The 55880-nt window shown below is 70.2% G+C and carries 54 protein-coding genes, 1 rRNA gene, 1 pseudogene and 1 riboswitch (1 of these 57 running past the window's edge); of the genes and pseudogenes, 41 read left to right on the forward strand and 15 right to left on the reverse strand.

The features are described from left to right. The 11 genes from rrf to ACFZBP_RS17925 all read left to right on the forward strand — a co-directional run. Nucleotides 1–95, forward strand: a 5S ribosomal RNA gene (gene rrf / locus ACFZBP_RS17875); the annotation flags it as partial. A gap of 109 nt (nt 96–204) precedes the next feature. After that, entirely contained in the window at nt 205–813 is a 609-nt protein-coding gene (locus ACFZBP_RS17880; protein ID WP_391414152.1) for a CDP-alcohol phosphatidyltransferase family protein, read from the forward strand. Between the two features lie 115 nt (nt 814–928). Then, a complete protein-coding gene (locus ACFZBP_RS17885; protein ID WP_383453445.1) occupies nt 929–3424 on the forward strand; it encodes a sugar phosphate nucleotidyltransferase in 2496 nt (831 codons plus the stop codon). 98 nt (nt 3425–3522) lie between these two features. Further along, complete coding sequence (locus tag ACFZBP_RS17890) at nt 3523–4434, forward strand: DUF881 domain-containing protein (protein ID WP_391414154.1); 912 nt, start codon at nt 3523–3525, stop codon at nt 4432–4434. Then, the gene (locus ACFZBP_RS17895; protein ID WP_003988855.1) at nt 4431–4763 is read left to right on the forward strand and encodes a small basic family protein; all 333 of its coding nucleotides are present in this window, start codon (nt 4431–4433) and stop codon (nt 4761–4763) included. Before ACFZBP_RS17890 ends, ACFZBP_RS17895 begins: the two co-directional genes overlap by 4 nt. Nucleotides 4764–4768: 5 nt before the next feature. Then, nucleotides 4769–5608, forward strand: coding sequence for a DUF881 domain-containing protein (locus ACFZBP_RS17900; protein ID WP_383453449.1), 840 nt, complete (start codon nt 4769–4771; stop codon nt 5606–5608). A 61-nt stretch (nt 5609–5669) separates the two neighbouring features. Beyond that, nucleotides 5670–6575, forward strand: coding sequence for an FHA domain-containing protein (locus ACFZBP_RS17905; RefSeq protein WP_383453451.1), 906 nt, complete (start codon nt 5670–5672; stop codon nt 6573–6575). A 41-nt stretch (nt 6576–6616) separates the two neighbouring features. After that, a complete protein-coding gene (locus ACFZBP_RS17910) occupies nt 6617–7354 on the forward strand; it encodes a MerR family transcriptional regulator (protein WP_383453453.1) in 738 nt (245 codons plus the stop codon). Nucleotides 7355–7439: 85 nt separating this feature from the next. Continuing rightward, nucleotides 7440–7913 (forward strand): bifunctional nuclease family protein, encoded by a 474-nt coding sequence (locus tag ACFZBP_RS17915; RefSeq protein WP_004002801.1) that lies wholly within the window; start codon nt 7440–7442, stop codon nt 7911–7913. 283 nt (nt 7914–8196) lie between these two features. Next, nucleotides 8197–8856, forward strand: a complete 660-nt coding sequence (locus ACFZBP_RS17920; protein WP_383453455.1) for a MerR family transcriptional regulator — start codon at nt 8197–8199, stop codon at nt 8854–8856. Between the two features lie 100 nt (nt 8857–8956). Next, a complete protein-coding gene (locus ACFZBP_RS17925; RefSeq protein WP_391414158.1) occupies nt 8957–10366 on the forward strand; it encodes a DNA polymerase IV in 1410 nt (469 codons plus the stop codon). A 36-nt stretch (nt 10367–10402) separates the two neighbouring features. Here ACFZBP_RS17925 and ACFZBP_RS17930 read toward each other — a convergent pair whose 3' ends face one another. Then, nucleotides 10403–10804: a PRC-barrel domain-containing protein gene (locus ACFZBP_RS17930; protein ID WP_383453460.1), complete on the reverse strand. Its 402-nt coding sequence runs from the start codon at nt 10802–10804 to the stop codon at nt 10403–10405. A gap of 124 nt (nt 10805–10928) precedes the next feature. Next, a riboswitch (glycine riboswitch) is annotated at nt 10929–11025 on the forward strand. Nucleotides 11026–11201: 176 nt separating this feature from the next. Between ACFZBP_RS17930 and gcvP the strand changes: the two genes are divergently transcribed. Continuing rightward, nucleotides 11202–14087 (forward strand): aminomethyl-transferring glycine dehydrogenase, encoded by a 2886-nt coding sequence (gene gcvP, locus ACFZBP_RS17935; protein WP_383453464.1) that lies wholly within the window; start codon nt 11202–11204, stop codon nt 14085–14087. A gap of 131 nt (nt 14088–14218) precedes the next feature. Here gcvP and ACFZBP_RS17940 read toward each other — a convergent pair whose 3' ends face one another. The 3 genes from ACFZBP_RS17940 to ACFZBP_RS17950 all read right to left on the reverse strand — a co-directional run bounded on the left by ACFZBP_RS17940 (nt 14219) and on the right by ACFZBP_RS17950 (nt 17278). After that, the gene (locus tag ACFZBP_RS17940) at nt 14219–14326 is read right to left on the reverse strand and encodes a TOBE domain-containing protein (protein ID WP_383453926.1); all 108 of its coding nucleotides are present in this window, start codon (nt 14324–14326) and stop codon (nt 14219–14221) included. A 366-nt stretch (nt 14327–14692) separates the two neighbouring features. Continuing rightward, entirely contained in the window at nt 14693–15214 is a 522-nt protein-coding gene (locus ACFZBP_RS17945; RefSeq protein ID WP_391414160.1) for a hypothetical protein, read from the reverse strand. Between the two features lie 102 nt (nt 15215–15316). Then, nucleotides 15317–17278: an amino acid transporter gene (locus tag ACFZBP_RS17950; protein WP_391414162.1), complete on the reverse strand. Its 1962-nt coding sequence runs from the start codon at nt 17276–17278 to the stop codon at nt 15317–15319. A gap of 662 nt (nt 17279–17940) precedes the next feature. Between ACFZBP_RS17950 and ACFZBP_RS17955 the strand changes: the two genes are divergently transcribed. The 13 genes and pseudogenes from ACFZBP_RS17955 (at nt 17941) to ACFZBP_RS18015 (ending at nt 32452) form a co-directional block, all read left to right on the forward strand. After that, nucleotides 17941–18201: a hypothetical protein gene (locus tag ACFZBP_RS17955; RefSeq protein ID WP_391414164.1), complete on the forward strand. Its 261-nt coding sequence runs from the start codon at nt 17941–17943 to the stop codon at nt 18199–18201. A gap of 272 nt (nt 18202–18473) precedes the next feature. Continuing rightward, nucleotides 18474–18563, forward strand: a complete 90-nt coding sequence (gene kdpF / locus ACFZBP_RS17960; RefSeq protein WP_009326374.1) for a K(+)-transporting ATPase subunit F — start codon at nt 18474–18476, stop codon at nt 18561–18563. 8 nt (nt 18564–18571) lie between these two features. Continuing rightward, a pseudogene (gene kdpA / locus ACFZBP_RS17965) lies at nt 18572–20236 on the forward strand (potassium-transporting ATPase subunit KdpA). A 32-nt stretch (nt 20237–20268) separates the two neighbouring features. Continuing rightward, a complete protein-coding gene (gene kdpB / locus ACFZBP_RS17970; protein ID WP_391414166.1) occupies nt 20269–22365 on the forward strand; it encodes a potassium-transporting ATPase subunit KdpB in 2097 nt (698 codons plus the stop codon). 28 nt (nt 22366–22393) lie between these two features. After that, a complete protein-coding gene (locus ACFZBP_RS17975) occupies nt 22394–23026 on the forward strand; it encodes a potassium-transporting ATPase subunit C (RefSeq protein ID WP_391414168.1) in 633 nt (210 codons plus the stop codon). A gap of 3 nt (nt 23027–23029) precedes the next feature. Further along, on the forward strand, nt 23030–23569 hold the full coding sequence (locus ACFZBP_RS17980) for a response regulator (RefSeq protein WP_391414170.1): 540 nt from the start codon (nt 23030–23032) through the stop codon (nt 23567–23569). 2 nt (nt 23570–23571) lie between these two features. Further along, nucleotides 23572–26115 (forward strand): DUF4118 domain-containing protein, encoded by a 2544-nt coding sequence (locus ACFZBP_RS17985; protein WP_391414172.1) that lies wholly within the window; start codon nt 23572–23574, stop codon nt 26113–26115. 211 nt (nt 26116–26326) lie between these two features. Further along, complete coding sequence (locus tag ACFZBP_RS17990) at nt 26327–26698, forward strand: SAV_915 family protein (protein ID WP_391414174.1); 372 nt, start codon at nt 26327–26329, stop codon at nt 26696–26698. Beyond that, nucleotides 26695–28029, forward strand: a complete 1335-nt coding sequence (gene lysA, locus ACFZBP_RS17995) for a diaminopimelate decarboxylase (protein WP_391414176.1) — start codon at nt 26695–26697, stop codon at nt 28027–28029. Before ACFZBP_RS17990 ends, lysA begins: the two co-directional genes overlap by 4 nt. 183 nt (nt 28030–28212) lie before the next feature. Then, nucleotides 28213–29508, forward strand: a complete 1296-nt coding sequence (locus tag ACFZBP_RS18000; protein WP_391415088.1) for an extracellular solute-binding protein — start codon at nt 28213–28215, stop codon at nt 29506–29508. 6 nt (nt 29509–29514) lie between these two features. Further along, nucleotides 29515–30519, forward strand: coding sequence for a carbohydrate ABC transporter permease (locus tag ACFZBP_RS18005; RefSeq protein WP_383453488.1), 1005 nt, complete (start codon nt 29515–29517; stop codon nt 30517–30519). 71 nt (nt 30520–30590) lie between these two features. Next, on the forward strand, nt 30591–31355 hold the full coding sequence (locus ACFZBP_RS18010; RefSeq protein ID WP_383453931.1) for a carbohydrate ABC transporter permease: 765 nt from the start codon (nt 30591–30593) through the stop codon (nt 31353–31355). Between the two features lie 53 nt (nt 31356–31408). Next, nucleotides 31409–32452, forward strand: coding sequence for an endo-1,4-beta-xylanase (locus tag ACFZBP_RS18015; RefSeq protein ID WP_391414179.1), 1044 nt, complete (start codon nt 31409–31411; stop codon nt 32450–32452). A gap of 130 nt (nt 32453–32582) precedes the next feature. Here ACFZBP_RS18015 and ACFZBP_RS18020 read toward each other — a convergent pair whose 3' ends face one another. Beyond that, nucleotides 32583–32789, reverse strand: coding sequence for a DUF5999 family protein (locus ACFZBP_RS18020; protein ID WP_030053671.1), 207 nt, complete (start codon nt 32787–32789; stop codon nt 32583–32585). 457 nt (nt 32790–33246) lie between these two features. Continuing rightward, the gene (locus ACFZBP_RS18025; RefSeq protein ID WP_383453492.1) at nt 33247–33849 is read right to left on the reverse strand and encodes a hypothetical protein; all 603 of its coding nucleotides are present in this window, start codon (nt 33847–33849) and stop codon (nt 33247–33249) included. Between the two features lie 556 nt (nt 33850–34405). Here ACFZBP_RS18025 and ACFZBP_RS18030 point away from each other — a divergent pair. Then, nucleotides 34406–35923, forward strand: a complete 1518-nt coding sequence (locus tag ACFZBP_RS18030; protein WP_383453494.1) for a glutamate--cysteine ligase — start codon at nt 34406–34408, stop codon at nt 35921–35923. 187 nt (nt 35924–36110) lie between these two features. Next, complete coding sequence (locus tag ACFZBP_RS18035) at nt 36111–36890, forward strand: type II CAAX prenyl endopeptidase Rce1 family protein (RefSeq protein ID WP_391414182.1); 780 nt, start codon at nt 36111–36113, stop codon at nt 36888–36890. 7 nt (nt 36891–36897) lie between these two features. Here ACFZBP_RS18035 and ACFZBP_RS18040 read toward each other — a convergent pair whose 3' ends face one another. Both ACFZBP_RS18040 and ACFZBP_RS18045 read right to left on the reverse strand, forming a co-directional pair. Next, on the reverse strand, nt 36898–37707 hold the full coding sequence (locus tag ACFZBP_RS18040) for a PhzF family phenazine biosynthesis isomerase (protein ID WP_391414184.1): 810 nt from the start codon (nt 37705–37707) through the stop codon (nt 36898–36900). Nucleotides 37708–37815: 108 nt separating this feature from the next. Beyond that, nucleotides 37816–38466: an HAD-IA family hydrolase gene (locus tag ACFZBP_RS18045; protein ID WP_391414186.1), complete on the reverse strand. Its 651-nt coding sequence runs from the start codon at nt 38464–38466 to the stop codon at nt 37816–37818. Between the two features lie 135 nt (nt 38467–38601). Between ACFZBP_RS18045 and ACFZBP_RS18050 the strand changes: the two genes are divergently transcribed. After that, nucleotides 38602–39225, forward strand: a complete 624-nt coding sequence (locus tag ACFZBP_RS18050; RefSeq protein WP_062723029.1) for a PadR family transcriptional regulator — start codon at nt 38602–38604, stop codon at nt 39223–39225. A 141-nt stretch (nt 39226–39366) separates the two neighbouring features. Here the strand turns inward: ACFZBP_RS18050 and ACFZBP_RS18055 are convergent, their stop codons facing one another. Next, entirely contained in the window at nt 39367–39810 is a 444-nt protein-coding gene (locus ACFZBP_RS18055) for an SRPBCC family protein (RefSeq protein ID WP_391414189.1), read from the reverse strand. Nucleotides 39811–40071: 261 nt separating this feature from the next. On the opposite strand from ACFZBP_RS18055, the gene ACFZBP_RS18060 reads away from it, so the two are divergent. The 3 genes from ACFZBP_RS18060 to ACFZBP_RS18070 all read left to right on the forward strand — a co-directional run bounded on the left by ACFZBP_RS18060 (nt 40072) and on the right by ACFZBP_RS18070 (nt 42938). Further along, nucleotides 40072–40683, forward strand: a complete 612-nt coding sequence (locus ACFZBP_RS18060; protein ID WP_391414191.1) for a Clp protease N-terminal domain-containing protein — start codon at nt 40072–40074, stop codon at nt 40681–40683. 141 nt (nt 40684–40824) lie between these two features. Further along, the gene (locus ACFZBP_RS18065; protein ID WP_391414193.1) at nt 40825–41817 is read left to right on the forward strand and encodes an EamA family transporter; all 993 of its coding nucleotides are present in this window, start codon (nt 40825–40827) and stop codon (nt 41815–41817) included. Nucleotides 41818–41993: 176 nt separating this feature from the next. Continuing rightward, nucleotides 41994–42938 carry an EamA family transporter gene (locus tag ACFZBP_RS18070; protein ID WP_391414195.1) on the forward strand — a complete coding sequence of 315 codons (945 nt, stop codon included), beginning with the start codon at nt 41994–41996 and terminating at the stop codon, nt 42936–42938. A gap of 52 nt (nt 42939–42990) precedes the next feature. On the opposite strand, the gene ACFZBP_RS18075 is transcribed toward ACFZBP_RS18070, so the two are convergent. Both ACFZBP_RS18075 and ACFZBP_RS18080 read right to left on the reverse strand, forming a co-directional pair. After that, nucleotides 42991–43623, reverse strand: coding sequence for an FMN-binding negative transcriptional regulator (locus ACFZBP_RS18075; protein WP_383453514.1), 633 nt, complete (start codon nt 43621–43623; stop codon nt 42991–42993). Continuing rightward, nucleotides 43623–44306: a pyridoxamine 5'-phosphate oxidase family protein gene (locus ACFZBP_RS18080; protein WP_383453516.1), complete on the reverse strand. Its 684-nt coding sequence runs from the start codon at nt 44304–44306 to the stop codon at nt 43623–43625. Before ACFZBP_RS18080 ends, ACFZBP_RS18075 begins: the two co-directional genes overlap by 1 nt. A 65-nt stretch (nt 44307–44371) precedes the next feature. On the opposite strand from ACFZBP_RS18080, the gene ACFZBP_RS18085 reads away from it, so the two are divergent. Further along, a complete protein-coding gene (locus tag ACFZBP_RS18085; RefSeq protein WP_383453519.1) occupies nt 44372–45703 on the forward strand; it encodes an aminotransferase class I/II-fold pyridoxal phosphate-dependent enzyme in 1332 nt (443 codons plus the stop codon). Nucleotides 45704–45827: 124 nt separating this feature from the next. Here ACFZBP_RS18085 and ACFZBP_RS18090 read toward each other — a convergent pair whose 3' ends face one another. Then, nucleotides 45828–46781: an EamA family transporter gene (locus tag ACFZBP_RS18090; protein ID WP_391414198.1), complete on the reverse strand. Its 954-nt coding sequence runs from the start codon at nt 46779–46781 to the stop codon at nt 45828–45830. A 74-nt stretch (nt 46782–46855) separates the two neighbouring features. On the opposite strand from ACFZBP_RS18090, the gene ACFZBP_RS18095 reads away from it, so the two are divergent. Next, a complete protein-coding gene (locus ACFZBP_RS18095) occupies nt 46856–47758 on the forward strand; it encodes a LysR family transcriptional regulator (RefSeq protein WP_383453523.1) in 903 nt (300 codons plus the stop codon). A 26-nt stretch (nt 47759–47784) separates the two neighbouring features. Here ACFZBP_RS18095 and ACFZBP_RS18100 read toward each other — a convergent pair whose 3' ends face one another. Next, a complete protein-coding gene (locus ACFZBP_RS18100; RefSeq protein WP_383453525.1) occupies nt 47785–48252 on the reverse strand; it encodes a pyridoxamine 5'-phosphate oxidase family protein in 468 nt (155 codons plus the stop codon). Nucleotides 48253–48415: 163 nt separating this feature from the next. Here ACFZBP_RS18100 and ACFZBP_RS18105 point away from each other — a divergent pair, with 163 nt between their 5' ends. Next, on the forward strand, nt 48416–49063 hold the full coding sequence (locus ACFZBP_RS18105) for an isochorismatase family protein (protein WP_391414201.1): 648 nt from the start codon (nt 48416–48418) through the stop codon (nt 49061–49063). Here the strand turns inward: ACFZBP_RS18105 and ACFZBP_RS18110 are convergent. Further along, entirely contained in the window at nt 49050–49544 is a 495-nt protein-coding gene (locus ACFZBP_RS18110) for a Rieske 2Fe-2S domain-containing protein (protein WP_391414203.1), read from the reverse strand. The two genes, ACFZBP_RS18105 and ACFZBP_RS18110, sit on opposite strands and share 14 nt — an antisense overlap. A 221-nt stretch (nt 49545–49765) precedes the next feature. Between ACFZBP_RS18110 and ACFZBP_RS18115 the strand changes: the two genes are divergently transcribed. From ACFZBP_RS18115 to ACFZBP_RS18145, 7 genes are all read left to right on the forward strand, one after another. After that, nucleotides 49766–50521, forward strand: a complete 756-nt coding sequence (locus ACFZBP_RS18115) for a HipA family kinase (RefSeq protein WP_383453532.1) — start codon at nt 49766–49768, stop codon at nt 50519–50521. Next, the gene (locus tag ACFZBP_RS18120) at nt 50518–50928 is read left to right on the forward strand and encodes a DUF3037 domain-containing protein (RefSeq protein ID WP_383453534.1); all 411 of its coding nucleotides are present in this window, start codon (nt 50518–50520) and stop codon (nt 50926–50928) included. Before ACFZBP_RS18115 ends, ACFZBP_RS18120 begins: the two co-directional genes overlap by 4 nt. 127 nt (nt 50929–51055) lie before the next feature. Further along, entirely contained in the window at nt 51056–51817 is a 762-nt protein-coding gene (gene fabG, locus ACFZBP_RS18125; protein WP_200703193.1) for a 3-oxoacyl-ACP reductase FabG, read from the forward strand. 19 nt (nt 51818–51836) lie between these two features. Then, entirely contained in the window at nt 51837–52598 is a 762-nt protein-coding gene (locus ACFZBP_RS18130) for a glucose 1-dehydrogenase (protein ID WP_391414206.1), read from the forward strand. Between the two features lie 191 nt (nt 52599–52789). Further along, nucleotides 52790–54370 (forward strand): ABC transporter substrate-binding protein, encoded by a 1581-nt coding sequence (locus ACFZBP_RS18135; RefSeq protein ID WP_391414208.1) that lies wholly within the window; start codon nt 52790–52792, stop codon nt 54368–54370. 119 nt (nt 54371–54489) lie between these two features. Beyond that, nucleotides 54490–55173 carry a uracil-DNA glycosylase gene (locus ACFZBP_RS18140; RefSeq protein ID WP_383453540.1) on the forward strand — a complete coding sequence of 228 codons (684 nt, stop codon included), beginning with the start codon at nt 54490–54492 and terminating at the stop codon, nt 55171–55173. A 138-nt stretch (nt 55174–55311) separates the two neighbouring features. Then, nucleotides 55312–55767: a hypothetical protein gene (locus tag ACFZBP_RS18145; RefSeq protein ID WP_391414210.1), complete on the forward strand. Its 456-nt coding sequence runs from the start codon at nt 55312–55314 to the stop codon at nt 55765–55767. A 70-nt stretch (nt 55768–55837) separates the two neighbouring features. Here ACFZBP_RS18145 and ACFZBP_RS18150 read toward each other — a convergent pair whose 3' ends face one another. Beyond that, nucleotides 55838–55880 carry the end of a hypothetical protein gene (locus ACFZBP_RS18150; protein WP_383453547.1) on the reverse strand. The gene runs 485 nt beyond the window's last position, so the window shows 43 of its 528 coding nt (coding positions 486–528); its start codon lies off the right edge, out of view; the stop codon is at nt 55838–55840.

A 55880-nucleotide genomic window follows, 5' to 3' on the forward strand; every position in this document is an offset into this window, starting at 1 on the left:
AAACGCCCGGTTACATTCCGAACCCGGAAGCTAAGCCTTACAGCGCCGATGGTACTGCAGGGGGGACCCTGTGGGAGAGTAGGACGCCGCCGAACTCCTTTTAGAGCTCTGGCTCTCGGGCATATCGCCCGAGAGCCAGAGCTTTTTTGCGTTGAGGTAGGGTCAGGGGGCATCGTAAGTACGTTTCCCACAGGAGGCCCGCGGGTGGAGGTCCAGGAGACTCGCGTTCAGACGGACCGGGTCCTCACCATCCCCAACATCCTCAGCATGGCGCGGCTGCTTGGCGTGCCGCTCTTCCTGTGGCTGATTCTCAGGCCTGAGTTCGGCGGGCCGAAGAGTGACGGCTGGGCACTTCTGGTGCTGGCTCTGAGTGGCGTCAGTGACTACCTGGACGGCAAGCTCGCGCGGCGCTGGAACCAGATCAGCAGCCTCGGCCGGCTTCTCGACCCCGCGGCCGACAGGCTCTACATTCTCTCGACGTTGGTCGGTCTCACCTGGCGCGAGATTCTGCCCCTCTGGTTGACCGCTGTACTTTTGGCGCGCGAGCTGGTCCTGCTGGTCATGGTGGGCATCCTCAGACGGCATGGCTATCCGCCGCCGCAAGTGAACTTCCTCGGGAAGGCCGCCACCTTCAACCTGATGTATGCCTTCCCGTTGTTGCTGCTCAGTGACGGAACTGGATGGGTCCCGTCACTGGCTGCTATTTTCGGATGGGCGTTCGCCGGATGGGGTACGACGCTGTACTGGTGGGCAGGAGTCCTCTACGTGGTACAAGTCCGCCGCCTTGTCCGTGCGGACGCCATGGCCGATTGAACCCGTGGATTGAAGCGGCCGCAGTGGCTCGATGGCCCGCAGTGGAAAAGTGCGGGACAATCTGGACGGGTGAAGTCGGCTAGACCGTCGTCTCTTCGAGGAGGACGCTTCCGACATGAAGGCCGTCGTGATGGCCGGGGGCGAAGGCACGCGCCTTCGCCCCATGACCTCAAGCATGCCCAAGCCGCTCCTGCCGGTGGCCAACCGGCCGATCATGGAGCACGTTCTGAGGCTGCTCAAAAGGCATGGTCTGAATGAGACCGTCGTGACAGTTCAGTTTCTGGCCTCTCTGGTCAAGAACTACTTCGGTGACGGTGAAGAGCTCGGAATGGAGCTCACCTATGCCAACGAGGAGAAGCCACTCGGTACCGCCGGAAGCGTCAAGAACGCCGAAGAGGCGTTGAAGGACGATGCTTTCCTTGTCATCTCCGGTGATGCCCTGACCGACTTCGACCTCACCGAGCTGATCAATTTCCACAAGGAAAAGGGTGCGCTGGTCACGGTCTGTCTGACGCGTGTGCCCAATCCGCTGGAATTCGGTATCACGATCGTGGACGAGGAAGGTCAGGTCGAGCGCTTCCTTGAGAAGCCGACCTGGGGGCAGGTCTTCTCGGACACCGTGAACACCGGTATCTATGTCATGGAGCCCGAGGTCTTCGACTACGTCGAGGCCGACGTTCCCGTGGACTGGTCCGGCGATGTCTTCCCGCAGTTGATGAAGGAAGGCAAGCCGGTCTACGGATACGTTGCGGAGGGCTATTGGGAGGACGTCGGCACTCACGAGAGCTACGTGAAGGCGCAGGCCGACGTCCTGGAGGGCAAGGTCGACGTCGAGATCGACGGCTTCGAGATCTCGCCGGGTGTGTGGGTGGCGGAAGGCGCCGAGGTGCATCCGGATGCCGTCCTGCGTGGGCCTCTCTACATCGGGGACTACGCCAAGGTCGAGGCCGGTGCGGAAATCCGGGAGCACACCGTTGTCGGCTCGAACGTGGTCGTGAAGAGCGGGGCCTTTCTGCACAAGGCCGTCGTCCACGACAACGTGTACATCGGGCAGCACAGCAATCTGCGGGGTTGTGTCGTCGGAAAGAACACCGACATCATGCGCGCCGCCCGGATCGAGGACGGCGCGGTCATCGGGGACGAGTGCCTGATCGGTGAAGAATCGATCGTGCAGGGCAACGTACGCGTCTATCCGTTCAAGACCATTGAGGCAGGCGCCTTCGTCAACACCTCGGTGATCTGGGAGTCGAGGGGCCAGGCGCATCTCTTCGGTGCCCGTGGTGTCTCCGGGATCCTGAACGTGGAGATCACGCCCGAGCTGGCTGTGCGCCTTGCCGGCGCGTATGCGACGACCCTGAAGAAGGGGTCCACCGTCACGACGGCCCGCGACCACTCCCGGGGCGCGCGGGCGCTGAAGCGGGCGGTCATCTCCGCGTTGCAGGCCAGCGCCATCGATGTACGCGACCTGGAGAACGTCCCGCTGCCTGTGGCGCGGCAGCAGACCGCGCGGGGTAGTGCCGGCGGGATCATGATCCGGACGACGCCCGGAGTGCCGGACTCCGTGGACATCATGTTCTTCGACGGGCGGGGAGCCGACCTGTCGCAGGCCAGTCAGCGGAAGCTGGACCGGGTGTTCGCGCGGCAGGAGTACCGGCGCGCGTTCCCGGGTGAGATCGGGGATCTGCATTTCCCGGCCAGCGTCTTCGACTCCTACACCGGGTCGTTGCTGCGGAACGTCGATACGACGGGCATTTCCGAGTCGGGGCTGAAGGTCGTTGTCGATGCCTCCAACGGCAGCGCGGGGCTTGTGCTGCCCAGTCTGCTCGGGAAGCTCGGAGTGGACTCGCTGACCATCAACCCCGGGCTCGACGAGTCCAGGCCCACAGAGTCGGCGGATGCGCGGCGGTCGGGGCTAGTGCGGCTGGGAGAGATCGTGGCTTCGGCGCGGGCGGCGTTCGGCGTGCGGTTCGACCCCGTCGGCGAGCGGCTGTCGCTGGTCGACGAGAAGGGGCGGATCGTCGAGGACGATCGTGCCCTGCTCGTCATGCTGGACCTCGTGGCCGCGGAGCGGCGCAGTGGGCGGGTGGCGCTGCCGGTGACCACCACGAGGATCGCCGAGCAGGTGGCGGCGTACCACGGGACTCAGGTGGAGTGGACGACGACCTCGCCGGACGACCTGACCCGCGTGGGGCGCGACGACACGACGATCTTCGGTGGTGACGGCAAGGGCGGGTTCATCGTCCCGGAGTTCAGCAGCGTCTTCGACGGTACGGCGGCCTTCGTACGGCTGATCGGTCTGGTGGCGCGTACGCAGCTCACGCTCAGCCAGATCGACGCGCGGATTCCGCGGGCGCATGTCATCAAGCGGGATCTTGCGACTCCGTGGGCCGTCAAGGGGCTTGTGATGCGGCGGGTCGTGGAGGCGGCCGGAGATCGCTTTGTCGACACGACCGATGGTGTGCGGGTCGTGGAGACCGACGGGCGCTGGGTGATGGTCCTGCCCGACCCGGCAGAAGCGGTCACGCATCTGTGGGCGGAGGGGCCGGACGACGCGTCCGCGCAGGCCCTGCTCGATGAATGGGCGGCGGTCGTGGACAGCGCCGGCCGCTGAGGCGCGACCACGCGCGCGTGCCGGGCGGGTCTCCGCAAGGAAGCCCGTCCGGCACGCCAGGTGGGGCCATTCGGAGGTATCGGTGGCGACGTGCGACGATGTGCGGCATGCCGCAGCCCCCCGTTCGGAGCACATCTACGCGTCCCACGCGTCCGGACGCGTCCATGTCGCTGCTCACCAACGTCATGGATCACAGCCTCGACGACGGATATGCCGAGGCAGCCGCCCGTAAGAAGGCGGCCGGCGAGGGTGGGCTGCCGAAGACGCTCAGGGCGAAGCTGGGGCTCGCGGCCGGGCTGGTGCTCGCGGCGCTCGTGGTGACCGTGGGCGCCGCGCAGGCGCGGGTCGCTGCGCCTGTCGTGGCCAAGGAGCGCGAAGAGCTGGTCGACCGTATCGACCGTGAGACCGCGGCGGCGGACGGCTTGGAGGAGAGCGTCGACAAGCTGCGCGACGATGTGAGCGCGCGCCAGCGTGAGGCGCTGAAGGCGTCCGGCGACAGCGATCAGGCGGATCTCGTGGGCATCCTGGCGGGCTCCGTCGAGGTGCACGGGCCCGGGGTGAAGCTGGTCGTGAACGACGCCAAGGAGGCCGGTACCGGCGGCGACGGCGATCCGCGCGGGACGTCGGGATTCTCCGACACCGGCCGTGTGAAGGACCGGGACATGCAGCGCGTGGTCAACGGGCTGTGGGAGTCCGGTGCCGAGGCCGTCGCCATCAACGGGCAGCGCCTGACCGCGCTCTCCGCGATCAGGGCGGCGGGCGACGCGATACTGGTCGACAACAAGCCGCTGGTCCCGCCGTACACGGTGCTTGCGGTGGGGGACGGGGAGCGGCTCCGCGACAGGTTCCAGGCGAGCGCCAACGGGCTGTACCTGGACGCACTGCGCGAGGAGTACGGCATCCGCACCAGCATCTCCGTGGAGGACGACCTCCGTTTGCCCGCCGCACCGAGTGTGATCGTACGTACCGCACAGCCGTACACCGAGAAAACGGAGAAGGGCACATCGTGATCGCCGTACTGGGCCTCGTCGTGGGAGTCGTGGCCGGCCTGTTGGTCCGGCCTGAGGTTCCGGCGGTCGTCGAGCCTTATCTGCCGATTGCCGTCGTGGCGGCTCTGGACGCCGTGTTCGGCGGCCTGCGGGCCATGCTCGACGGCATCTTCGACGACAAGGTCTTCGTCGTGTCGTTCCTGTCCAACGTGGTCGTGGCCGCGCTGATCGTGTTCCTGGGTGACAAGTTGGGCGTGGGAGCCCAGCTGTCCACCGGTGTCGTCGTCGTGCTCGGCATCCGTATCTTCTCGAACGCCGCGGCGATTCGCCGGCACGTGTTCCGGGCGTGAGGCCGATGAGCAACCACGAGGAGAGCGCGGAGAACAGGTTGCGCAAGGAGCTGCCCGAGGAGGTTCCGGCCGCGGAGGCGACCGAGGCCGCGGACAGCGCGCACGAGGAGCAGTCCCCCCAGCTGACCGGTCGGCAGCGGCTGGCGCAGGGGCTGTGGCCGCCCCGGGTCACCAGGGCCCAACTCATCGTCGCCCTGCTGTTGTTCGGCCTCGGGTTCGGCCTGGCCGTCCAGGTCGCGTCGAACAGCGACGGTGACAGTGCCCTGCGCGGCGCACGTCAGGAAGATCTCGTTCGCATCCTCGATGAACTGGATGACCGTACTCAGCGTCTTGAGGACGAGAAGCAAGGTCTCGAGAAGCAGCGGGACGAGCTGGAGAACAGTTCGAACCAGGCCGAGGAGGCCCGCAGGCAGACGGTCGAGAAGGAGAAGCAACTCGGCATTCTGGCGGGCACGGTGGCCGCGCAGGGACCCGGCATCACGATGACCATCGAGGACACGAAGGGGACGGTCGAGGCGGACATGCTGCTCGACGCGATCCAGGAGCTGCGCGCCGCCGGCGCGGAAGCGATCCAGGTGAACGGCGTGCGCGTCGTCGCCGACACCTATCTGACCGATTCGGGCAACAGCGTGAGCGTCGACGGGAACAAGATCAACGCTCCCGTTCGTTTCAAGGTCATCGGCAAGCCGCAGGACCTCGAACCGGCGCTCAACATCCCTGGAGGCGTGGTGCAGACCTTCGAGAAGGAGCAGGCCACCGTGACCATCGAGCGGTCGGACAAGATCGTCGTGGACGCCTTGCGAGCGGCGAAGCGGCCTGACTACGCTCGGTCGTCCTCGCAGTGAACCGGGGGTGCATGGGGGACGTCCGGCGAGGGCATGAGGTTGCGGGGGGTCGGCGCACCGAATGGGTGGTGCGTGGTGGAAACTGTCTGGTGGAGACGGACGTTGTGAGGATGTCCGGGTCGGTCAGAGAGTGCAGTCAGGGTTCGTCCTGCCCCACGGGCGGGTCTGTTTCGGTCAAGGGGAATCGCCCGTGAAGTTGTTTGCGAAGTTGTTCGGCAAGAGCGCGCGAGAGGGTAGCGACAACGCGACCGCTCGTCACCGCGCACAGGGGGACGAAGAGGGCCAGCGCCCCCTGTTCCGGGACCAGGTGGCTGGGCCGGGCGGTGACATTTCCGGAGGTCAGGGCGCGCCGTCGGTTGACCCTGGCCAGTCCGGCGGCATAGGTTTCGGGCAACCGTCAACCTCAAGTACGGGTGGAGGGTTTTCCCCGATGTCGGCCCTGGTGTGTACGAGGTGCGGTAACCGCAACGCGGAGAACAGCCGCTTCTGTTCCAACTGTGGCGCGCCGCTGCGGGCCGGTGCGGCGCCCGAGCGTCCGTCCGAGACGACCTCCACGATCTCCATCTCCGGTCTGGAGGCCTACGACGCCGAGACCACCGGTCAGACTGCGATCCCGGCGCTGTCCCCCGAGGCGCAGGCCGCCGTGGACGCGCTGCCGCTGGGCTCCGCGCTCCTGGTGGTGCGCCGTGGGCCGAACTCGGGCAGCCGGTTCCTGCTGGACGGCGACCTGACCACGGCCGGGCGTCACCCGCAGAGTGACATCTTCCTGGACGACGTCACGGTCTCGCGCCGGCACGTGGAGTTCCGCCGGGCGCAGGACGGCTCGTTCACGGTGGCCGACGTCGGCAGTCTGAACGGCACGTACGTCAACCGTGAGCGGATCGACCAGGTCGCTCTGAACAACGGCGACGAGGTGCAGATCGGCAAGTACCGGCTGGTCTTCTACGCGAGCCAGCGGGGCTACTGACCCTCCCCCGGAGCCCGTCCGGGGAGAACCAGGGAAGGTCCATGCTGAAAACACCGAGCGGCGGTGCCGGGCACGGCATCGCCGCCACGGACGGTCGGCTGCTGAGCATCGGCGCGGTGCTGAACGTGCTGCGCGAGGAGTTCCCTGACATCACCATCTCCAAGATCCGTTTCCTGGAGTCGGAGGGTCTCGTCGAGCCGCAGCGGACCCCCTCTGGGTATCGCAAGTTCAGCGCGCGGGACGTCGAGCGGCTCGGCCATGTGCTGCGGATGCAGCGGGACCACTATCTGCCGCTCAAAGTGATCCGCGAGCACCTGGACGCCATGGAGCGTGGTGAGGCCGCGGCGCTGCCGACCGTGTGCCGCCAACGGGATGGAGAAACGGTCCTGGAGGCCGTCGAGGCGCCCACGGCGGCCCGGATCGGGCGGGCCGCGCTGCTCGCCGCGGCCGAGATCGGTGAGCAGGAGCTCGCGGAGTGGGAGTCGTACGGCCTGATCACGCCGCTGCCGGACGGGGCGTACGACGCGGAGGCGGTCACGGTGGCGGGGCTCGTCGCGGAGCTCGGGCGGTTCGGGATCGAGCCGCGGCATCTGCGGGTGATGAAGGGCGCCGCCGACCGTGAGGCCGGGCTGGTGGACCAGGTCGTGGCGCCGCTGCGACGGCACCGCAACCCGCAGACCAGGGCTCACGCCGAGGCGCGCGCCAAGGAGCTGGCGGGCCTCACGGTGAAGCTGCACGCCGCGCTCGTGCAGACCGCTCTCGGGGTGCGGCTGCCCTGAGCGGGGCATGCACAGGAAGGCCGGATCGGCCACCCGTTCTCTGCCCGACTACCCAAACGTCCCGAGCACGGCCTAGGGTTGCTGTGTGAACGAGCTCGATGTCGTAGGTGTCCGGGTCGAAATGCCCTCCAACCAACCGATCGTGCTCCTGCGTGAAGTGGGAGGCGACCGCTACCTCCCCATCTGGATCGGGCCGGGGGAGGCGACGGCCATCGCCTTCGCCCAGCAGGGCATGGCCCCCGCGCGACCGCTGACCCACGACCTGTTCAAGGACGTGCTGGAGGCCGTCGGCCAGGAGCTCACCGAAGTGCGCATCACGGACCTGCGTGAGGGTGTCTTCTACGCCGAGCTGGTGTTCGCCAGTGGCGTCGAGGTGAGCGCCCGCCCGTCCGATGCCATAGCGCTGGCCCTGCGCACCGGAACGCCGATCTACGGCAGTGACGGGGTCCTCGACGACGCGGGCATCGCGATTCCGGACGAGCAGGAGGACGAGGTGGAGAAGTTCCGCGAGTTCCTCGACCAGATCTCGCCCGAGGACTTCGGCACCAGCAGCCAGTGAGACCCCGAAGACGGTGAGGAGAGATGGGCGGCGGGGCTGCGGACTTGCGGTCCGTGGTGGCGCGGCCCACAGTCGGTTACAACTCAAATGCCGGCATTTGCCAGCGGCCAGGGAGAGCGTCCTGCGGCCCGCTCCGAGCGCATTCGGCTAGCCTTTCCCCGCGGTGGGGTACGGGAAACCACTCCTAGGGTGATTATCACTCGGCGTGCCGAGTGTGGCGATCGTTGACGCACCCCTGGTGACTGCCTACCGTCGAGAAGGCAGGTCAAGGACGGAGGTCGGCGTGAGAAGCAGCGGCGACGGTACGGCTGGGGGTGCCCCCGGACGTCTCGGGGCGAGCGGCCCGTACCCGCTTCACGGCAGCCCGCTCCAGGGCAGCGCGGCCGATCACGCTCCGCAGCGACCGACGGCCGTGCCGAGCAGCGGCGGAGGGGCGGCGTCCATGGAGACCGAGCAGATCGGCTATCGGGGTCCGACGGCGTGTGCGGCCGCCGGCATCACCTATCGGCAACTGGACTACTGGGCGCGTACAGGCCTCGTCGAGCCCAGTGTGCGGCCCGCCTACGGGTCGGGGACCCAGCGGCTGTACAGCTTCCGGGACGTCGTCGTTCTGAAGATCGTCAAGCGGTTCCTCGACACCGGTGTGTCGCTGCAGAACATCCGCACCGCCGTTCAGCATCTGCGGGAGCGGGGCTTTCGCGATCTGGAGCGCATGACGCTGATGAGTGACGGCGCGACGGTGTACGAGTGCACGTCGCCGGACGAGGTGCACGCGCTGCTTCAGGGTGGGCAGGGGATCTTCGGGATCGCTGTGGGTGTGGTGTGGCGGGACGTCGAGACCGCCTTGTCGCAGCTGCACGGGGAGCGGATCGACACCGGGGAGACGCTGGTCGGGCACAATCCGGCGGACGAGCTCGCGCGGCGGCGCAACCGGGCCGTCTGAGCTCGGTTTCGGCGTCGGCAGCCGTAGGCCTTGGCCGGAGGGCCGTGGAGCAGGCGGTCGTAGCAGCGCATTGTCAGTGGCGTGAGGCAGCATCGGAGATGTGAGGAACGCGCCTACGATCCTGCATCTCGACATGGATGCCTTCTACGCCTCGGTGGAGCAGGCGTCCAAGCCGAGCCTGCGCGGGAAGGCCGTGGTCGTGGGCGGGCTCGGGCCGCGGGGGGTCGTCGCCACCGCGTCCTATGAGGCTCGGGTGTTCGGGGTGCACTCGGCGATGCCCATGGCCCAGGCGCGTCGGCTGGCGCCGAATGCCGCGTATCTCGTGCCGCGCTTCGGGATCTACCGGGACATCAGCGAGCAGGTCATGGCGTTGCTGCGCGAGTTGTCGCCGCTGGTGGAGCCGTTGAGCCTGGATGAGGCCTTCGTGGATCTGGAGGCCGGGGGTTCGGCCTGGGACGAGGCTTCGGCGCGGTTGGTGGGGGCGAGGCTGCGGGCCGACATACGGGCGGTCACGGGGCTCGCGGGGTCGGTGGGGCTGGCGGCGTCCAAGATGCTCGCGAAGATCGCGTCGGAGCAGGCCAAGCCCGACGGGCTGGTGGTGATCGAGCCGGGGACGGAGCGGGCGTTGCTCGGGCCGATGTCGGTGCGGACCCTGCCGGGGGTGGGGCCGGCGACCGGGGACCATCTGCGGCGGGCCGGGATCCACACCGTGGACGAGATCGCCGAGGCGGGGGAGGACGAGCTCGTACGGCTGCTCGGCAAGGCTCATGGGCATGCCCTATACGCCATGGCGCTGGCCCATGACGATCGGCCGGTGGTGGCCGAGCGGGAGGCCAAGTCGGTGTCGGTCGAGGACACCTACGACGTGGACATCCATGACCGGGTGCGGGTGGGGCTTGAGGTGCAGCGACTGGCCGACCGGTGTGTGCGGCGGTTGCGGGGGGCCGGTTTGTCGGGGCGGACCATCGTCCTGAAGGTGCGCAGATACGACTTCTCCACGCTGACCCGTTCGGAGACGCTGCGTGGGCCCACGGACGACCCGGCGGTGGTGCGGGAGGCCGCGGCTCGGCTGCTGGACTCCGTGGACACGACAGGTGGGGTGCGGTTGCTGGGGGTGGGAGTCAGCGGGCTGGCCGACTACACGCAGGAGGACCTGTTCGCACAGGTGGCGGGGGACGGTGCGGAGCAGTTCGTGGAGGACGGTGAGGAGGAGCCGGCCGGGGAGCAGCGGGTGGCCGGGCCGGTGGAGCGTCGGTGGGTCGCGGGGCACGATGTGCGGCACGTCGAGTATGGGCACGGGTGGGTGCAGGGGAGCGGGGTCGGGCGGGTGACCGTGCGGTTCGAGACGCCTGAGTCGTCCGAGCCGGGGCGGGTGCGGACGTTTCGGGTCGATGATCCGGAGTTGGAGGGGGCGGAGCCGTTGCCGTTGGTGCGGGACAGACCGGCGGGGCCTGGGCTGCTGGAGAAAGGGGAGGGGGGAGTGGGGGACGTGCCTGTGGCGCCCGGTTGATGGGTGTAGCTGCTTCTGACCGGGTGGGAGTGCGGGTCAGGGGTGGGTCTGCCTGGGGCCGTTGTCCTCCGGGGATTCCAGGCCCGCGATGTTGCCGAAGTCCCGGTCCGGGGGCGGGGGCGGCGGGGCTACGTCGAGGCCGTAGTGGTGGTAGAGCTGGAGTTCCTGCTCGGGGGAGAGGTGGCGGCCCACGCCGAAGTCGGGGGCGTCCTTGATCAGGGCGCGGTCGAAGGGGATGTGGAGGCTGCCCTCCACCAGTTCGCTGGGCTCCAGGGGGACGAAGGCGTCGCGGGAGAACAGGCCGGTGCGTATCGCCGCCCATTCCGGCACTCCGGTCGCGTCATCGAGGTAGACCTCGTCGATGGTGCCGATCTTGGTGCCGTTGCGGTCGAAGGCCTTGCGGCCGATCAGATTGCGCGGATCGATGTCGGTCTGCACGGGCCCTCCACTTGTTCGCAACTCATACGGAAGCAGTCGTAAGCACTACGAAAAGGCAGATTGGTGAGCGCGGCCACTCGAAGGTCCGTGCGTCGACCCCGCTGGTAGGCTGGCTAGCGGCTGCTGACCCCGTGCGGGAGAGTCCTCCGGACACCATCCGGAGGCGCCGAAGGAGCAAATCCTCCCCGGAATCTCTCAGGCACACGTACCGCACGGACGAGGTCACTCTGGAAAGCAGGGCGGGTGTCGACGGCTTCCGCTCTCACCGACGGTGAAAGCCGGGCGCTCTGTGGTGACCCGGTGAAGCTCTCAGGTTGAGATGACAGAGGGGGAGGCCGTCGGGGTACCCGCGCCGTGGTGCCCCTCGAAGGTCGTGTCAGACCAGGAGGCCTCCGCAATGACCGCCCATCGCATTCCGCTCTCCGAGCTCGAACAGGGGATCCCTTTCGAGCAGCGTCACATCGGTCCTGATCATGAGGCGCGGGCCAAGATGCTCGCCCACGTCGGGTACGGCTCGCTCGACGAGCTCACCGCAGCCGCCGTGCCGGATGTGATCAAGAACGCCGACTCCCTCGACCTGCCGGGGGCGCGTACCGAGCCCGAGGTGCTCGCCGAGCTGCGGTCGCTCGCCGATCGCAACCAGGTACTCGACTCCATGATCGGCCTCGGGTACTACGGGACCTTCACGCCGCCGGTCATCCTGCGGAATGTCATGGAGAACCCGGCCTGGTACACGGCCTACACGCCGTATCAGCCCGAGATCTCGCAGGGGCGGCTCGAGGCGCTGCTCAACTTCCAGACCATGGTCGCCGACCTCACCGGGCTGCCGACCTCCGGTGCCTCGCTGCTCGACGAGGGGACCGCCGCGGCCGAGGCCATGTCCCTGTCACGGCGCATGGGCAAGAACAAGAAGGGGCTCTTCCTGGTCGACGCGGATGTGCTTCCGCAGACCGTCGCCGTGATCGAGACCCGGGCCGAGCCGACGGGGGTCGAGGTCGTCGTCGCCGACCTCAGCGAGGGGATTCCGGCCGACGTCGCCTCCCGTGAGATCAACGGCGTGCTCCTTCAGTACCCGGGTGCCTCCGGTGTCGTCCGCGACCTCAAGCCCGTCATCGAGCAGGCCCACGAGCTCGGCGCCCTTGTCACCGTCGCCGCCGATCTGCTCGCGCTCACGCTGCTGAAGTCACCCGGTGAGCTCGGGGCGGACATCGCGGTCGGGACGACGCAGCGGTTCGGTGTGCCGATGGGCTTCGGCGGGCCGCACGCCGGCTACATGGCCGTACACGAGAAGTTCGCGCGCAGCCTGCCCGGGCGGCTCGTCGGCGTGTCCGTGGACGCGGACGGGAACAAGGCGTACCGGCTGGCGCTGCAGACGCGTGAGCAGCACATCCGGCGGGAGAAGGCCACCAGTAACATCTGTACCGCTCAGGTGCTGCTCGCCGTGATGGCCGGGATGTACGCGGTGTACCACGGGCCCGACGGGCTGCGCGGCATCGCCCGGCGCACGCACCGGTACGCCTCCGTCCTGGCCGCCGGGCTCGCTGCCGGTGGTGTCGAGGTCGTGCACGGCTCCTACTTCGACACGCTGACCGCACGGGTGCCGGGGAAGGCCGCCGAGGTGGTCGCCGCCGCCCGGCAGAACGGGGTCAACCTGCACCTCGTCGACGCCGACCACGTCTCCGCCGCCTGCGACGAGACCACGAACCGGGCCCAGCTGGGTGCCGTGTGGACGGCGTTCGGGGTCGAGGGGGACGTCGAGGCGCTGGACGCGGTGACCGAGGACGCGCTGGCGGGCGGGCTGCTGCGGAGCGACGAGTACCTCACGCACCCCGTGTTCCACGAGCACCGTTCCGAGACCGCGATGCTGCGCTACCTGCGCAGGCTCGCCGACCGCGACTACGCGCTGGACCGCGGCATGATCCCGCTGGGGTCCTGCACGATGAAGCTCAACGCGACCACCGAGATGGAGCCGGTCACCTGGCCGGAGTTCGGGCAGCTGCACCCCTTCGCGCCCGCCGAGCAGGCGCAGGGCTATCTGACGCTCATCCGTGAGCTGGAGGAACGTCTCGCCGAGGTCACCGGCTACGACAAGGTCTCGTTGCAGCCCAACGCCGGGTCGCAGGGGGAGCTGGCCGGGCTGCTCGCCGTACGCGCATACCACCGGGCCAACGGTGACGAGCAGCGGACCGTGTGTCTGATTCCGTCGTCCGCCCACGGGACCAACGCGGCCAGTGCCGTCATGGCCGGGATGAAGGTCGTCGTCGTGAAGACCGCCGAGGACGGCGAGATCGACGTCGAGGACCTGCGGGCGAAGATCGAGAAGCACCGGGACGAGCTGTCGGTGCTGATGATCACGTACCCGTCGACGCACGGTGTGTTCGAGGAGCATGTCGCCGACATCTGTGCGCAGGTGCACGAGGCCGGTGGGCAGGTTTATGTGGATGGTGCGAACCTCAATGCCCTGGTGGGGCTCGCCAAGCCGGGCCACTTCGGCGGTGACGTCTCGCACCTGAATCTGCACAAGACCTTCTGCATTCCGCACGGTGGTGGCGGTCCGGGTGTCGGGCCGGTCGGTGTGCGGGCGCATCTTGCGCCGTATCTGCCGAACCACCCGATGCAGCCCGCTGCCGGGCCGGAGACGGGGGTCGGGCCGATCTCCGCCGCGCCCTGGGGATCCGCGGGGATCCTGCCGATCTCGTGGGCGTATGTACGGCTGATGGGTGGCGAGGGGCTGAAGCGGGCCACGCAGGTGGCGGTGCTGTCCGCCAACTACATCGCCAAGCGGCTGGAGCCGCACTACCCGGTGCTGTACACCGGGCCGGGTGGGCTCGTCGCGCACGAGTGCATCATCGATCTGCGGCCGCTGACGAAGGCGACCGGGGTGAGCGTCGACGACGTGGCCAAGCGGCTCATCGACTACGGCTTCCATGCGCCGACGATGTCGTTCCCGGTGGCGGGGACGCTGATGATCGAGCCGACCGAGTCCGAGGATCTGGGGGAACTCGACCGGTTCTGCGAGGCGATGATCGCTATTCGGGCGGAGATCGAGAAGGTCGGGGCGGGGGAGTGGTCTGCCGAGGACAATCCGTTGCGGAATGCTCCGCATACTGCTGGGGCGCTGAGTGGGGAGTGGGGGCACGCCTACAGCCGTGAGGAGGCTGTGTTCCCGGCCGGGGGGTCGGTCGCTGACAAGTACTGGCCGCCTGTGCGGCGGATTGATCAGGCGTTCGGGGATCGGAATCTCGTATGTTCGTGTCCGCCGATGGATGCGTATGAGGGCTGACGTCTGCGGGGTGTGCTTGCGGGCTTGTAGCGCCTCAGGGTAGGTGCGCCTGCGGGGCAGGTGCGCTGTGGGGGTAGGTGTGAGGGGCTCCGTCCCGGTCGTGGTTGGCCGGGGCGGGGCCCTTTTGTGGTTCATGTTGTTGTCGGTGCCACCTCTCTTGCCTTGATCAGTGCGGTGACGGGCATTTCGGGGGGCAGGGCGAGGTCTGTGGTGGCGTCGGTGGTGATGGCTGCGGTCAGGGCTGTGCCGTCTACGCGATGGCTGTGATGGTGCCGGGGAGTTGGTTGCGGATGCTCAGGGGCATGGGGGTGCCTCGCCGACGGCGGGGGTGGTGGGGGAGGGGGGCTCGGGTGCGCGGTGGCTGCTGGTCGGTTGCTACGGGCGGTTTCTCGCCCCCGCCGCCCCTACCCGTCCCATCCCTTGAAGGGGCTCCGCCCCTTCGACCCCGCTGTCGGCCCTTCGGGCCTCGTCCTCAAACGCCGGACGGGATGGGGGGTGCCGGGCGGGCTGGGGTGCCTGGGGCGACTGTGAGAGGAGCCTCGGTTCGTTGTTGAGCGTTGGGTGGGCTGGTCGTGGGCGGATTGGGGGAGCGCCCGGGGGGTGGGTCAGGAGAAGCCTGATGCTTTGAGGATGGCCTGGGTTGTTGCGTCGTCGATCTGGTGGGCCAGTTGTTCCAGTACGTCGGTGCCTTCGAGGAGGGTGCCGCGTTCACGGGAGCGGCGGACTCCGGTGTCGAGTTCGTGCCAGAGGAGGGGGTTGGCGATGAGGACGCGGGGGTCCAGGTCGAGGCGGTAGCCGTCTGTGTCGCGGAGGGTGAGGAGGGCGGTGACGCGGCCGTGCCGGCGTACGGCGACGAGTTCGTCGGTGCGTACGGTCTGGCGGCGTAGGAGGCCGCGGACCTCGAGCCAGCCGGGGCCGGCGGTGACGCGCTGGGGGAAGAGGATCGTGAAGAGCAGGGCGGTCAGGGCCAGCCAGAGGAGGGTGCGGGCGGGGGTGAGGGTCTCGCCGTCCAGGTCGACCAGGAGGGTCATGCCGAGGAAGAGCAGGGCGCAGCCCAGGGCGAACCGGGCACTGCCACGCCAGTGCCGGTCGCCGGTCGGGGTCGGACGCGGTCCGTATCCCTGCACAGTGCCGACGGTAGGGGTGCGGGCGCCCGAACGACCCCGTGCCTGCGGTGCTCTGACGCCTTACGGCGCAACCTTGACGCGATCCTGATGGGCGCGCCCGTTTCAGCCGGTGTGGACGCGGGGTCGGCGGTCCCGGTCCGGCTCGGCCTCGCGCAGCACCTCTCGGGTGACTGGGGCGACCTCGCCCTGGCCGAAGAGGAAGAAGCGCAGGAAGTTGGTGAAGGGGTTGCCCTCGGTCCACTCGAAGTAGATGTGGGGTATCCGGTCGGTGGTGTCGCGGACGTGGAGGAGGAGGGCGGCCAGGGCGTTGGGGATGGAGGAGGACTCCAGGGTCAGGACGCGGTAGCGGTTGTGCAGGACCTCGCCGCGTACGGTCAGGCCCGCCTCGAACTCGGACGGGTCGGTGACAGTCACCTCGACGAAGACGAAGTCCTCCTGGTCCGGGATGTCGTTGTCGGCCCGGATCTGCTCGATCTTGTCGCGGTACTCGGCCTTGTCCCGCCGGTCGGGCTCATTGGCGATGAGGCGGATCCTCCGGCTGGCCATATCTCTGACGAAACGTTCCGCCATGCCGTCGAGCGTCACGTCGGTCACGCGGAGCTCGAAGGCCCGGGCCAGCCTGGACAGGAGGGAGACCAGGATGATGCCGGCGATGAAGCAGGCGCCGATCTTCACGCCGTCGGGGCGTTCGATGACGTTGACGACGGTGGTGTAGAGGAACACCGCCGAGATGACCGCGAAGCCGATGAACCACTTCCGCTGGCCGGCCTCGCGGGCCGCGATGGTCACGGCGATGGCGGCGGAGCTGATGAGGACCAGCACGCCGGTGGCGTAGGCGCCGCCCTGGGCGTCGACGTCGGCGTCGAAGATCCAGGTGACCAGGAAGGCGACCAGGGTGAAGACGATGACCATCGGGCGGACGGCCCGCGCCCAGTGCGGGGCCATGCCGTAGCGGGGCAGATAGCGCGGCATCAGGTTGAGCAGGCCGGCCATGGCGGAGGCACCGGCGAACCACAGGATGGCGATCGTCGAGACGTCGTAGATCGTGCCGAAGGCGCCACCGAGGTACTCGTGCGCCAGGAACGCCAGCGCGCGGCCGTTGGCCTGTCCGCCCGACTCGAACTCCTTCTCCGGTATCAGCAGCGTGGTGATGAAGCTCGTCGCGATCAGGAAGCAGCTCATGATCAGTGCGGCGGTGGTGAGCAGCTTCTTCGTGTCCCGGATCCGGCCCCGAGGGTTCTCCTCGGTCTCGCCCGGGTCGCCCTTGACGTGCGGCATCACCGCGACGCCGGTCTCGAAGCCGGACAGGCCGAGCGCGAGTTTGGGGAAGACGATCAGGGCCACGCCGATCATGACGAAGACGTTGCCGTGCTCGGCCGTGAGGGCGTTGGACCAGTCGGTGACGACGTGGCCCTCGGTGACGACGTGGTACAGGCCGACGGCCACCACGACGGCGTTCAGCGCGAGGTAGGCGCCGACCAGGGCCACGGCGACGCCGATCGCCTCCAGGAAGCCCTTGAGGAAGACCGCGCCGAGCAGGGCCACCAGGATCAGGGTGATCAGCATCTGCTTGTCGTGCAGGGCGCTGTTCAGATGCGGGTTCTCGACCAGGTGTGTCGAGGCGTCGGCCGCCGACAGGGTGATGGTGATCAGGAAGTCGGTGGCGGCGAAACCGAGCAGGGTCAGGACGAAGAGCTTGCCCTTCCAGAAGGTCAGCAGCCGCTCCAGCATCGCGATCGAGCCCTGGCCGTGCGGGCTCTCCTCGGCCACGCGCCGGTACACGGGCAGGGCTCCGGCCAGGGTGACGATCACGAGGACGATCGTGGCGATGGGGGACAGCAGGCCGGCCGCGAGGGCCGCGATGCCCGGCTGGTAGCCGAGGGTCGAGAAGTAGTCGACGCCGGTGAGGCACATGACGCGGTACCAGGGCTGGCCCTTGTGCTCCTGCTCAGCCTCGGTCTCGGTCTGCTGTTCCTCGTGGCCGTGGTCCTTGCCCATGTCGGACAGGCCCTCCAGCATCCAGGCGCGCAGGCGACTGGGCGGGGGGTGTTCGGTCGTGGCCATCGGCGTGCTCCTGATGTGCGGGTCGGCGCGTGGTTCCGGCCATCACGCGGACGGCGGCACCAGCGTAAGCAGAGAGTGACGCACGGGCCCACGGATCGGGGCGCTGCGGGCGTCAAGCTTCCGTTAAGACTCGGCATGTCCGCGGCGGGCGCTATATGAGATGCGCGGTTCGGTGCTGGTCGGGGGGTGGCTGGGCCCGTCGGGCCTGGCTGGGCTGTGTGGGGGGACGGGTGGACGGCCTGCCCGCGCGGGGTGGGTACGCAGCGTGATCGCGTGTGCGCCGCTTGGCGGGAGGGGGCTTGTGCGGCGGGGCCGACCGGGGGTGATCGCAGGCGCGCGCGGGACGCGCGTCAACGCGGCGTCAAGGTCGGCCGGTTGGCGGGCGATGAACGCGCGAGGAGGGGCGGGGAGCGGCGGGATCCGGACAGAGCCCGGGTGCGGCACGCCCGGCCGTCTCGCGGTGCCCGCTCGTCGTACGGAGGAGCCCGCATTCCCTGTCCGGCCTGACCACCGAGCCCCGGGGGGTCCCTCGCCGCCGAGGAGCCGCCGGCGTCGGCGTCCGGCGAACGGCATCGGCTCACCGCCGTCACCGGCCTCGCCGCCCTGTCCCTCGGCGCCAGGGCGTCGGTGGCCTACGGGCCCGAGGTGATCTCCGGGGCCGAGTGGGACCCGGGGTGCCGCTGGTCCGGCTGACTTGTGAGCGGCGCGGTCCGGGCCGGCCCGTCGCCGCCCACGTCCGTGCCGTCACGGCCTCCGAGGCCGTCACGGCCTCGGAGCCGGCCTCCCGGGTCACCGTGCTGATCACCGAGACGGAGCGCAGGCGGGGGCGGCTTCCGCGGAACCAGTGGGGCGCCGTCGTCGCGCACGCCGTTCGGCGAGAGACCGACGCGGTGATCTGCCGACTGCGGTTCCGCCCGCCCTGACAGGCGCCGCCGACCGACCCGCTCCCACCCGACTCGCTCCCACCGGGTCCGCGTGACCCGTGCCGCGTATGAGTCCCGTCAAGGCCGCGCAGAGCGCCGTAAGGGACCCGTCAACGGCGGCCGAATCCGGCCGTACGAGCTGTTTCCTCTAGACGTCGCTGTCCGAACCGAACCCCACTCCAGGAGTCCACGATGGCCGATCTGGCCTTCGGCGTCGTCACGATCGCGTGCTTCGCGCTGGTGGCTGTCGTCGCCAAGGGGGTGACCAAGCTGTGACCGCCGAGAACGTCGTCGGCCTCGTCGTGGCCGTCGCCCTGCTGGGCTATCTCGTCCTCGCCCTGATCTTCCCGGAGAGGTTCTGAGCACAGCCATGGGTCCCGTAACCGCAGGCGTCCTCCAGTTGCTCGCCCTGATCGGCGCGCTGGCCCTCCCCTACACACCCCTGGGCACCTACATGGCCAGGGTCTACTCCGCCGACCGGCACTGGCGCGTCGAGAGGTGGATCTACAAGGGCATCGGAGCCGACCCCGACACCGAGATGCGCTGGCCCGCCTATCTGCGCGGGCGTTCTCGCCTTCTCCGTCGTCGGCGTGCTGTTCCTCTACCTGTTGCAGCGGCTCCAGGCCGTCCTGCCCGGTTCGCTCGGCTTCCGGTCCATCGACCCGGACCAGGCGTTCAACACCGCCGTCTCGTTCGTCACCAACACCAACTGGCAGTCGTACTCCGGCGAGCAGGCCATGGGCCACGTCGTGCAGACGGCCGGCCTCGCCGTGCAGAACTTCGTGTCGGCTGCCGTCGGCATCGCCGTCGCGGTGGCCCTCGTGCGCGGGTTCGCCCGCTCGCGTACCGGTGAACTCGGCAACTTCTGGGCCGACCTGGTGCGGGGTGTCGTCCGCGTTCTCGTGCCGCTGGCGGCCGTCGCCGCGGTCGTGCTCGTCGCCTGCGGTGCGATCCAGAACTTTTCCGGCATCCACGAGGTCGGGCAGTTCATGGGCGGCCTACAGCAGTGGAACGGCGGCGCGGTCGCCTCGCAGGAGGCGATCAAGGAGCTCGGCACCAACGGCGGCGGCTACTTCAACGCCAACAGCGCCCACCCCTTCGAGAACCCCACCCCGTTCTCCAACCTCTTCGAGATCTTCCTGATCCTCGTGATCCCGTTCGCCCTGACCCGCACCTTCGGCCTCATGGTCGGCTCGGTCAGGCAGGGCTACGCGATCCTCGCGACGATGGCCACCATCTGGATCGGCTTCACCGCCCTGATGATGTGGGCCGAGTTCGCCCACCACGGCCCGGCGTTCGACCTCGCGGGCGGGGCGTACGAGGGCAAGGAGGTGCGTTTCGGCGTCGGTGCCTCCTCGATCTTCGCGACCTCGACCACGCTCACCTCGACCGGTGCGGTGGACGCCTTCCACTCGTCGTTCACGGGTCTCGGCGGCGGCGTCGCCATGCTCGGGATGATGCTGGGCGAGATCGCGCCCGGCGGTACCGGCTCCGGCCTCTACGGCATGCTGATCATGGCGGTCATCGCGGTGTTCATCGCCGGTCTCATGGTCGGCCGTACGACCGAGTACCTGGGCAAGAAGATCGGCTCCCGCGAGATCAAGCTCGCGGCCTGCTACATCCTGGTGACCCCGGCGCTGGTGCTCGTCTTCACCGCGCTCGCGATGGCCCTGCCGACCCCGGCGAACTCCATGACCAACAGCGGGGGGCGCACGGGTTCTCCGAGATCCTCTACGCCTATACGTCGGCCTCCAACAACAACGGCTCGGCCTTCGCCGGGCTGAACGCGGACACGCAGTGGTTCAACAGCACGCTCGGCCTGTGCATGCTGTTCGGCCGCTTCCTGCCGATGGTGTTCGTGCTGGCGCTGGCCGGCTCGCTCGCCGAGCAGCGACCGGTTCCGGCCACCGCGGGCACCCTGCGCACCGACAAGCCCCTGTACGCGGGTCTGCTGGTCGGCACGATCATCGTCGTCACCGGTCTGACGTACTTCCCCGCCCTGGCGCTGGGTCCGCTGGCCGAAGGGCTGGCGTGATGAGCACCGACGTAACGAATCACGAGGACTCCATGTCCACAGCCACTCCGACCCGGGCGCCGCACAGCGACGTACCGACCGGGCACAAGTCCCCCGAAGGCCGTGTCGGCGCGGGTCTCTTCGAACCGAAGCAGCTGGGCAGGTCATTGCCGGCCGCCTTCCGCAAGCTCGATCCGCGGGTGATGGTCAAGTCGCCCGTGATGTTCGTGGTGTGGATCGGGTCGGTACTGACGACGGTCTTCTCCTTCACGGACCCGGATGACTGGTTCGGCTGGACGATCAGTGTCTGGCTGTGGCTGACCGTGGTCTTCGCCAACCTGGCGGAGGCCGTCGCCGAGGGCCGCGGCAAGGCCCAGGCCGACACGCTGCGCAAGGCCAAGACCGACACCGTGGCCAGGCGGCTCGACGGGTCGGCCGAAGAGCGCGTGCCCGGCACCGAGTTGCGGATCGGCGACCTGGTCGTCTGCGAGGCGGGCGACGTCATCCCCGGCGACGGCGACGTCGTCGAGGGGGTCGCGTCCGTCGACGAGTCGGCGATCACCGGTGAGTCGGCGCCCGTCATCCGGGAGTCCGGCGGCGACCGCTCGGCCGTCACCGGCGGCACGAAGGTCCTCTCCGACCGGATCGTCATCAAGATCACGACGAAGCCCGGCGAGACCTTCATCGACCGGATGATCAACCTCGTCGAGGGCGCGGCCCGGCAGAAGACGCCCAACGAGGTCGCGCTGAACATCCTGCTCGCGTCCCTGACCATCGTCTTCCTGCTCGCCTGTGCCACGCTGCCGCCGCTCGCGGCCTACGCGGGCACCAAGCTGACGATGGTCGTGCTGGTCGCCCTGCTGGTCTGCCTGATTCCCACGACCATCGGCGCGCTGCTCTCCGCGATCGGCATCGCGGGCATGGACCGGCTGGTCCAGCGCAACGTCCTCGCCATGTCCGGCCGGGCCGTCGAGGCCGCCGGCGACGTCTCCACGCTGCTGCTCGACAAGACCGGCACCATCACGCTCGGCAACCGCCGGGCGGCCGAGTTCGTGCCGGTGAACGGGACCACGGAGGCCGAGGTCGCGGACGCCGCGCAGCTGTCGTCGCTGGCCGACGAGACGCCCGAGGGCCGTTCCGTCGTCGTACTGGCGAAGGAGAAGTACGGCCTGCGCGAGCGCCACCAGGGCGAGTTGACCGGCGCCGAGTGGATCGCCTTCACCGCCCAGACCCGGATGTCCGGCGTGGACGTCGACGGGCGCAAGATCCGCAAGGGCGCCGCCGGTTCCGTCGTCGCCTGCGTGCGGGAGCAGGGCGGCACGGTCGCCGAGGACGCGGACCGGCTCGCCGACCGCATCGCCGAGGCCGGCGGTACCCCGCTGCTCGTCGCGGTCGAGGACGCCGACGGAGCGCGGGTGCTGGGCGTCATCCACCTCAAGGACGTCGTCAAGGACGGCATGCGGGAGCGGTTCGAGGAACTGCGCCGGATGGGCATCAAGACCGTCATGATCACGGGCGACAACCCGCTGACCGCCAAGGCCATCGCCGAGGAGGCGGGCGTCGACGACTTCCTCGCGGAGGCGACCCCCGAGGACAAGATGGCGCTGATCAAGCGGGAGCAGGCCGGCGGCAAGCTGGTCGCGATGACCGGGGACGGCACGAACGACGCGCCGGCCCTCGCGCAGGCCGACGTCGGGGTGGCGATGAACACCGGCACGTCGGCCGCCAAGGAGGCCGGCAACATGGTCGACCTCGACTCCGACCCGACCAAGCTCATCGAGATCGTGGAGATCGGCAAGCAGCTGCTGATCACGCGCGGTGCGCTGACGACGTTCTCGATCGCCAACGACGTCGCCAAGTACTTCGCGATCATCCCGGCGCTGTTCGCGGCCGTCCACCCCGGCCTGGACAAGCTCAACATCATGGGCCTGTCCTCGCCGGACTCCGCGATCCTGTCGGCGGTCGTCTTCAACGCGCTGATCATCGTCGCGCTGGTGCCGCTGTCCCTGAAGGGCGTGCGGTACCGGCCGGTCAGCGCGGACCGCATGCTGCGCCGGAACCTCACCGTCTACGGGCTGGGCGGACTGGTCGCGCCCTTCATCGGCATCAAGCTCATCGACCTGCTCATCTCTCTCATCCCCGGCCTGTAATTCTTCAGAAGCGTGGTGAACCACCATCATGAACAACTCCGTTGTGAACACCGGTCGGTTGCTGGCCGCGGGCCTGCGGGCGCTGCTGGTGTTGACCGTGCTCACCGGCGTGCTCTATCCGCTGGCCGTCACAGGCGTGGCCCAAGCCCTCTTCCACAACAAGGCGAACGGCTCGGAGATCAAGGCGGACGGCAAGGTCGTCGGTTCGTCGCTGATCGGTCAACAGGGCTACAGCCTGGACTACTTCCAGCCCCGCCCCGCGAACGGACTGGGGGTGAACTCGGTCAACACCCAGTACCGGCTGATCCTCTCCGGCGCCACGAACCGCTCCGGTGACAACCCCGAGCTGATCAAGTGGGTGAAGGAGGCGAAGGCCAAGGTCGTCAAGGACAACTCCACCGCCGACCACAAGGTCCGACCGGCCGACGTGCCCGCCGACGCGGTGACGTCCTCCGGCTCCGGACTCGACCCCGACATCTCGCCGCGGTACGCCGATCTCCAGGTCCACCGGGTCGCCGAGCGGAACGGCCTCACCGTCGCCCAGGTACGCAGGCTGGTCGAGCAGCACACCGACGGACGCGCCCTCGGCTTCATCGGGGAGCCGCGCGTGAACGTCCTCGAACTCAACGTCGCGCTCAGGGCACTGACCGAGGGCGACTGACCGATGACCCGGGTGCTGGTCGTGGAGGACGATCCCCGGCTGGTACGGGCACTCGCGATCACCATGCAGGCACGCCGGTACGGAGTGGACGCGGCGCCCGACGGCACCACGGCCCTCCGGCTGGCGGCCGCGCGTCAGCCGGACGTCGTCATGCTCGACCTCGGCCTGCCCGACATGGACGGGCTCGACGTCATCAGGGCGCTGCGCGGCTGGTCCCCGATGCCGATCCTGGTGCTGTCGGCCCGGCGGGCCTCCGCCGAGAAGGTGGCCGCACTCGACGCGGGCGCCGACGACTACGTCACCAAGCCCTACAGCATGGGCGAACTCATGGCCCGGCTGCGGGCCGCCGTCCGCCGTACCGAGGTCACGTCCCCGGCCCCGGGGACGCCGCACGTGGAGACGGCCGGGTTCACCATCGACCTGCCGGCCAAGAGGGTCCCGCGCGTCCACATGGCCCAACTGCGCAGAAGACTCGAGGCGGACCCCGCACACCCCCGCCATCTCATCACCGAACCCGGCACGGGTTACCGCTTCGAAGGGTGAACATGGCACGCGGCAAGCTTCGGATCTACCTCGGTGCGGCACCGGGCGTCGGCAAGACGTACGCGATGCTGTCCGAGGCGCACCGGCGCGTCGAACGCGGTACGGACTGCGTGGTCGCCTACGTGGAGCACCACGGCCGGCCGCGCACCGAAGTCATGCTGCACGGCCTGGAGCAGACCCCGCGCCGGGAACTGGAGTACCGGGACACCTCCTTCACGGAGATGGACATCGACGCCGTGCTGGCCCGGCGCCCCCGGGTGGCGCTCGTGGACGAGCTGGCCCACTCCAACGTCCCGGGCTCGCGCAACGCCAAGCGCTGGCAGGACGTGGAGGAGCTGCTGGCGGCCGGGATCGACGTCATATCGACCGTCAACATCCAGCACCTGGAGTCCCTCGGCGACGTCGTGGAGTCGATCACCGGCGTCCGGCAGCAGGAGACCGTGCCCGATGAGATGGTCCGCCGGGCCGACCAGATAGAGCTGGTCGACATGTCGCCCCAGGCCCTGCGGCGGCGCATGGCCCACGGCAACATCTACCGGCCCGACAAGGTCGACGCCGCCCTCTCCAACTACTTCCGCCCCGGCAACCTCACCGCGCTGCGCGAACTGGCCCTGCTCTGGGTGGCCGACCGGGTCGACGAGTACCTCAACGCCTACCGTAGCGAGCACGAGGTCTCCACGATATGGGGGTCCAGGGAGCGGATCGTCGTCGGGCTCACCGGCGGCCCGGAAGGGCGGACGCTGATCCGCAGGGCCGCGCGGCTGGCGGAGAAGGGTGCCGGCGGCGAGGTGCTGGCCGTCTACATCGCCCGCAGCGACGGGCTGACGTCGTCGTCACCGAAGGAACTGGCCGTGCAGCGCGAGCTGGTGGAGGACCTCGGCGGCACCTTCCACCACGTCGTCGGCGACGACGTCCCCAAGGCGCTGCTCGACTTCGCGCGCGGAGTGAACGCCACCCAGATCGTCCTCGGCGTCTCCCGCCGCAAGAGCTGGCAGTACGTCCTCGGACCCGGCGTCGGCGCCACGGTCGCCCGGGACTCCGGCCCCGACCTCGACGTCCACCTGATCACCCACGACGAGGCGGGCAAAGGGCGCGGACTGCCCGTGGCCCGGGGAGCGCGCCTCGGCCGGTCCCGGACCGTGCGGGGCTGGCTCGTCGGCGTGCTCGGGCCGGTCCTGCTCACCCTGCTGCTGACGCATGTCGCCCCCGAAGTCGGCCTCGCCAACGACATGTTGCTGTACCTGACACTGACCGTCGCGGCGGCGCTCCTCGGCGGCCTGCTGCCGGCACTGGCGTCGGCGGTGGTGGGCTCGCTGCTGCTGAACTGGTACTTCACCCCGCCCGTCCACACGCTGACCATCGCCGACCCGAAGAACATCGTCGCCATCGCGATCTTCGTCGGAGTGGCGGTGGCGGTGGCCTCCGTGGTCGACCTCGCCGCCCGCCGCACCCACCAGGCCGCCCGGCTGCGGGCCGAGTCGGAGATCCTCTCCTTCCTCGCCGGGAACGTGCTGCGCGGCGAGACCAGCCTGGAGGAGCTGCTCGAACGCGTCCGCGAGACCTTCGGCATGGTGTCGGTGGCGCTGCTGGAGCGGGAGAGCGACGTGGCCCCCTGGACCTGCGCGGGCAGCGTGGGCCCCCGCCCCTGCCGGAGCCCCGAGGAGGCGGACGCCGACATGCCGGTCGGCGACCACATGGCCCTCGCGCTGACCGGTCGTGTCCTGCCCGCCGAGGACCGGCGGGTGCTCGCCGCCTTCGCCGCCCAGGCCGTCGTCGTCCTGGACCGCAGGCGGCTGCGGCACGAGGCCGGCCGGGCCAGGGAACTGGCCGAGGGCAACCGGATCCGTACGGCGCTGCTGGCCGCCGTCAGCCACGATCTGCGCACCCCGCTCGCCGGGATCAAGGCGTCGGTCTCCTCGCTGCGTTCGGACGACGTCGAGTGGTCCGAGGAGGACCGGGCGGAGCTGCTGGAGGCGATCGAGGAGGGTGCCGACCGCCTCGACCACCTGGTCGGCAACCTGCTGGACATGTCCCGCCTGCAGACCGGCACGGTCACGACGCTGATCCGCGAGATCGACCTCGACGAGGTGGTGCCCATGGCCCTCGGCGGAGTCCCGGAGGACAGCGTGGACCTGGACATCCCCGAGACCCTGCCCATGGTCTCCGTGGACAAGGGCCTGCTGGAGCGCGTCGTCGCCAACGTCGTGGAGAACGCCGTCAAGTACAGCCGCCAGGACGAGCCGGTACTGGTTGCCGCCAGCGCCCTCGCCGACCGCGTCGAGGTGCGGGTGGTCGACCGCGGGCCGGGCGTCCCCGACGACGCCAAGGAACGCATCTTCGAGCCCTTCCAGCGCTACGGCGACGCTCCGCGCGGCGCCGGAGTCGGCCTCGGCCTCGCCGTCGCCCGCGGCTTCGCCGAGGCCATGGGCGGCACGATCAACGCCGAGGACACACCCGGCGGTGGGCTCACCATGGTGCTGAGCCTGCGGATGGCGCGGGGGCGGAACCCGGGGGAGCCGGAGACGCCGGCCGCGGTCGCTTCGTAGCGGCTCGGCAGTGGTCCGGTCGGTCGCTTCAGGGACGCCGGCGCTCCGCACCGTCAGCATCCCGTCAACGTCCGACCGAACTCCGTCAGCATCGCGTCATGGGGCATGGGGGACCCCGCCGCACCGGGCATAGCGTCGGTGACGAGCCCCGGTCCGCCTCCCCGCGTCCGGGGCTGTCAAGGCACTCGCCCGTCCCTCACGGAGGCACCCCATGGCAGACATCCTGTCCGACGAGGACCCCGAGCCCTCTGATCGGTTCCCGGCCGGCCCCCTGTACGTTCCGGTCCGGCCGGGACCCGCCGCCTGCGCGGCCCGCCTGTTCCGCACGCCCCTCGGCGACCGTACGGCCGTGGGGTTCACCTCGCTGCGGCGGCTGACCGCGACACTCGGCCCCGACCAGCCCTGGATCCGGCTCGCCGAGCCGGCCCTGCGCGCCTTGACCGCGCCCCTCGGCGTCACCACGGTCACGGTGGACCCCCAGTTCCACGCGCCCGCCCCGGCCCCCACCACGCCGGCCGACGCCGAGCCCGTGCGACAGCGGCCACCGGCACGGCGGTTCACGCTGCAGGGGGACCCCCGATGACCACCCTTCACGACCCCGCCGTCACCGCCTCGGCCGACGCGCTCTCGGTGTGGCCCGCCTCGGCCGCCGAGCCCCGGCCGGGCGAACTCACCGTCGGCGGGGTGCCGCTGGCCGAGGTCGCCGACCGCTTCGGTACGCCCGCCTACGTGCTCGACGAGGGCGAGGTGCGCGAACGCTGCCGCACCTACCGCCACGCCTTCCCAGAGGCCGACGTCCTCTACGCCGCCAAGGCCTTCCTGTGCCGGGCGATGGCCCACTGGGTGGCCGAGGAGGGCCTCGGTCTCGATGTCTGCTCGGCCGGTGAGCTGGAGCTCGCGGTCACCACCGGGTTCCCGCCGGAGCGGATCGTGCTGCACGGCAACGCCAAGTCGCCGCGCGACCTGGAGATCGCGCTGCGCCTCGGGGTCGGGCGGGTCGTCATCGACAGCCCGTCGGAGATCGCCCGGCTGGCCGCCGCGGTCGGGCCGGACGGCCACCAGAAGGTGATGGTCCGCGTCGTGCCCGGTATCAGTGCCGGCGGTCACGACAAGATCCGGACCGGTACCGAGGACCAGAAGTTCGGGCTGTCCATCAGGGACGGGTACGCCCAGCACGCCATCGCCCGGATCCTGGACCAGCCGCAGCTCCGACTGACCGGTCTGCACTGCCACTTGGGCTCCCAGATCACCGGCGTCAAGCCCTACATCGCGGCCGTGCGGCGCATGGTCGGCCTCATGGCGCGGCTGCACGAACGGCACGGTCTTGCCCTGCCCGAACTGGACCTGGGCGGCGGCCACGGCATCGCCTACCGCCCCGGCGAACCGGCCCTGGACCTCACCGCCCTCGCCCGCAAGGTGCGTGCGGAGCTGGCCGAGGCGTGCACGGCGGCCGGGCTCGCCGTGCCCCGCCTCGTCATCGAGCCCGGGCGGGCCGTCGTCGGCCCGGCAGGCGTCGCGCTGTACCGCGCCCTCGCCGTCAAGCGCACCGGCCCGCACACGTACGTGGCCGTCGACGGCGGCATGGGCGACAACCCCCGGCCCGCGCTGTACGGGGTCCGCTACGCGCCCCGGCTGGTGGGCCGGCACAGCACCGCGGCCCCGGCCCGGGTGACCGTGGTGGGCCGGCACTGCGAGGCCGGTGACATCCTCGCCGACGACGTCGAACTGCCCGGCGACATCAGGCCCGGGGACCTGCTGGCCGTCCCGGCCGCCGGCGCCTACCACCTGTCCATGGCCTCCGGTTACAACCTGGTCGGCCGCCCACCCGTGGTCGCCGTGAACGACGGCCGGGCCCGGCTGCTGGTCCGCCGCGAGTCCCTGGAGGACATCCGCAGCCGCGACGTAGGTGTTTAGAGGGCCGCGTAAGGTTCGCCAGCTGGATCGAATGTTTCGTTCTGCCTCGACGGCTGACTCCGTATTGACGATCAGCGAAAGATTCACCCTGTCCAAGGGGTTGCCACCGTTTGAAAGCTGTCTCTAGGGTGCGGCAGCAACGCAGCTTTCTGGATCAGGATCGAAACTTTCGAGGAGCGCATGATGGGCGACCCGGGACTGTCCCGCAGAGGCTTCCTGGCGGTCTCCGCCGCGGCCGGTGTGGGCATGACGGCGCTGAGCGGTTGCGGTGGCGACTCGGAGGGAGCGTCGTCGGACGGCACGACCACCATCGAGTGGTGGAACATCTCCACGACCGAGCCGACGAAGAGCGTCTGGGCGGCGCTGGCCAAGAAGTTCGAGGCCCAGAACCCCAAGGTCAAGGTGAAGATCGTCCAGCTGGAGAACGACGCCTACAAATCGAAGATGACGGCCCTGACCGCCTCCGGGAAGCTCCCCGACATCTTCCACACCTGGGGCGGCGGCGTCCTGAAACAGCAGGTCGAGGCCGGCCTCGTCGAGGACCTCACCGACCGCACCAAGGACTTCGCCGAGGGACTGCTGCCGGTCGCCAAGGAGCCGTACCTCCTCGACGACAAGGTGTACGGCATCCCGTTCGACATCGGCATGATCGGCTTCTGGTACAACAAGGCGCTCTTCAAGGACGCGGGCATAGCCGAGCCGCCGGCCACCTGGAGCGCGTTCCTCGACGCCGTACGGAAGCTGAAGGCGAAGGGCACCACCCCGCTCGCCCTCGCCGGCAAGGAGAAGTGGCCCGGCATGTACTACTGGGCCTACCTCTCGATGCGCACCGCGGGCGCCTCCGCCCTCCAGAAGGCGTACGACGACAAGGACTTCACCGGCGACCCGTTCGTCCAGGCCGGACAGCACCTCCAGGAGCTGGTCGACCTCCAGCCGTTCCAGAAGGGCTTCCTCGGCGCCGCCTACTCCAGCCCCACCGGGCAGGCCGCGACCGTCGGCAACGGCAAGGCGGCGATGGAACTCATGGGCCAGTGGGCCCCGGTCGTGCAGGCCGACGCCGGCAAGGGCCTCGGCGACGACCTCGGGTTCTTCCCGTTCCCCGCGGTCGACGGCGGCAAGGGCACGATCACCGAGGTGTTCGGCGGAGGCGGCGGACACGCCCTGCGCAGCGGGGCCCCGCAGGCCGCCGTCGACTTCCTGAAGTTCTTCGCCTCCGAGGCGACCGACGTGGAACTGGTCAAGAAGACCGGCGTCCTCCCGGTCGTCCCCGCCGCCGAGAGCGCCATCACCGACCCCAACATCAAGGCCGTACAGGCCCAGTTGAAGGCCACCACCGGCTTCCAGCTCTACCTCGACCAGGCCTACGCGCCCGCCGTCGGCCAGGAGGTCAACGACAGCGTCGCCGGGCTCATCGCCGGCTCCAAGTCGCCGCAGCAGGTCGCCGAGTCGATCACGCAGACCGCGAAGGAAGAGCAGTAGCCGGCGATGACCTCCACGTTCCTGCCGTCCGCCGACAAGCAGCCCGGCCCCGGCGTCGACCGCCCGCCCCCGACGGCCGGCGCGGCCCGGGGGCGGGCCCGGCGCCGACTGCTGCACTGGCTCACCGCGGTCGGCTTCCAGGTGCCCGCGCTGGTGCTCTTCCTCGTCCTGGTTCTGCTGCCGATGCTGTTCGCCCTGTACGCGGCCTTCTTCCGCTGGGGCGGCTTCGGCATGCCGTCCGACTACATCGGCGCCGACAACTTCACCCGCCTCCTCGACGACCCCGTCTTCCTCGGCGACCTGTGGCGCTGCCTGGTCCTGGTCGTGCTGTCCCTGGCGATCCAGCTGCCGTTCGCGCTCGCCATGGCCGTACTCCTCAACCAGAGGCTGCGCGGCCGGGCGCTCTACCGGATGCTGTTCTTCGGCCCGTACGTCCTGTCCGAGGCGATCACCGGCGTCCTGTTCGGCATGATCTTCGCCCCCGACGACGGCCTCGCCGACCAGATCCTCGGCGGCGTCGGCCTCGACGGGCTCGGCGGCGAGTGGTTCGCCGACCCCTCCACCGTGATGGCCACGCTGTTCCTGGTCATGACGTGGAAGTACTTCGGCTTCCACATGATGCTCTATCTGGCCGGACTCCAGTCCATCCCCCGGGAGTTGACCGAGGCCGCGCTCATCGACGGCGCGAGCGCCTGGCAGCGCTTCCGCAACGTCACCCTGCCGCTCCTCGCGCCCACGCTGCGGATCAGCGTGTTCCTGTCCGTCATCGGGTCGATCCAGCTCTTCGACCTGGTCTGGGTGACCACCGCGGGCGGACCCGACCACCACTCCGAGACGATGGCCGTGACCCTGTTCCAGTACGGCTTCAAGCGTTACCAGGTCGGCTACGCCAGCGCGATCAGCGTGGCCATGTTCGGCATCAGCCTCGTCTTCGCCCTCGCCTACCAGCGGTTCGTGCTCCGCCGCGACCTCCAGGGAGCCACCACGACGATGCGGGGAGGCGGCAAGTGACGGCAAGGCCGGACAGGCGGCGCAGGAGGAACCTGCCGCTGCACGTGGTCCTCGTGTTCGTCGGCGCGGTGATGGTCGTGCCGCTGCTCTACGCCGTGCTGTCCGGCTTCAAGTCCACCGACGAGCTCTCCCGCAACCCGGTCGGCCTGCCCGAGTCCTGGGTGACCGGCAACTACACGGACATCCTCGGCTCGGGGGACTTCTGGCGACTGATCGGCAACAGCACGCTGATCGCGATCGGTACGACCGTGCTGGTCGTGGCGGTCTCCGCGCTGTCGGCGTTCTCCTTCGCGCGGTTCGCCTTCCGCGGCCGGGAGGGACTGTTCACCCTCTTCACGATGGGCCTGATGTTCCCGTTCGCGGTGGCGGCCCTGCCCCTGTTCCTGCTGCTGCGCTCCATGGACCTGCTGGACAACCCGCTCGGCGTGATCCTGCCGCAGGCCGCGTTCGGACTGCCGATGACCATCATCATCCTGCGCGGCTTCTTCCGGGACATCCCCGGGGAGCTGGAGGAGGCGGCCACGCTCGACGGGTGCAGCTCCTTCGGGTTCTTCTGGCGCGTGCTGCTGCCCATGGCGCGGCCCGCGCTGGGCACCGTCTCGGTCCTCGCCGTCGTCACCAGCTGGAACAACTTCTTCCTGCCGCTGCTGGTGTTCACCGACTCCACCTGGTGGACCATCCCGATCGGCGTCCAGCAGTTCCAGGGCCAGTACTCGGCGGACTACGCCCGCGTCTTCGCCTACCTGGTGCTGGCCATGGTCCCCGCACTCGCCTTCTACTCGGTCGCCGAGCGCCAGCTCGTCGGCGGCCTCACCGCCGGCGCCACCAAGGGGTGACGCGCAGGCGGACGTACGGCTACCCACACATCCGCACCGTGAGGAGTCGCACCATGCGCAAGAACCGTCTCAGACTCGTCGGCGCCCTCGCCGCGCTCCTGGTCGCCGCAGGGATCGGCGCGGGACCGCCCGCCCAGGCACGGCACGAGCCGCCCACCCTCGCCGACCTCGCCCAGCGCCACGGCCGCTACTTCGGCAGCGCGACCGACAACCCCGAACTCGTCGACGAGCCGTACAAGGCGCTCCTCGGCAGCGAGTTCGACCAGATCACACCGGGCAACGGCATGAAGTGGTACGCCACCGAGCCCGAGCAGGGCGTGTTCGACTTCTCCAAGGGCGACGAGATCGTGGACCTCGCCCGCGCCCACCACCAGAAGGTGCGCGGCCACACTCTCGTCTGGCACAGCCAGCTGCCCGGCTGGCTCACCGGCCGCGAGTGGACGGCGCCCGAGCTGCGGGCCGTACTGAAGAAGCACATCCAGACCGAGGTGCGGCACTACCGGGGCAAGATCTACGCCTGGGACGTCGTCAACGAGGCCTTCAACGAGGACGGCACGTACCGCGAGACGGTCTTCTACAAGACGCTCGGCCCCGGCTACATCGCCGACGCCCTGCGCTGGGCCCACCAGGCCGACCCGAAGGCCAGGCTGTACCTGAACGACTACAACGTCGAGGCGATCGGCCCCAAGAGCGACGCCTACTACAGGCTGGCCAAGGAGCTGAGGTCACAGGGCGTGCCGCTGCACGGCTTCGGCCTGCAGACCCATCTGGCCCTCCAGTACGGCTATCCGACCACCCTGGAGGACAACCTGCGCCGCTTCTCGCGGCTCGGCCTCGACACCGCGCTCACCGAGGTCGACGTACGCATGCAGCTGCCCGCGACCGAGGAGAAGCTGGCCCAGCAGGCCGACTGGTACCGGGACATGACCGGGGCCTGTCTGGCGGTGCGCCGGTGCGTGGGGATCACCGTCTGGGACTACACGGACAAGTACAGCTGGATCCCGGCGTTCTTCCCGGGCGAGGGCGCGGCGCTGCCGTGGGACGAACAGCTGCGGCCGAAGCCGGCGTACTTCGCGCTGCGGGAAGCGCTGAAGTAGCCTCCGGCTACGGTGAGTGACCGTCTCCCGAAACACGTGGGGGCCGGCTCGCAGTCAGGGTCTGCGACCGGCCCCTGGGAGTACGCCGGGCGTTCGTCACTCCGCCCGGTGGTGCGACGCCGGGCAGGCGTCACGCGGCGGTCATCACCTTGCCGGTGCCCAGCGGACGGTGCGGGGCGATGATCTGGCCGTCCGGCAGGAGCTCACCGGTGTCCTCGAAGAGCAGAACACCGTTGCACAGCAGGCTCCATCCCTGCTCCGGGTGGTGCGCCACGAGACGGGCGGATTCCCGGTCGGCGGAGTCGGCTGAGGGGCACGGTGGCTGGTGCTGGCACATGGAGGGGATCTTTCGCTCTGTTGTGACGGGTGGAGTGGATGTCGTGACGGTGGTGGCTGTCGTGTCTGTTTCGCGGCGTGAAACTTCGTTCATGGCCGCCCCCCGTTGTGATTAGTCGGTCGGAACCCAGTGTTGCCCCACGGGCGTCAATCCGCAGGGATTTCGCGGCACCGCTTTCTCACAGGTTGATGACGCGTCGGGCACGTCGGCGGTTCATCCCAACTCCACTGTCACTTCGGGTGGTTCTGCGTGGCCGGATGGGGCTAGTCCGGGTGACCCGGACGCCCTGAGGAGCTCGTTCGAGCGTATTGTCGCTCGCGCGAGCGACACCCTTGCGTATTTACGTCGCTCGATTTCCTGTCGTCCGATACGAGCCTAGTCCCGTGGCCGGACAGCGGCGTACCCCGCCGCCCGGAAACCGGGTGACGGGGTACGGAGGCGCTCGCGCCGGGAGCTGTCAGGCGGGGGAGCCCAGCAGCGGGGGCAGGGGCGGCAGCGGGGCCGATGTCGCCCGGTGGGTCAGCACCGGGAGCAGCTCGGCGACCCGCAGCGGCAGGTGGGCCGCGATGCCGGGCGGGGCCGGGGCCAGCGGCACGAGGATGTCCGTCGCGGCGGGGTGGCCGCCGGCGCCGTCCGCGGTGCAGTCGCCGTGCAGCCACAGGGTGAGCATGTAGAGGCCGGGGAACGACAGCAGGCGCGGCTGGTAGGACTGGGCGATCGTCTCGGCCTGCTGCAGTGCCCGTTCGGTGGACGCGACGTAGGGTCCTTCGAAGAAGTGCGAGAAGGTCCAGCCGTCCGGGGTCAGCCGGGTCTCGGCCGCGGCCACCGCGCGTTCCCCGCAGCGGATCAGGAAGCGCCAGCCGGCCAGCCGGGTCGCGGTCACCCCTGCCGGGGTGATCTCGTCCAGGACGTGCACGGGCAGCGGGAGTTCGGGTGTGGCGGGCCCCTGCGCGGCGCGCAGGGAGGGTGTTCGGGCCTCACTGACCGCGGTGGGCGAGCCGAGGGCGGTGAGGACGGAGCGAAGTGCGGGCGCGGGAGCCGGGGGAACATGCAGCGGCATGGTGGGTCGCCTCTCATTCGGAGAGCCGGTGGCGCGAGGGCGTGACGGGGGCGGACGGCGCTGTCTGCTCACGGAGGTCAGAGAGGCGGGGGCCGGGGTCGGGAAGCGCGAGGGGGGTGAGTGGGGTCTGCCGTGACGTGACGGCAGGACTCCAGGGACCGTGGGCGCCAACCCTCTGCCTTGATTGCGGAGTTTATACGACGAGTGTTCAGACGATGTTTCATCTAGCCGATATCGGTGCACCCGGCAAGGGTTCATTCGGCCGGTGATATGCGGGAATCATCCTGAGTGCCGACCGATCATACGGCGATGACCTCGAAAAATACCCGGGGCGCGGACGGCCAATTCTCGTCGGCGTTTTTCACGAGTTCGTGAGGAGTCCGCAACTGCGGAGTGCCGCATGCCTGGTGAATGTGCCGCCGGTCACGTCCGACAGAGTAGCGGGCGCCGGGTGGAAGCGGGACGTTATCGATCGCTTCCGCTGGGCATCATCCCACCTGACCCGGGAGACCGGCGGCCGTAAACTCGGCCCGCCCATCCGAGGAGGGAAGCTTCGATGGGGGAGAAGGTCGTGGCAGGTCGGTTCGATCTGTCCGATCGCCAGCACTACCGCGAGAAGCTGCGGCGGTGTCTGACGGGCCTGGAGCGGCTGCTGGAGGAGAGGCGGTTCGACCGCCCCAGGAACCTGATGGGGCTGGAGATCGAATTGAACCTCACCGGCGCCGACGGCATGCCGAAAATGCTGAACATGCAGGTGCTGGAGCGGATCGCGAGCCGCGATTTCCAAACAGAACTCGCCATGTTCAACCTGGAAGTGAACATAGCCCCACACCCGCTCCAGGGCCGGGTATTCGACCAGCTCGCGGAGGAACTCCGCACCTCCCTGGCATATGCCGACCGAAAAGCCGGCGAGCTCGACGCGGGAATCGTGATGATCGGCATTCTGCCGACCCTCGACCGGGACGACCTGGTCTCCTCGAACCTCTCCGCCGTCGACCGCTACACCCTCCTCAACGACCAGATCGTGGCCGCCCGCGGCGAGGACTTCACGCTCGACATCGACGGCGTGGAGCACCTGACCTGCACCTCCGGCTCCATCGCCCCCGAGGCCGCCTGCACCTCCGTACAGCTGCACCTCCAGGTCACCCCGGGGCGCTTCGCCGACGTCTGGAACGCCGCACAGGCGGTCGCCGCCGCACAGGTCGCCGTGGGTGCCAACTCGCCGTTCCTGTTCGGACGCGAGCTGTGGCGGGAGTCGCGCCCACCGCTGTTCCAGCAGTCCACCGACACCCGCCCGCCCGAGCTCCAGGCCCAGGGCGTACGGCCGCGCACCTGGTTCGGGGAGCGGTGGATCACCTCGGCGTACGACCTCTTCCAGGAGAACCTGCGGTACTTCCCGGCCCTTCTGCCGATCTGTGACGACGAGGACCCGCTCGAGGTCATCGACGCCGGCGGCACACCGTCGCTCGCCGAACTCGTCCTGCACAACGGCACCATCTACCGTTGGAACCGGCCGGTCTACGGCGTCGCCGACGGCGTCCCGCACCTGCGTGTCGAGAACCGCGTCCTGCCCGCCGGCCCGACCGTCACGGACGTCATCGCCAACACGGCCTTCTACTACGGCGTCGTCCGCGCCCTCGCCGAGGAGTCACGGCCCGTGTGGACCCGGCTCCCCTTCGAAGCGGCCGCCGCCAACTTCGACGCGGCGTGCAGGCACGGCATCGACGCGCGGCTGCGCTGGCCCCGGCGCGGCCGGTACGGCGGGACGGCCGAGGTCGACGCGGTGAGCCTCGTACGCGACGAACTGCTGCCGCTGGCCGAGGTCGGTCTGGACGCGTGGGGCGTCGAGCGGGCCGACCGCGACTTCTATCTGGGCGTCATCGAGGAGCGGTGCCGCAGGCGGACGAACGGCGCGTCCTGGCAGGCGGCCACCTTCCACAAGGCCCTGGAGGCGGGCCTGACCAGGGACGCGGCCCTGGCGGCCACGACCCGCCGCTACCGCGAGCTCATGCACCGCGGCGATCCCGTCCACACCTGGCCGGTCGGCCTGCTGGAGCCGGTGCCGCTGGGCTGACGACCGGCGCGGAGCGGTGCGCAGGGGGTGCCTGGCCTCCTGCGCACCGTCGCGTCGAGGGGGTCGACGTCGCCCGGCCCATACTGATCGGGCAAGCTGTGACGTCCCATGACGGTGGTGCCCCTCCCTGTCGCGGACGAGGCGGAAATACTCACTGGAGGCAGGTGTGCAGGGCGAGGCAGGCCCCATGGCCGAATCTTTTCCGCATGAGCGGCCCTCACGACGGATCCTCCGTGACGAGACGCTGCTCGTCCTGGGCCTGTCGCTCGGCGCGAGCGGAGTGTCCGCCCTGATCAGCTTTGTCGGCTCGGTCACCAAGCCGGGCGGCCTCAAGGACCAGGCGGCCACGCTCAACGCCTCGGCCGCGCCCGGTCGCCCCTGGCTGGATCTCGCGTGGCAGCTGTTCGGGATCACCACCGCCCTGATCCCCGTCGCCCTCGTCGCGCACTTCCTGCTGAGAGAGGGCCGGAGCCTGCGCACCCTCGGCTTCGACCGCACCCGGCCCTGGCCGGACCTCGGCCGGGGAGCGGCCGTCGCCGCGGTGATCGGCAGCACCGGAATCGCCTTCTACCTGGCCGCCCGCGGTCTCGGCTTCAACCTCACCGTGGTGCCCGAGGCGCTGCCCGACGTGTGGTGGAAGTACCCGGTGCTGATCCTTTCGGCGCTGCAGAACGCCATCCTGGAAGAGGTCATCGTCGTCGGCTATCTGCTGCGCCGGCTCGGCCAGTTGGGCTGGACGCCCGGCACCGCGCTGGTGGCCAGCTCCGTACTGCGCGGCTCGTACCACCTCTACCAGGGCATCGGCGGCTTCATCGGCAACATGGCGATGGGCGTGGTGTTCGTGTACCTGTACCGGCGCTGGGGCCGGGTCGGCCCCCTGGTCGTGGCGCACTCCCTGCTCGACATAGCGGCGTTCGTCGGGTACGCGCTGCTGGCCGGGAAGGTCGGGTGGCTCCCGACCGCTTGAGCCGGGCTCAGGCGAGCAGCTCCCCCTCGATCACGGTCACCGCGCGGCCGCTCAGCAGCGTGCGGTCGCCGCGCAGCTCGGTGCGGACATGGCCGGAGCGGGGCGATGCCTGGAGGCCGGTGAGCTCGGCCCGGCCGAGACGTCCGGACCAGAAGGGGGCCAGGGCGGTGTGGGCGCTGCCGGTGACCGGGTCCTCGTCGATGCCGACGTTCGGGAAGAAGCAACGGGAGACGAAGTCGTAGCCCCGCCTGGAGTCCTCGGCGCGGGCGGTGGCGATGATGCCGCGCTCGGAGTGGGCACCGAGGGCCTTGAGGTCGGGGGACAGGCCGTGGACGGTCTTCTCGTCGGCGAGCTCGACGAGCAGGTCGCCGACGTTCGGGCCGGTGTCGAAGGCGACGAGCGGCTCGGCGCCCAGCGCCCGCGCGAGCCCGGCCGGGACCTCGACGGGGCTGAGCGGGGCGGTCGGGAAGTCCAGCATGATCGAGCCGTCCTCGCCGGGCGTGGCGACGAGAACCCCGCTGCGGGTGGCAAACCGCACAGGCCCCTCGTGGGCGCCGGTGCCGTGCAGCACATGGGCCGTGGCGAGGGTGGCGTGTCCGCACATCGCCACCTCGGCGACCGGCGTGAACCACCGCAGCGCCCAGTCGGCCTCCCCGCCCTCGGGCAGCCGGTGCGCGAACGCCGTCTCGGCGTGGTTGACCTCCATGGCCACGTTCTGCAGCCAGTCGTCGTCCGGGAAGCCGTCGAGAAGCAGGACCCCGGCCGGGTTTCCGGCGAAGGGGCGGTCGGTGAAGGCGTCGACGATTCGAATCCGCATGACGCCGACGCTAGGGGGGTGGGGGAGGGGACGACCAAGGCCAATTCGGGGGCGCTGGACCGTTTTCGGGAGGGTCGCCGGAGCCGGCCGGGGTTCGCCCACGGCTGCTCAGCGCGGCGCGGCGACGACGTGGCCGATGGCTGAGGCGACGTCATGGGCGGCATGCGTGGGCCGGTAGGAACCCTCGACCCAGTCGCGTCCGTTCGTCACCCACACGCTCCGTAGGCCCAGGGACGCGGCGCCCGCTATGTCGGCGTGCGGTGAGTCGCCGATGACCCAGGCGCCGGTCAAGGGGGCGCCGACGGTCGCGGCCGCCGCCCGGAAGATCTCCGGTTCGGGCTTCCTCCGGCCCACGGCTTCGGAGACCACCCAGCCCTGGACCAGCCGGTCCAGCCCGGTGTTGCGGATCTTCGCCTCCTGCTGGACGACCCGGCCGTTGGTGACGACCACACAGGTCCAGCCGGCGGCCCGGGCCCGGTCCAGTGCCCGGCGGGTGGAGTGCGCCAGAACGACGCGGTCGGCCACGCCGGTGTCGAGCAGGGAGCGGATGGCGCTGTCCGGCACCGCGCCGCCGTATCGGTCGGTCATGGCCGCGGCCAGCTCCCTGCGCGGGCCGTAGCCGCCGACGTCCATGGCCATCACCCAGCCGAGGTCGGAGGCGGGCAGGCCGTGCTCGGCGAGGAAGTCGGCGACGGCGTCACGGAACGCCGCGTCCCGGTCGACCAGGGTGTTGTCGAGGTCCAGCAGCAGGAGCGCCATGGCGGCAGTAGAGCACGGGGAGGGCGCACGGCGACCACCACCTGGTCCCGGGCTTCGGAGGGTCTTGCCATGCGAACTGTTCCGATATATCGTTGAGGCATCGCGACAGATCAACGATGGAATGGAGTGATTGCGATGCGTTCCCATGGATTCGAGCGTGGGCATGGTGGACACGGTCATCACGGCCGAGGTGGTTTCGAAGGCCTTCGCGGTGCGTTCGGGCCCTTCGGCCCGGGCGGACCCGGTGGTTTCGGTGGGCCCGGGTTCGGGCCCGGCCCCTGGGGGCCGAAGGGTGGCCGGGGCGGTGGCCCGCGAGGCAGGGCGCGGCGCGGTGATGTGCGCGCGTCGATCCTCGCCCTGCTGAAGGACCGCCCCATGCACGGCTACGAGATGATCCAGGAGATCGCCGAGCGCAGTGGCGGGGCGTGGAAGCCCAGCCCCGGCTCGGTGTACCCCACCCTCCAGTTGCTGGAGGACGAGGGGCTGATCGTCAGCGAGAGCGAAGGCGGCAAGAAGCTGTTCTCGCTGACGGAGTCGGGCCGCGAGGCGGCCGAGGCGGGGCCCGAGGCGCCCTGGGAGGAAGCCTCCCGCGGTGTCGACTGGGAGGCCCTCGGCGAGATCCGGCAGGCCGGGTTCGGGCTGATGGAGGCCTTCGGGCAGGTCTGGAAGACGGGCAGCAAGGAGCAGCGCGAGAAGGCGCTCACCGTCATCAACGACGCTCGCAAGAGGCTGTACCTCATCCTCGCCGATGAGGACTGACCCGGGCCGGCGGCCGGTCCGCCCCAGATGAAGGCGCCCCGTGGCTGAACCGCGGGGCGCCTTCGTGCGTCGAGGTGCCGCGTCTGCGGCCAGGGCGTTGAGCGGGTGCGCCGGCCGGGGCCGGGGGCGTGTCGAGGGCGCTCAGGTCACCAGGCCCGCCAGCTTGCGCAGTGACTCGTTCAGCGCCGCCGTGGCCGAGTCCTTGAGCTTGCCCGCCATCAGCGACACGGCCGCGCCCGTGAACTCCCCGTCGATCCGGACCGCCGTCGCGCCCTCGCCCTCGTCCCCGCCCACCGGCGTCAGCGTGTAGCGCGTGGCCACGGTCACCGCCATCGGCCCCTTGCCGCGTATGGCGAGCACCCGCGCCGGCTGAAGTTCCTCGATGGTCCACTCGACCTCGGCCGGGAATCCCATCAGCTTCATGTTCTCCTGAAAGGTCCCGCCCACTTCCAGGGCCGAGGGGCCGCCGCCCGGGAAGCTGGTGTGGGTCGCGTTCCACTCCCCGTACGCCGACCAGTCCGTCAGCTGTGCCCAGACCTTCTCGGCCGGTGCCCCGATGCGTGCCTCCGCGCTGACTTCGGCCATGCGACCACCTCTTCGTCTCGGGCTACGGTGTCGCGGAACGTAGCCCCGGGGCCTGGAACATTCAATACTGATGAACCGTCAGAAAATGTGGAGACGTGCAACGGGCACCCAGAGCAAGGCGGCGCGCGCCCCTTGGGGGTGTTCGGCGTGATCTCATCCGTAAGGAGGAGATATCGGCCGGCGGAGTCCACTCCGCGTGGGACGCGAAAATGCTTCCTCCCGGGGATGACCCGGCTCGAAGTGGTTGATGGGGTAGGGGGTGTGCAACCCCGTATTCCCCGGCAGTCGGCCCCGGAGCAGGACGGTCGGCCCCCGGCCGCCGCCGCGGACGATGCCAGGCTCAGCGACGAGCTGGCAGCGGTGGTCTCGGGCGCCCGCCGCCGGGCGGTCAGGGACGGGGACCGGCACATCGACACGGCCCATCTGCTGCACTCGCTCCTGGAGCACGACCGCGATGTCCACGCCGTCTTCGGCGACGGCCTCCAGATCGCCCGCCTCCTCGGCTACCTGGTGCAACGCACCATCGGCTACGGCCTGCGCTGGCAGGGCGCCGTCGAGGACTCCGGCGCCGTACCCGTGCTGAGGGACGGCGAGGGCTTCTCCCCGCTGGCCGCGAGCGCGATGGAACACGCCTCCCGACGGGCCGCCCGACGAGCCTCCCGGTGCGGCGACCCGCGGGCCCGCGGCATCGACCTGCTCGCGGCCATCGTGGTGGACCCGCAGGCCCGCGCCGTCGAGGTGCTCGCCCGGGCGGGCATCGACGCGACCGCGCTGCGGGCCCGGATCGACGAACGACGGGACGAGTACGCCGGTGGTGGCGGTGGCGGTGGCGGCGTAGGTGGTGTGGGTGGTGGCGGCGACACGGCTTTCTAGGCCGACGGCCCTCGACCTCACCGTCCACTCGGCCCTCGCCCTCACTGTCCACTCGGCCCCCGCCCTCACTGTCCACTCGGCGAGACAGGTGTCATTGGGGATGACGCTCATGTCATCGCCTGTCATCATGTGCCGGTGCGTATGTCTGAGAGCAGTGCGGCCGGCCGGGGCAAGGGCGTCGGGCTCGGTCTGGCCTTGGGTTCTGCGGTCGCCTTCGGCGGATCCGGGGTCGCGGCCAAGCCGCTGATCGAGGCGGGGCTCGACCCGCTCCACGTGGTGTGGCTGCGCGTGGCCGGCGCCGCCCTCGTGATGCTGCCGCTCGCCGTGCGCCATCGGGCGCTGCTGCGCCGCAGGCCCGCGCTGCTCGCCGGGTTCGGACTGCTCGGCGTGGCCGGCGTCCAGGCCTTCTACTTCGCCTCGATATCCCGGATCCCGGTCGGGGTCGCGCTGCTCGTCGAGTACCTCGCCCCGGCGCTGGTCCTCGGCTGGGTGCGGTTCGTGCAGCGACGGCCCGTCACGCCCGCCGCCGCGCTCGGTGTCGTCCTCGCGGTCGGCGGACTCGCCTGTGTCGTCGAGGTCTGGTCGGGGCTGAGCTTCGACGCCCTCGGCCTGCTCCTCGCGCTCGGCGCCGCCTGCTGCCAGGTCGGCTACTTCGTCCTGTCCGACCAGGGCAGCGACTCCGGCGCCGACGCCCCCGACCCGCTGGGCGTCATCGCGTACGGCCTCCTGGTCGGCGCGGGCGTCCTCACGGTCGTGGCACGTCCCTGGACGATGGACTGGTCCGTGCTGGGCAGCACCGCGCACATGAACGGCACCCCGGTCGCGGCACCCCTGCTGCTGTCCTGGATCGTCCTGGTCGCGACCGTCGTCGCCTACGTCACCGGCGTCGTCTCCGTACGCCGGCTCTCGCCGCAGGTCGCCGGTGTGGTCGCCTGCCTCGAAGCGGTCATCGCGACCGTCCTCGCCTGGGTCCTGCTCGGCGAACACCTCTCCGCCCCGCAGCTGGTCGGCGGGGCGATCGTCCTGGTCGGCGCCTTCATCGCACAGTCGTCGGCGCCCGCGAAGGGCTCCCCCGAGCCGGTGGCGAGCGGTGGGCCGGAAAGGGATTTGTCCACCCGCTCGACGCTCGCATAAGGTGCCGAACATGCCTTCGACGCTCGTTCTTCCGCCTCCGGCCGCCTGAGGCGGGCCCTCCGGATCGCCTGCCCGGCCTCACGCCGGGCGGAACGGTGCTGCCCGCAGACGAAGTCCACGGACCCCGCTGAGCCGCGGTCCTTCCAGTACTTCTGCATGTCTGCGGAGAGAAACTCGTGTCGAACGCCGCTGTCTCCGGCCTGCCCATCGGGCGTGGCCTTCTCTATCTGATCGTCGCCGGTGCCGCCTGGGGCACCGCGGGCGCCGCCGCCTCCCTGGTCTACCGGGCCAGTGACATGGGGCCGGTCGCCCTCTCCTTCTGGCGCTGCGCGGCCGGCTTCGTGCTGCTGCTCGCCGTCCGCCTCCTGCGCCCGCGCCCCCTTCGGGGCACCGGAGCGTCCGAACCCCTCGGCCGCAAGGCGCTGCGGGCCGGGGCCACGGGCATCGGCCTCGCCGTGTTCCAGACGGCGTACTTCGCCGCCGTCGACGCCACCGGGCTCGCCGTCGGCACCGTCGTCACCCTCGGCGCGGGCCCCGTGTTCATCGCGCTCGGCGCCCGGCTGACCCTGGGGGAGCGGCTCGGCCGGGGCGGTGTCGCGGCCGTGGCCGGTGCGCTCACCGGGCTCGCGGTGCTGGCACTCGGCGGCGAGGGGGCGACCGTACGGCCGTGGGGCGTGCTGCTGGCGCTGGTGTCCGCGGCCGCGTACTCCGTGATGACCCTGCTCACCCGCAAGTGGGGCCGGGGCGGCGGGGCCGACGCCGCCAGTACGTCCCTGTGGGCCTTCGCGGTCACCAGCCTCAGCCTGCTGCCCTTCGCCCTCGCCGAGGGCCTCGTGCCGCACACCACGGAACCCGTCCGGCTCGGCTGGCTCCTGATGTACATCGCGGCCGTCCCCACGGCGCTCGCGTACGCCCTCTACTTCGCGGGCGCGGCCGCCGTACGCTCGGCCACCGTGTCCGTGATCATGCTGCTGGAGCCGGTCAGCGCGGCGGTGCTCGCCGTCGTCCTCCTCGGCGAGGACCTGACGACCCCGACCCTCGCGGGCACCCTGCTGATGCTCGGGTCCGTCACCGGGCTGGCCCTGGCGGAGGCCCGGGGCGCGCAACGGCTGCCGGCCTGACACCGCTGGGCGCCCCCGCACCGCGCGGCGGAAACCGGGGGCGCCCCTGCGCTCATGCGGTGCGTCGGCCCAGCATGTGCTCGCGGGCCTCGGCGTCACCCGGGCCGGCCCGCCGGGTCAGCCGCACCGCGATCCGGTCCTGGACCTCCTCCGTCCGCTTGCCCGCGTACTTGAACTTGGCGCGGACACCGGTGACTTCGAGGCGCAGTCCGCGAATGCCGGACAGCAGACGGCCGAACGGAACCTCGCCGACCGCGACCTCCGCCGAACCGCCCTCGGGCTGGAAGTGCCCGACCTGGCGGTTGAGCAGCTCGGCCTTCTCGGCCGGGTCGTCCACGACATGGGCGCGGCAGCGGAGTTGGACGGCCGCGTAGAAGCTGGTCGGCACACCGTGCTCGGACGGGACGTCCGGGTCCGCCTGCCAGGGGCCGGGCACATAGACGTAGTCGTCGACCACGCTCAGCACGACCTCGGGGTGCGCCAGCAGCGCGGGCCACATCGGGTTGGGGCGGGCCAGGTGGGTGACGGCCTCGCCGCGCTCGCCGTCGTACGCGAAGTGCAGCGGCTGGACGTGCGGCGGTTCGCCGTCCAGGCCGTTGACGACGAGCTGCCCGAAGTCGTGGACGGCCAGCCACCGCTGCCACTCGGCGTCCTCGCGGGGCGCGTCCCAGGGGTGGATCAGCATCACAGGGCGCCGAGGTAGTCGGGGAGTTCGGTGCCGGGCGCCAGGCCGGGGTCGCCGACCGGCGTGCCGTACCCCTTGCGCAGCGGGACGACACCGGCCCAGTGGGGGAGGGCGAGGTCCTCGGGCTCGTCGTTGACGCCGCCGGTGCGGAGCTTGGCGGAGACCTCGTTCAGGTCGAGGCGGATGACGGCGGTCGCCGCCAGCTCCTTCTTGTTGGCGGGCCGCGAGTCACGGGACCGGCCCGCCACGACGTGATCGACCAGCGCGTCCAGAGCGACCCGCTTCTCCTCCGGGTCCGTCACGTCGTAGGCGGTGCCGTGCACCACCACGGACCGGTAGTTGATCGAGTGGTGGAACGCCGAGCGGGCCAGGATCAGCGCGTCGACGTGCGTGACCGTCAGGCACACCGCGAGGCCCGGGTCCGCCTGCCCGGTCATCCGCAGCGGGCGCGAGCCCGTCGAGCCGTGGACGTAGAGCGTCTCGCCGACCCGGCCGTACAGCGTCGGCAGCACGACCGGCGCGCCGTCGCGGACGAAGCCGAGGTGGCAGACGTAGGCCTCGTCGAGTATCGCGTGCACCAGTTCCCTGTCGTACGACGCCCGGCCCGGGGAGCGGGTGGGGACGGTGCGGTCGGTCGGCGTGTAGACGGCGGCCGGCGACGTCGACGTCTCGGTCCCCTGCATGACGGTCTCCCTTGCGTTCTGGTGCCCTCTTGCGCCGGGCATTGCACTAGTGCATAATCTGCTTTGTGCTAGGAGGATATAGGATCGAGGGGCGACGCGCAGCGGAGATCGCGGCGAGCGTCGAACGCGCGGTGGGCGCCGGCGAGCTGGAGCCGGGTCAACTGCTGCCGCCCATGCGAGAGTTGGCGGTCGAACTGGGCGTGAATCCCAATACGGTCGCGGCCGCCTACCGCACCCTGCGGGAGCGGGGTGTCATCGAGACGGCCGGACGGCGGGGCAGCCGGGTGCGGCCCAAACCGGCGACGACCGCGCGCGAGTCCATCCGGGTGGAGGTGCCGGAGGGCGTACGGGACGTGGCGACCGGCAACCCGGACCCGCTGCTGCTCCCCCGGCTGGCCAGGGCGTTCGCGGCGGCCGCCGAGGAGAACGACCGGGAACCCGTCATGTACGGGGACCCGGCCGTGGAACCGGAGCTGGCGCGCGCCGCGCGGGCCGCGTTCGACGTCGACGGCGTGCCGGACGGGCCGATCGCCGTCACCTCGGGCTCGCTCGACATGATCGAACGCGTCCTCGCGGCCCACCTCAAGCCCGGCGACACCGTCGCCGTCGAGGACCCCGGCTGGGGCAGCCTCCTCGACCTGGTCCCGGCGGTCGGTCTGCGGACGGCCCCGGTCGGCGTGGACGACGAGGGCCCGCTCCCGGACGACGTGCGCCGGGCGCTGGAAGCGGGGGCGCGCGCCCTGATCGTCACCGCCCGGGCGCAGAACCCGACGGGAGCGGTCGTGAGTGCCGCACGCGCGCGTGCCCTGCGTTCCGTGCTGAAGGCCCACCCGGACGTCCTGCTCATCGAGGACGACCACGGCCACGGCATCGTCGACCTGCCCCTGCGCACCCTGGTCGGCACCACCCGCACCTGGGCGTTCGTCCGTTCGGCCGCCAAGGCCTACGGCCCCGACCTACGCCTCGCCGTGTTCACCGGCGACCCCGTCACCGTCGACCGGGTACGCGGCCGCCAACGCCTCGGCCCCGGCTGGGTCAGCCGCCTCGGCCAGCGTGCCCTGGTCCGGCTGTGGGCCGAGGGCGCCGTGGACCCGAAGGCCGTGTCAGCGGCGTACGGCACCCGCCGGGACGCCCTGATCGCCGCGCTGGCGGACCGGGGCATCGCGGCACACGGAAGCAGCGGGCTCAATGTCTGGGTCCCCGTACCCGACGAAACAGGCGCCGTCGCCCGCCTCCTGCATGCCGGCTGGGCAGTGGCCCCGGGCGCCCGCTTCCGCATGAGCGCCCCACCCGGCATCCGCATCACCATCGCCACCCTTGCGGACGACGAGATCCCCCGGCTCGCGGACGCGGTGGCGAGTGCGGTGCACCCAGCACCGGAACGGGGCCACGTCTAGACGCGGCCGGGAGTGGCCAAACGCCGTTCAGGGGCGCGGGGCTGTGTCGACATGCGGCTCCGCCGCGTGGGTGCGACCAGCCACACGCGGCCTATGCACGCCAACACGCCCCGCACCCCACCCCCTAGTCGCCCCGTTTGACCTGAGTAAGCGCCGCCCCCACAAGAACGACCACCGCCCCCACCGGCGTCGACCAGCTGAGTGACTCCCCAAGCACAACCACCCCCGCAGCCGTGGCAATGACCGGAATGAAGTACGTCACCATCTGAGCCGTCGTCGGCCCCACCTCGGCGACCAACCCGTACTGAAGCAACACCGCAAGCCCCGTACCGAGCGCCCCCAACCCCACGATCGCGAGCAGGGGCACCACCGGGAAACTGCCGGGCATCGAGGTGAACACCGGTGTCACAACGGCCAGTTGAACCGTCGCCAACAACAACTGCGCCCCCGTCAGCGAAAGATGCGACTCACTCGACCCGGCCAGCGTCCGCCGGACGTATATCCAGCCGACCGGGTAACTCAACGAGGCCAGCAGCGCCATCACCGTCCCCGTGGCATCCAGCCCATGGAACCCCTGCCACGCCCCGAGCACCGTGAGCACACCGAGGAACCCGAGCCCGAGCCCCGCCACCCTGACCCGGGTCGGCCGGTCCTCCGAGAGCGCGACCAGGGACAGGGCCATGCCCCACAGCGGCGAGGTCGCGTTGCAGATGCCCGCCAGCGTGGAGGGGATCGTCAGCTCCGAGTGCGCGAACAACGAGAACGGCAGCGCGTTCAGCAGGAACGCGGCGACCGTCAGATGCCCCCACGTACGCGCCCCGCGCGGCAACCGCTCCCGCTTGACCGCCATCGCGGCCGCCAGTACCGCCGTACCGAACACCAGCCGCCCGAGGGTGACCTGGAAGGGGGCGTAGCCATGGGTGCCCACCTTGATCAGCAGGAAGCTGAACCCCCAGATCAACGACAGGGCGGCGAAACGCAGACGCCAGTCGAGGCGCGCGCGAGGGCGCTGGCCGGGGCGGAAGTCGCGGCGGGGAGCGGAATCGGCCGGAACACGGGAGACGGCGGCAGTGGTCATGGAAGCAACGATGCGGCACCCGACTTCGTAGCACAATCGAGATTTCGCACGCGATATCTCGTAGCATTGCTTACATGTTGAACCTGGAGCGCCTGCGCACCCTCGACGCCCTCGCCCGGCACGGCTCGGTCAGCGGCGCGGCGGAGGGCCTGCACATCACGACGTCCGCCGTCTCGCAGCAGATGTCCAAGCTGGAGCGCGAGGTCGGCCAGCAGCTCCTCGCCAAGAACGGCCGGGGCGTCCGGCTCACGGACGCGGGGCGGCTGCTCGCCGAGCACGCCTCGCGCATCCTGTCGCAGGTCGAGCTGGCCCAGTCCGACCTGGAGGCGCAGCGCGGCAAGGTCGTCGGCGAACTGAGAGTGGCGGCGTTCCCGACCGCCGCGCGCGGACTGTTCCCGGCCGCGCTCTCCGCCCTGCGCGCCGAGCACCCCGCGCTGCGCGTGCGCTCCTGCGAACTGGAGCCGGAGAACGGCATCGCCGGGGTGATCCGCGGCGACTTCGACCTGGCCGTCGTCCTCGACTGGTACAACAAGCCGATGGCGCTCCCCGAGGGCCTGGTCAAGGCGCACATCCTGGACGACCCGGCCGACGTGGCGATGCCGGTCGGGCACCGGCTCGCGGACCGGGGCGAGGTGGACCTCGCCGAGTTCGCCGAGGACGAGTGGATCACGTGGGGCGAGGGCGAGTTCTGCCACGAGTGGCTGATGTTCACCCTGCGCTCCAAGGGCATCGAGCCCCTGCTCGGCCACCGCGCCCCCGAGACGCACACCCAGCTCGCGCTGGTCGCGGCCGGACTGGGCGTCTGCATCGCACCGCTGCTGGGGCGCCATCCGATGCCCGCCGGAGTGGTGACCGTGCCGTTGAAGCAGCGGGTGCGGCGGCATGTGTACGTCGTCTGGCGCGCCGACGCCGACCGCCGCCCGTCGATCCGGGCGGCGGTGCGGGCGCTGCGGGAAGCGGGGGAGAACGTCTCCTGACCCCGCCCGCGACCTGCCGCCCGGTTCTACGCCGCACCCAGCTTCCGGAAGTCCCAGGACACGATCTTCTCCGGCGTCAGCCGCACCCACGCGTGCCGGCCGTCGTGCGGCATCTCGTCGAGGCCGAAGTTCTTGCGCGCGAACAGCGTCTCGGGGACGTCGAGTTCGGCGCGCAGCTCGCCGACGCGCGGGCTCTCGCCCACGAACTCGACGGAGCCGGACAGTTCGACACCGCGCAGCTGCTCGTACTCCTCACCCGTGTCGATCACGATCGCGACCCGCGGATCGCGGCGCAGATCGGCCCACCGCTTGCTGCGGACGACCGAGTACAGCCACAGCGAGTTGCCGTCCCAGGCGAACCACAGGGCGCTGACATGCGGAAAGCCATCGGTGGACACCGTGGCGACCCGGCAGGTGCGCTGGGTGGTGAGGAACTCGTCCAGCTCACCGGGCGTCATCATGATCTTCCGGCCCCGGCGCTGAGTGACGGTCATGCGGCCCCCTCTTCTCTCACGTCGTGCCAGAGGAGAGATCCTCTGACATCACGTCAGAAAAGGATGGGTCGTCTTCCCCGCGGAGGCAATGGTGGTTCCGTCCTCACTCGAACATGGCTACGCTCGCCCGCCCACGCCGCCGCCGTCGGGCACAGGGGGATCCATGCCGTCGTACGCCGAACTCAGCGAACTCCTCGACCCCGCGACCACCGTCCTGCTCACCGTCGAATGCCAGGAGGGAGTCGTGGGAACGATCAGCGCGCTGCCCGAACTCGCCGCCGAGGCCCGCTCGTCGGGCGCCCTCGCCAACACCGCCCGGCTGGTCGCCGCCGCCCACGCGAGCGGCGTCCAGGTGATCCACGCCCTCGCCGAACGCCGCCCCGACGGACGCGGGGCCAGCCGCAACGCCCGCCTCTTCCGCGCCGCCGAACGGCTCCCCGTCCAGCAGCTGTCCGGCAGCGAGGCGGTCCGCGTGGCGGCGCCGATCGAGGTGGCCGAGGAGGACTTCGTCGTACGCCGGCTGCACGGCCTGTCCCCGATCCAGGGCACCGACGTCGACGCCCTGCTGCGCAACGTCGGCTGCCGCACCCTGGTCGTCACCGGCGTCTCGGCCAACGTGGCGATCCCCAACACGGTCTTCGACGCCGTGAACCGGGGGTATGTCGTGGTCGTGCCGCGGGACGCCGTCGCCGGGGTGCCCTCCGACTACACCCCGGCGATGATCCGCCACACCCTCGCATTGGTCGCCACGGTCGCGACCACGGACGAGGTGCTGGACGGCCTCAAGCGTCCGCGCGTCAGGCGAGCGTGATCGAGTCGCCCGCCACGCTGATCTCCTTGGCGGCCAGCGGCTGGGTGGCCGGCCCCTTCTTCACGCTGCCGTCCAGCACGGAGAACTGGCTCTTGTGGCAGGCGCAGGTGATGGTGTCACCCTGCAGGTCCGTCATCGGACACTGCTGATGGGTGCAGATCGTCGAGAAGGCCTTGTAGTCGCCCGCCGTCGGCTGCGAGACCACCACCTTCTCGTCACTGAAGACCTTGCCGCCGCCCTCCGGGATGTCGGCGGTCTTGGCGAGCGCGGCACCGCCGCCGCCCGCCTCCGGGGACGAGCCGCCGCCCGCCTCCGTGCTCGCCCCACCGCCGGCGGGGGCACCCTGTTCGGTGGACGAGCCGGACGCGTCGTCGTCCGACCCGCACGCGGTCAGCGCCACGGCGAGCCCCGCCGCGCCGACCGCCGCCACGACGGTACGGCGGCTCGGACTCGACACCGGCTGAACTGATTCGCTGGTCATGCTGACGTTTCCTTCCGCGGATTCCTGATCTGCCGAGAGGTACGGTCCTTCGGGACCGGCTGTTCAGACGCAGTCGAAATCCTGACCCGGTCCGGTGAAGAGGTGGGTAAAGCGGAGCTGTCGGTTCACTGTCCAGAGCTGTCGATCCGCTGTCGGCGCAAACCCGTCGCCGCCGCCCGGCCCGTCCCGCACTCCCGCCTGTGCGCCAGTAACCTGGGGCGATGCTCAAGGAAGTCATCGCGACCCGCTACATCACGCCACTGCGTGAGGGCGGTTCGCTGCCGGGGCTCGTCGAGGCCGACGACTTCGGGACGTACGTCATGAAGTTCAGCGGCGCCGGACAGGGCCGCAAGACACTGGTCGCCGAGGTCGTCTGCGGTGAACTCGCCCGCAGGCTGGGCTTCCGGGTGCCCCGGCTGGTGACCGTGGAGCTCGACCCGGTGCTCGGGCTCGGCGAACCCGACCAGGAGGTGCAGGAACTCCTCAAGTCCAGCGGCGGCACCAACCTCGGCATGGACTTCCTCTCCGGCGCGCTCGGCTTCGACCCCCTCGCGTTCGACGTGAGTGCCGTGGACGCCGGCCGGATCGTCTGGTTCGACGCCCTGGTCAACAACGTCGACCGGTCCTGGCGCAACCCCAACCTGCTGATGTGGCAAGGCGAACCGTGGCTCATCGACCACGGCGCCACCATGATCTGGCAGCACAACTGGCCCGGCGCCGCGGCCTCGGCGGCGCGTCCGTACGACGCCTCCGACCACGCCCTCGCCTCCTTCGCACCGGACGTGCGGGCGGCAGCCGCAGAGTTGGCGCCACTCGTCACCGAGGAACTGCTCGCCGAGGTGACCTCCGAGATCCCGGAGGTCTGGCTGGCGGACGAGCCGGGGTTCGCGTCGGCGGACGCGCTGCGCGGGGCGTACGCCGCGCCACTCGTCGCACGGGCCGCCGTCATCCACGAACGCATCGAGGGGATCAAGTGAGCGAGCGCACGCTGGGGACCCGTTCCCGCACCCAGGACGTCTTCGAGTACGCGCTGCTGCGGGTCGTCCCGCGTATCGAGCGCGGGGAGTGCCTGAACGCGGGCGTGCTGGTGTACTGCCGCGCCCGCTCCTTCGTCACCGCCCGGACCCATCTGGACGAGACCAGGCTGCGCGCCCTGGACCCCGATGCCGACGTCGCCGGGGTGCGGGCCGCGCTCGGTGCCGTCGAGGGCGTCTGCGCGGGCGGCGAGGCCGCGGGGCAGGCCGAGGGCGACGACCCCGGCCGGCGCTTCCGCTGGCTGATCGCGCCCCGCTCGACCGTCGTCCAGCCGGGGCCCGTGCACACGGGACTGACCTCCGATCCGGCGGCCGAGGCGGAGCGGCTGCTCGATCTGTTGGTGAAGTGAACGGATCGGCCGGCGGAACGGGTAATGGATCACATGCGCGCGGTGGCCGTTGACACCGCGTGCCAGGGCTTCTAGCGTCACGTCCATCGAAGGTACTAAGCGGTCGCTCACCCGAGGAGAGTCATCCATGTCCACCACTGAGCAGAGGGTCGCCGTGGTCACCGGCGGAGCGCGCGGCATCGGCGCCGCCACCGCCGTACGACTGGCCGCCGAGGGCCGCGCGGTCGCCGTGATCGACCTCGACGAGGCCGCCTGCAAGGACACCGTGGAGAAGATCACCGCGGCCGGCGGCAAGGCCATCGCGGTCGGCTGCGACGTCTCCGACGAGGCACAGGTCGAGGCGGCCGTCGCGCGGATCGCCGAGGAGCTCGGCGCCCCGACGATCCTCGTCAACAACGCGGGTGTGCTCCGTGACAACCTGCTGTTCAAGATGAGCGTCTCCGACTGGGACACCGTCATGAACGTCCATCTGCGCGGCGCCTTCCTGATGTCCAAGGCCTGTCAGAAGCACATGGTGGACGCGGGCTTCGGCCGGATCGTCAACCTCTCCTCGTCCTCCGCGCTCGGCAACCGCGGCCAGGTCAACTACTCCGCCGCCAAGGCCGGCCTCCAGGGCTTCACCAAGACCCTCGCCAAGGAGCTCGGCAAGTTCGGCGTCACCGCCAACGCCGTCGCCCCCGGCTTCATCGCCACCGAGATGACCAAGGCCACCGCCGACCGCGTCGGCATGGGCTTCGAGGACTTCAAGGCGGCCGCCGCCACCCAGATCCCGGTGGCCCGGGTCGGTGAGCCCGACGACATCGCCAATGCCATCGCCTTCTTCACCGGCGAGGCGGCCGGATTTGTCTCCGGCCAGGTGCTGTACGTCGCCGGCGGACCGCTCGACTAGGGCCGGGGGAGGAACGAACATGACTGCACTGCCCGAACTCTCCGGCAAGGTCGCCCTCGTCACGGGCGCCAGCCGCGGCATCGGATACGGCGTCGCCGAGGCGCTCGTCGCGCGCGGTGACCGCGTCGTCATCACCGGCCGGGGCGAGGACGCCCTCAAGGAGGCCGTCGAACAGCTCGGCGCCGAGCGCGCCTTGTACGTGGCCGGCAAGGCGCACGACGAGGCCCACCAGGCCCTCGCCGTCGAGCGCGCCATGGAGGCCTTCGGCCGGGTCGACTACCTGGTCAACAACGCCGGCACGAACCCCGTGTTCGGGCCGCTCGCCGACCTCGACCTGGGTGTCGCGCGCAAGGTCTTCGAGACCAACGTGATCTCGGCGCTCGGCTTCGCGCAGAAGACCTGGCACGCCTGGCAGAAGGACAACGGCGGCGCGATCGTCAACATCGCCTCCGTCGCGGGCATCGCGCCCTCGCCGTTCATCGCAGCCTACGGCGTCAGCAAGGCCGCGATGATCAACCTCACCCAGCAGATGGCGCACGAGTTCGCGCCCAAGGTGCGGGTCAACGCCATCGCCCCGGCCGTGGTGAAGACCAAGTTCGCCCAGGCCCTGTACGAGGGCCGCGAGGCCGAGGCCGCCGCGGCCTACCCGCTGGGCCGGCTCGGCGTGCCCTCGGACATCGGCGGCGCCGCCGCGTTCCTCACCTCGGACCAGTCCGACTGGGTCACCGGTCAGACGCTCGTCGTCGACGGCGGCATCTTCCTCAACGCCGGCGTCGGCTGAGGCACGGCACCCGCGACAGGGGCGCCGCTGTACACCAGCGGCGCCCCTGTCGGCGTATCGGGAGATCAACGGCCGTTGACAACGTAGTCACCGAAGAGGTGAACAAGTGCTCCTGAGACGGGAGGTCCACCGGCCGGAACACTGCGGTATGTTTTGCCGACCCTTGGCATGGCAGATCGAGGAGCGTGCGCGTGTTCAACCGGATCCGACGCCTGCGGCAGGTGGCGGCCATCGCGTCCATATCGTCCCTGGTGGCAGGGTGCGGTGTCCTCTCGTCCGATTCCTCGGACGAGGAGGGGCCGATCGTCGTGGGGACCACCGCCGCCCCCAGCACCCTTGATCCCGCCGCGTCCTGGGACAGCTCCTGGGAACTGTTCCGCAACATCTACCAGACGCTGCTCAGCTACCCGTCCGGCTCGACCGCGCCCGAGCCCGACGCCGCGGAGAACTGCCAGTTCACCGACAACACCAACATGAAGTACCACTGCGAGCTGCGCGAGGGCCTGCAGTTCTCCGACGGGCACACCCTCGACGCGAAGGCCGTCAAGTACTCGATCGACCGCATTCGGAAGATCAACGTCAACGGTGGCCCGGCCGGACTGCTCGGCAGCCTCGAACGCGTCCAGGTGCTGAACGACCGCGAGATCGTCTTCCACCTGAACAAGGCCGACGCCACCTTCCCGTTCGTGCTCGCCACGCCCGCGATGTCGATCGTCGACCCCGAGGACTACCCGGCGGACAAGCTCCGCGAGGACGGCACGGTCGTCGGGTCCGGGCCGTACACCCTGGCGTCGTACGACGAGGGCAAGCAGGCCGAACTCGTCAAGAACGACAAGTACGAGGGGTACGCGGAGCGCAAGAACGACGCGGTGACCATCCGGTACTTCCAGGACTCGCCCACCATGGTCGCCGCACTGCGCGACCAGGAGCTCGACGTCGCCTTCCGTGGCCTCGCCGCCGACGACATCGTCGACATCCAGGCCGACGACAAGGACGACCTCCAGCTGATCGAGGGCTCCGGCACGGAGATCAACTACCTGGTCTTCAACCCCAAGGACCCCATGGCCGGCAAGACCGCCGTCCGCAAGGCCGTCGCCCAGGTCATCGACCGCCCGGCCATCGCCCACAAGGTCTACAAGGACACCGTCGAGCCGCTGTACTCCATGGTCCCCAAGGGCCTGACCGGACACACCACGGGCTTCTTCGACGACTACGGCGACCCCAGCGTGAGCAAGGCCCGCAAGCTCCTCACCGAGGCGGGCATCACGGCCCCCGTGCCGCTCACCCTCTGGTACACCAGCGACCGCTACGGCTCCGCCACCAAGGCGGAGTTCGAGGAGCTGAAGGCCCAGCTGGAGGACTCCGGCCTCTTCGAGATCACCCTCAAGAGCCGCCCCTGGAAGACGTACGTCACCGGCTACCAGAACGGCGAGTACCCGGTGTTCGGACGCGGCTGGTTCCCCGACTTCCCGGACGCCGACAACTTCATCGCGCCGTTCGTCGGCAAGCAGAACGCCCTCGGCACCCCCTACGTCACCCCCACGATCACCGACCGCCTGCTGCCCAACTCCCGCGCCCAGAGCGACCGGGCCAACGTCGTCAAGGACTTCGAGGACGCCCAGCGCATCCTCGTCGACGACGCGCGGTTGCTGCCGCTGTGGCAGGGCCGGCAGTACGTGGCCGCGAGCGCGGAGGTCTCCGGCGCGGAGCGGGCGCTGGACCCGTCGACGATCATGATGATGGGGGAGCTGTACCGCAAGACCAGCTGGTAGCGGGCCCGATGTGCGGTGGGCGGGGCGATTGTCAGTGGTCGCCTGTAGGTTCTGAAGCCTGGAGGTGACCGCCCCGCGGTCGCCTCCCACCGTTCGCCGCACACCGTAAGGAAGTTGACGTGACCGACATCGCCATGCTGCCCGAGTCCTGGCGCGGGGTTCTGGCCGACGAACTGCAGCAGCCCTACTTCAAGGAGCTGACGGAGTTCGTCGAGGAGGAGCGGGCGAAGGGTCCCGTCTATCCGCCGCGCGACGAGGTCTTCGCCGCCCTGGACGCGACGCCCTACGACCAGGTGAAGGTCCTGGTCCTCGGCCAGGACCCGTACCACGGCGAGGGCCAGGGCCACGGCCTGTGCTTCTCGGTCCGCCCCGGAGTGAAGACGCCGCCCTCGCTGCGCAACATCTACAAGGAGATGAAGGAGGAGCTCGGCCTCCCCGTCCCCGACAACGGCTATCTGATGCCCTGGGCCCAGCAGGGCGTCCTGCTGCTCAACGCGGTGCTGACGGTCCGCTCCGGCGAGGCCAACTCGCACAAGGGCAAGGGCTGGGAGAAGTTCACCGACGCCGTGATCCGGGCCGTGGCGGACCGGCCCGACCCCGCGGTGTTCGTGCTGTGGGGCAACTACGCCCAGAAGAAGCTCCCGCTCATCGACGAGACCCGGCACGTGGTGGTCAAGGGCGCGCACCCCTCCCCGCTGTCGGCGAAGAAGTTCTTCGGGTCGCGTCCCTTCACGCAGATCAACGACGCGGTGGCCGCGCAGGGCCACGAGCCGATCGACTGGCGGATCCCGGACCTGGGCTGAACCCGCGCCGGGCCGGGGCCTCGTCCGGTCCTCCGGTCGGATCGGCCCGGTGCCCGTACGGAGCCGCCTGACCGGGATCGTCGGTGACGGCGGTTAGCGTCGGGAGGGGGACCAGCCGACGAGGGCCCGGAGGACGCGGTGGCGGAGCGACAGGAGCGGACGGCACCGGAGGCCGTGCCCACGCGCATCGGGCAGGTCGTCATGCTGCACCATGCGGGGGACCGCGAGGAGGCCCGGCGCAGGCTGCTGGACCTGTGGACGGAGCTCGGCGAGGACGGCGACCCCGTCCACCGCTGCACCCTGGCCCACTATCTGGCCGACACCCAGGACGACCCCGCGGACGAACTGGCCTGGGATCTGCGGGCGTTGACGGAGGCGGAGGGCATGGGCGGTGCGCTCGGCGTACGGGCGCTCTACCCCTCGCTGCATCTGGAGCTGGCCGCCGACTACGTGAAGCTCGACCGCGCCGAGGCCGCCCGCGTCCATCTGCGCCGGGCGCGCGGAGCGGCGGGGGCGCTGGGGGACGACAGCTACGCGGACGGGGTGCGGGCGGAGATCCGGCGGCTGGAGGTGCGTCTGGGGGAGGGGACCTAGGTACTGAGGGGGCGGCGGGGCAGGGCAGGGGAGTGTGGGGAGCGGGCTGTGGGGGTAGCCCGCTCGCGGCTCAACGGCCGTACGTCTGCTCGCAGATCTTCGACTCCGGGCTG

Source organism: Streptomyces sp. NPDC008086 (assembly GCF_042957325.1).
Lineage (GTDB): Bacteria > Actinomycetota > Actinomycetes > Streptomycetales > Streptomycetaceae > Streptomyces.

What these genes read in the sequence shown, in the direction of transcription:
- ACFZBP_RS17900 (WP_383453449.1), top strand. Translation starts at nt 4,769, where the DNA reads ATGAGCAACCACGAGGAGAGCGCGGAGAACAGGTTGCGCAAGGAGCTG.
- gcvP (WP_383453464.1), top strand. Translation starts at nt 11,202, where the DNA reads ATGACCGCCCATCGCATTCCGCTCTCCGAGCTCGAACAGGGGATCCCT.
- ACFZBP_RS18055 (WP_391414189.1), bottom strand. Translation starts at nt 39,810, where the DNA reads ATGGCCGAAGTCAGCGCGGAGGCACGCATCGGGGCACCGGCCGAGAAG.
- ACFZBP_RS18115 (WP_383453532.1), top strand. Translation starts at nt 49,766, where the DNA reads ATGCTCAAGGAAGTCATCGCGACCCGCTACATCACGCCACTGCGTGAG.
- ACFZBP_RS18110 (WP_391414203.1), bottom strand. Translation starts at nt 49,544, where the DNA reads ATGACCAGCGAATCAGTTCAGCCGGTGTCGAGTCCGAGCCGCCGTACC.
- ACFZBP_RS18075 (WP_383453514.1), bottom strand. Translation starts at nt 43,623, where the DNA reads ATGCTGATCCACCCCTGGGACGCGCCCCGCGAGGACGCCGAGTGGCAG.
- ACFZBP_RS18000 (WP_391415088.1), top strand. Translation starts at nt 28,213, where the DNA reads ATGGGCGACCCGGGACTGTCCCGCAGAGGCTTCCTGGCGGTCTCCGCC.
- ACFZBP_RS17950 (WP_391414162.1), bottom strand. Translation starts at nt 17,278, where the DNA reads ATGGCCACGACCGAACACCCCCCGCCCAGTCGCCTGCGCGCCTGGATG.
- ACFZBP_RS18020 (WP_030053671.1), bottom strand. Translation starts at nt 32,789, where the DNA reads ATGTGCCAGCACCAGCCACCGTGCCCCTCAGCCGACTCCGCCGACCGG.
- ACFZBP_RS18045 (WP_391414186.1), bottom strand. Translation starts at nt 38,466, where the DNA reads ATGGCGCTCCTGCTGCTGGACCTCGACAACACCCTGGTCGACCGGGAC.
- ACFZBP_RS17975 (WP_391414168.1), top strand. Translation starts at nt 22,394, where the DNA reads ATGAACAACTCCGTTGTGAACACCGGTCGGTTGCTGGCCGCGGGCCTG.
- ACFZBP_RS18035 (WP_391414182.1), top strand. Translation starts at nt 36,111, where the DNA reads ATGGCCGAATCTTTTCCGCATGAGCGGCCCTCACGACGGATCCTCCGT.
- ACFZBP_RS18105 (WP_391414201.1), top strand. Translation starts at nt 48,416, where the DNA reads ATGCCGTCGTACGCCGAACTCAGCGAACTCCTCGACCCCGCGACCACC.
- ACFZBP_RS18095 (WP_383453523.1), top strand. Translation starts at nt 46,856, where the DNA reads ATGTTGAACCTGGAGCGCCTGCGCACCCTCGACGCCCTCGCCCGGCAC.
- ACFZBP_RS17885 (WP_383453445.1), top strand. Translation starts at nt 929, where the DNA reads ATGAAGGCCGTCGTGATGGCCGGGGGCGAAGGCACGCGCCTTCGCCCC.
- ACFZBP_RS18010 (WP_383453931.1), top strand. Translation starts at nt 30,591, where the DNA reads ATGGTCGTGCCGCTGCTCTACGCCGTGCTGTCCGGCTTCAAGTCCACC.
- ACFZBP_RS18025 (WP_383453492.1), bottom strand. Translation starts at nt 33,849, where the DNA reads ATGCCGCTGCATGTTCCCCCGGCTCCCGCGCCCGCACTTCGCTCCGTC.
- ACFZBP_RS18080 (WP_383453516.1), bottom strand. Translation starts at nt 44,306, where the DNA reads ATGCAGGGGACCGAGACGTCGACGTCGCCGGCCGCCGTCTACACGCCG.
- ACFZBP_RS17985 (WP_391414172.1), top strand. Translation starts at nt 23,572, where the DNA reads ATGGCACGCGGCAAGCTTCGGATCTACCTCGGTGCGGCACCGGGCGTC.
- ACFZBP_RS18030 (WP_383453494.1), top strand. Translation starts at nt 34,406, where the DNA reads ATGGGGGAGAAGGTCGTGGCAGGTCGGTTCGATCTGTCCGATCGCCAG.
- ACFZBP_RS17905 (WP_383453451.1), top strand. Translation starts at nt 5,670, where the DNA reads ATGGGTGGTGCGTGGTGGAAACTGTCTGGTGGAGACGGACGTTGTGAG.
- ACFZBP_RS17990 (WP_391414174.1), top strand. Translation starts at nt 26,327, where the DNA reads ATGGCAGACATCCTGTCCGACGAGGACCCCGAGCCCTCTGATCGGTTC.
- ACFZBP_RS18065 (WP_391414193.1), top strand. Translation starts at nt 40,825, where the DNA reads ATGTCTGAGAGCAGTGCGGCCGGCCGGGGCAAGGGCGTCGGGCTCGGT.
- ACFZBP_RS18040 (WP_391414184.1), bottom strand. Translation starts at nt 37,707, where the DNA reads ATGCGGATTCGAATCGTCGACGCCTTCACCGACCGCCCCTTCGCCGGA.
- ACFZBP_RS17910 (WP_383453453.1), top strand. Translation starts at nt 6,617, where the DNA reads ATGCTGAAAACACCGAGCGGCGGTGCCGGGCACGGCATCGCCGCCACG.
- lysA (WP_391414176.1), top strand. Translation starts at nt 26,695, where the DNA reads ATGACCACCCTTCACGACCCCGCCGTCACCGCCTCGGCCGACGCGCTC.
- ACFZBP_RS18100 (WP_383453525.1), bottom strand. Translation starts at nt 48,252, where the DNA reads ATGACCGTCACTCAGCGCCGGGGCCGGAAGATCATGATGACGCCCGGT.
- ACFZBP_RS18130 (WP_391414206.1), top strand. Translation starts at nt 51,837, where the DNA reads ATGACTGCACTGCCCGAACTCTCCGGCAAGGTCGCCCTCGTCACGGGC.
- kdpB (WP_391414166.1), top strand. Translation starts at nt 20,269, where the DNA reads ATGTCCACAGCCACTCCGACCCGGGCGCCGCACAGCGACGTACCGACC.
- ACFZBP_RS17980 (WP_391414170.1), top strand. Translation starts at nt 23,030, where the DNA reads ATGACCCGGGTGCTGGTCGTGGAGGACGATCCCCGGCTGGTACGGGCA.
- ACFZBP_RS17890 (WP_391414154.1), top strand. Translation starts at nt 3,523, where the DNA reads ATGTGCGGCATGCCGCAGCCCCCCGTTCGGAGCACATCTACGCGTCCC.
- ACFZBP_RS18015 (WP_391414179.1), top strand. Translation starts at nt 31,409, where the DNA reads ATGCGCAAGAACCGTCTCAGACTCGTCGGCGCCCTCGCCGCGCTCCTG.
- ACFZBP_RS18050 (WP_062723029.1), top strand. Translation starts at nt 38,602, where the DNA reads ATGCGTTCCCATGGATTCGAGCGTGGGCATGGTGGACACGGTCATCAC.
- ACFZBP_RS18005 (WP_383453488.1), top strand. Translation starts at nt 29,515, where the DNA reads ATGACCTCCACGTTCCTGCCGTCCGCCGACAAGCAGCCCGGCCCCGGC.
- ACFZBP_RS18090 (WP_391414198.1), bottom strand. Translation starts at nt 46,781, where the DNA reads ATGACCACTGCCGCCGTCTCCCGTGTTCCGGCCGATTCCGCTCCCCGC.
- fabG (WP_200703193.1), top strand. Translation starts at nt 51,056, where the DNA reads ATGTCCACCACTGAGCAGAGGGTCGCCGTGGTCACCGGCGGAGCGCGC.